At 67.4% G+C, this 57671-nt stretch carries 19 protein-coding genes (2 of these 19 only partly in view); 4 read left to right on the top strand and 15 right to left on the bottom strand.

The annotated features are described in order from the left end of the window. The 5 genes from LG3211_RS11200 to LG3211_RS11180 form a co-directional block, all read right to left on the bottom strand. Positions 1–70, bottom strand: partial view of an efflux RND transporter permease subunit gene (locus tag LG3211_RS11200; protein ID WP_057942919.1) — the beginning only. It extends 3119 nt beyond the left edge of the window; the window shows 70 of its 3189 coding nt (coding positions 1–70); it begins with the start codon at positions 68–70; the stop codon falls past the left edge of the window. 150 nt (positions 71–220) lie between these two features. After that, entirely contained in the window at positions 221–2023 is a 1803-nt protein-coding gene (locus tag LG3211_RS11195) for an ABC transporter ATP-binding protein (protein ID WP_057942918.1), read from the bottom strand. Then, positions 2020–3612 (bottom strand): MBL fold metallo-hydrolase, encoded by a 1593-nt coding sequence (locus LG3211_RS11190; protein ID WP_057942917.1) that lies wholly within the window; start codon positions 3610–3612, stop codon positions 2020–2022. Before LG3211_RS11190 ends, LG3211_RS11195 begins: the two co-directional genes overlap by 4 nt. Continuing rightward, positions 3609–29189 carry a non-ribosomal peptide synthetase gene (locus LG3211_RS11185; RefSeq protein WP_057942916.1) on the bottom strand — a complete coding sequence of 8527 codons (25581 nt, stop codon included), beginning with the start codon at positions 29187–29189 and terminating at the stop codon, positions 3609–3611. The genes LG3211_RS11190 and LG3211_RS11185 overlap by 4 nt, the downstream gene beginning before the upstream one ends. Beyond that, positions 29186–40552, bottom strand: coding sequence for a non-ribosomal peptide synthetase (locus LG3211_RS11180; RefSeq protein WP_057942915.1), 11367 nt, complete (start codon positions 40550–40552; stop codon positions 29186–29188). Before LG3211_RS11180 ends, LG3211_RS11185 begins: the two co-directional genes overlap by 4 nt. A gap of 1383 nt (positions 40553–41935) precedes the next feature. Here LG3211_RS11180 and LG3211_RS11170 point away from each other — a divergent pair. After that, on the top strand, positions 41936–43198 hold the full coding sequence (locus LG3211_RS11170; RefSeq protein WP_222837603.1) for an acyltransferase domain-containing protein: 1263 nt from the start codon (positions 41936–41938) through the stop codon (positions 43196–43198). Positions 43199–43302: 104 nt separating this feature from the next. Here LG3211_RS11170 and LG3211_RS11165 read toward each other — a convergent pair whose 3' ends face one another. Next, the gene (locus tag LG3211_RS11165) at positions 43303–44064 is read right to left on the bottom strand and encodes a metallophosphoesterase family protein (RefSeq protein ID WP_057942913.1); all 762 of its coding nucleotides are present in this window, start codon (positions 44062–44064) and stop codon (positions 43303–43305) included. Positions 44065–44258: 194 nt separating this feature from the next. Then, positions 44259–44390, bottom strand: coding sequence for a hypothetical protein (locus LG3211_RS27215; protein WP_257720563.1), 132 nt, complete (start codon positions 44388–44390; stop codon positions 44259–44261). A gap of 405 nt (positions 44391–44795) precedes the next feature. On the opposite strand from LG3211_RS27215, the gene LG3211_RS11160 reads away from it, so the two are divergent. Then, positions 44796–46307, top strand: coding sequence for a discoidin domain-containing protein (locus tag LG3211_RS11160; RefSeq protein WP_057942912.1), 1512 nt, complete (start codon positions 44796–44798; stop codon positions 46305–46307). Positions 46308–46421: 114 nt separating this feature from the next. On the opposite strand, the gene LG3211_RS11155 is transcribed toward LG3211_RS11160, so the two are convergent. Further along, a complete protein-coding gene (locus LG3211_RS11155) occupies positions 46422–47027 on the bottom strand; it encodes a LysM peptidoglycan-binding domain-containing protein (RefSeq protein WP_187313170.1) in 606 nt (201 codons plus the stop codon). 198 nt (positions 47028–47225) lie between these two features. Continuing rightward, complete coding sequence (locus tag LG3211_RS11150; RefSeq protein ID WP_057942910.1) at positions 47226–47840, bottom strand: LysE family translocator; 615 nt, start codon at positions 47838–47840, stop codon at positions 47226–47228. A 104-nt stretch (positions 47841–47944) separates the two neighbouring features. Here LG3211_RS11150 and LG3211_RS11145 point away from each other — a divergent pair, with 104 nt between their 5' ends. Next, complete coding sequence (locus tag LG3211_RS11145) at positions 47945–48409, top strand: Lrp/AsnC family transcriptional regulator (protein ID WP_057942909.1); 465 nt, start codon at positions 47945–47947, stop codon at positions 48407–48409. A gap of 367 nt (positions 48410–48776) precedes the next feature. Continuing rightward, entirely contained in the window at positions 48777–51005 is a 2229-nt protein-coding gene (locus tag LG3211_RS11140) for a S8 family serine peptidase (RefSeq protein ID WP_057942908.1), read from the top strand. Between the two features lie 178 nt (positions 51006–51183). Here LG3211_RS11140 and LG3211_RS11135 read toward each other — a convergent pair whose 3' ends face one another. The 6 genes in view from LG3211_RS11135 to LG3211_RS11110 are tightly spaced (each overlapping or abutting the next) and all read right to left on the bottom strand, a layout consistent with a single transcriptional unit that may run on beyond the window. Further along, the gene (locus LG3211_RS11135; RefSeq protein WP_057942907.1) at positions 51184–52197 is read right to left on the bottom strand and encodes a diguanylate cyclase; all 1014 of its coding nucleotides are present in this window, start codon (positions 52195–52197) and stop codon (positions 51184–51186) included. Next, positions 52194–53213, bottom strand: coding sequence for a chemotaxis response regulator protein-glutamate methylesterase (gene cheB, locus LG3211_RS11130; RefSeq protein WP_057942906.1), 1020 nt, complete (start codon positions 53211–53213; stop codon positions 52194–52196). The genes LG3211_RS11135 and cheB overlap by 4 nt, the downstream gene beginning before the upstream one ends. Then, the gene (locus LG3211_RS11125) at positions 53210–55459 is read right to left on the bottom strand and encodes a hybrid sensor histidine kinase/response regulator (protein ID WP_057942905.1); all 2250 of its coding nucleotides are present in this window, start codon (positions 55457–55459) and stop codon (positions 53210–53212) included. The genes cheB and LG3211_RS11125 overlap by 4 nt, the downstream gene beginning before the upstream one ends. Further along, the gene (locus LG3211_RS11120; protein ID WP_057942904.1) at positions 55456–56046 is read right to left on the bottom strand and encodes a chemotaxis protein CheW; all 591 of its coding nucleotides are present in this window, start codon (positions 56044–56046) and stop codon (positions 55456–55458) included. Before LG3211_RS11120 ends, LG3211_RS11125 begins: the two co-directional genes overlap by 4 nt. Continuing rightward, positions 56043–57314: a CheR family methyltransferase gene (locus tag LG3211_RS11115; RefSeq protein WP_057942903.1), complete on the bottom strand. Its 1272-nt coding sequence runs from the start codon at positions 57312–57314 to the stop codon at positions 56043–56045. Before LG3211_RS11115 ends, LG3211_RS11120 begins: the two co-directional genes overlap by 4 nt. Then, positions 57311–57671: the 3' portion of a chemotaxis protein CheW gene (locus tag LG3211_RS11110; protein WP_222837602.1), read on the bottom strand. The gene runs 104 nt beyond the window's last position; the window shows 361 of its 465 coding nt (coding positions 105–465); the start codon falls outside the window, past its right edge; it ends in the stop codon at positions 57311–57313. The genes LG3211_RS11115 and LG3211_RS11110 overlap by 4 nt, the downstream gene beginning before the upstream one ends.

The following is a 57671-nucleotide window of genomic DNA, read 5'->3' as shown; positions in this document are numbered from 1 at the left end:
CCAGCACCAGACCGATGCCCAGGAGCGACAAGCCGACGGGACGGCGAATCAGCGGAGCGAAAATATTCATGCAACGATCGAAACCTGGTTGGCGTCGTGGATCGCCCGGCCGCCGCGCGCGGAGCCGGCGCGCCGATGCGCCGGCCCCGCGCGATCGGCGCGGCGAAAGAAGCCAGTGAGCGCCGCACGGCGCGACGCGTCACTCGCAGGGTGGGCGGCGCTAACCGATAGCCGTGCTCGCGGGCTCCAGCACGGCGATGTTCTCCGGCACGCGCTGGAAATAACGCGCCACCAACCGGGCGTAGTACGGATGGGTGCGATTGAGTTCCTCGTGATTGCCCATGCCCGAGATGCGGCCGCTCTCCAGGAAGTAGATCCAGTCGGCCTGCATCACCGTGGTCAGGTTGTGGGCGACGACGATGTTGGTGCGGCCCTTCATCAACAAGGCCAGGGCCTGCTTGACCTGATGCTCGGTCTCGCTGTCCAGGCTGGAGGTGGCTTCATCCAGGATCAGGATGTCGGGATTGCGCAGGAACATGCGCGCGATGGCGATGCGTTGCCGTTGCCCGCCCGACAGGTTGTTGCCCTGCTCGATCAGCTGCGTGTCCAGCCCTTCCGGCATGCGCGAGATGAAATCCAGGGCGCCGGCCTGCGCCGCCGCTTCCAGAATCATTTCGTCGCTGTAGCTGCCGGTAAGGCCGTAGGTGATGTTGTCGCGCACGCTGCCGGGCATGATCGGCGCGCCCTGGGCGACGTAGCCGATCCGGCTGCGCCATGAGGCCAGGGTGAAGTCGGTGATGGGCCGGCCGTCGTACAGCACTGCGCCGTCGCTGGGTTCGTAGAAACGCTCGATCAGCGACAGGATGGTGGTCTTGCCGTTGCCGCTGGCGCCGACCAGGGCCGTGGTCGTGCCCGGGCGGAATTGCAGGGTGACGTCCTGCAATACCTTGCTGCCCTGCCCGCCCGGATACGAGAACGACACGTCGCGAAACTCCAGCGTGCCGCGCGCATGCTCCAACACCTCGGCCTGCGGGCTCGTGTCTTCCACCGCGTCCTGCAGCAGGGACGCGATCCGGGTGGAGGCGCCCTTGGCTTTCTGGAACTCGGCGGTGAAGTGCGTCAGCTGCACCACCGGCGTGGCGACGTTGATGATGTACAGCACGAACGCGGTCAGCGTGCCGATGGTGATGTCGCCCTTGCTGACCCGCATCGCCCCGTACACCAGGATCGCGATCACCGCCGCCATCAGCGCCAGGGTCATCAACGGCTCGATCCAGACATTGACCTTGGCCTGGCGGATGCCGATTCGGCGGATGCCTTCTATCTCTTCGTCGCTGCGGCCGTTCTCGCGGGTTTCGGCGGTGAAGGCCTTGACCAGGCGGATCTCGGAGAACACGTGGGTGAGGATCGCGCCGAGCCTGGCGGTGCGGTCCTGAGTGCTGCGGGCCAGGCCTTCCAGCAGCATGCCCAGCGGAATCACCAGCAAGAACGCGCAACCCAGGCTGCCCAGCAGCATCAGCGTCAGGCGCACGTCCAGCAGGATCAGCACCGTGACCGAGCCGGCCAACAACAGGACGCTGGTGAGCAGGTTGATGGCCTCGCGCGTCACCAGTTCGGAGATCGACTGGCAATCGTTCAAGACCCGGCTGACCCAATCGCCGGTGCTGTTGCGGTCGAACGCCGCCACCGGCAGGGCCACGACCTTGCGCACCAGCAGGCCGCGCAAGGTCGCGACCACGCCGTAACCGACCCGCGACAGCAGGTAAGCGGTCAGGGCCGTGGCCAGGGCCGAGCCGGTCAGCGCCACGGCCAGCAGCGCGATGCTGACCGGCTGCACGCCGCCGGCCGGGATCTGATCGACCACCTGCTTGGTCAGCATCGGAAACGCCAGGGTGCTGGCCACGGCGACGAAGGAACTGGCCGCCGCTGCGGCCAGCAGCGTCCGCGACGGCCGCGCCGCGCGGATCAGCTGCGCGAGCGGGCCGCGGAACAGGCCGGAGCGATTTGCCGCCGCACGATTCACAACAGCAACTCCATCTTGCCGAACAGCAACTCGGCTTCGCGGCCCTGCGCGCGCAGCGTCGATTCGACCAGGCGCGCTTCCTTGAACTGGGTCGTCTCTTCCGAGTACAGGATGCTGGTGATGTGGGTCAGCCACGGCTCGGCGCCCATCGCGTAGATGAAGAGACGGTCGGGATTGAAGTACTCGTGCATGCTCAGCGCCTTGGCCGAATCGCAGCCGTCCAGGCGCCGCGACTGGTCTTCGCCGCGGGTCAGCATCTTCTGCAGCAGCGGCCCGTACAGCCAGGTCGCCGGCGCGCCCACGCATTCCATGCCCAGGAACAGGCAGTCCACGCGCGGGAAGATCGCCTTCAGCGGTTCGTAGAACTCCGGCGACGGCGGATTGGAGTCGGCGAAGAACAGGCAGGCGCGCTGATTCATCTCGATGCCGAACACCAGCTTGGCGCGGATGTCCAGGTCGGCGTGCTCGCCGTAGAACGGCGCGCCGAGGATGCGTCCGCCCTTGAAGCTCACGCTCTCGTATTCGCTCAGCTCGGTGACGTTCTCGAAGCCGCAGCTTTCCAGCATCAGCTTGAGCGATACGTCGGCCAGGCCGCCGCCGCCGGCGCGGCCCACCACCACGTGATCGACGCGGTGGCGCAGACGCAGCAAGGTCTCGAACACCACGTGGTCCTGGTGCGGATGGGTGATCAGGACGTAGTCGATGCGCGCGGGCAGATCGTCGAAGGTGAAGTGCGGAATCTCCGCTTCGCCCGGATAGCTGATCAGCGGATCGATCAGGATGCTGACGCCGGCGCACTGGATCATCACGCAGGCATGGCCGAAGTAGCGGATGCGCGGGGTTTCCTGCGTCCACTCCGCGTCCTGCGCGGCCGGCTGGGGAACGTCCAGCATGCTCTTGAGCAGCGGCACTTCGCGCTCGGGTTCCTGCATGTACGGGCGCAGGCGCTCGGCCAGGCCGTCGGCGTCGGTGGTGCCGCCGTACAGCTCGTTCCACAGCGGATCGCCGAACGGCAGGCTCAAGGTCACCGAGGTCTTGTCGGTCTTGATCTGCGGGGTGCTCAGCACGAAGGTGCGCGGCTCGTAGCTGGCTTTTTCCAGCACGCAGGTCTGCAGCTGCGGCGCGTTGAGCGGGCTGTTGTAGAAAATCGATTCGATGAAGCGCGCGCCGGGCTGCTTGCTGACGTCGTAGGAGATGTCCACGCCGTAGCGGATCAACTCATCGACCTGCGCGTACAGCGCCGGCACGCCGCTGCCCTTGGCCTGGCTGAACAGCATCTGGTACAGGTTGTTGATCGCGTCGGCGCAGCGCAGGTGCAGCGAGCACTTCTCGATGGTTTCATCGCGAAAGCGCGTCATGTCGGCCGGATCGCCGGTGTAGTTGATGAACGGGCCGCCCAGAAGTTCCGGGGTGTTGGACGAGACCAGATGCTGCTCGGGATCGTCGATGAAGGAATCCAGCATCGCCAGGTGCGCGTGCTTGGTGTAGAGGCCCAGGGTCAGCGGCGACATCAGGTAGATGTGCGCGAACCACTGGTTGACGAGCGGAACGCTGCGCACATCGGCGGACAAGGACTGAAGTGTGTTCATGTTGACTCGACTTTGATGGAGTGGTCTTTGGCAGGTTGAGCGGTGGTGTCGTGTTTGCCGGCGGCGGACACGACATGCAGCGGCCAGGCCTTGGCCAGGACGGCCGCGAGCTGGTTCACGTGGGGGAATCGCAATACGCTCATGTGATCGCCATGCAGCGCGTGGATATCCAGGTTCTTCGCGTAGCGGTGCCAGCCTTCGGCCTGTTCCGCCGGCGACAGCAGCGAGCGCTGCACCGAGAGCGGTTTGTCCGAGGCCTGGGCGTTGAGCAGCACCACCGCGCCGGCATAGACCGCGGCGGGCTGGTAGCTGGCGTTCAAGTTGGCGGTGAACACGCGCAGCAAGGCCTGCAGTTGCGGCAGCGAGGTGCGCGGCGGCAACAGCCCGGCATCGACCATGCACGCGAGCAGGCGCTGGTCCTGCTGACGCGGGTCGAGCGCGGCGAGCGTCTTCGCGCTCAGGCCCAGGTCGCGGGCCTGATCCATCTCCAGCAGATCGACGAACTGCGTCAGCACTTCCAGGTGATTGGACACGCGCACGCGCTGCGGCGGCTCGCAATCGACCAGGATCAGCGGCGCCACCGGCTCGCCGGCGCGTTCGAGCAGGCAGGCCAGTTCGAAGGCGATCCATCCGCCGAAGGAATGGCCCAGCAGATGGTAGGGACCGCCCGCGCCCATCGCACGGATTTCCGGCAGCAGGGCCCGCGCCGCGGCTTCCACCGAGGCGTGCGGCACCGACTTGCCGTCGTGGCCGCGCGACTGCAGTCCGGTCAGCGGCAACTGGCTGCCGCAGGCCTGGGCCAGCGACAGGAAACAGCTGACGTTGGCGCCGGCGCCGGGGATGCAGAACACCGGCGAGGTGCCCGGCTTGGCCGACTGGATGACGATGCCGGCCTTGTGCGGATGCGACGGCGGCGGCGTGGGTTCGGCTTCGGCCTGCGCCAGCAGCGCGTTGATGCGCGCGGCCAGCTGGCCTACCCGAGGTTCTTCCATGATCGACTTGTGGGTGCCGCCGATCACTTCCACGCGCAGGTAGTCGCCGGCCAGTTCGACCCAGCCGTGCGAGGCGTCCTTGCCGGCGGGGATGTCGGCGGTGAACAGATACGTCGGCATCGGCAGCAACTGCGGGCGATAGCTCAGGCAGGCCACCGACAACTGCTTCATCAAGGCCGCGCGCCAGGACAGTTCTTCCGCGCTGAAGCTCGGCGGCAGCCAGCCGATGCTGCGGCAATGCGCCATCGCCGCTTCCAGGCTGCCGCGCGACTCCAGCGCTTCCACTTCGTCCTCGTCCAGGCTCGGGTCGAGATAACGGATATGGCTGAAGAGGAAATCCCAGCGGAAACGTTCTTCGTCCTGCGGCATGTCTTCCGGCCGCAGATTGCCGGGACGGCCGCTGTCGATCATGCCGAGGAACTCGACGCTCTCGTCCTCGCCCAGCAGTTGCTGGGCCATTTCGTAGGCCAGATGGCCGCCGCCGGACCAACCGGCGAGGCGATACGGTCCGCTCGGCTGCACGCTGCGGATCGCCTGCACGTAGCGCCTGGCGAGCATTTCCGCGGTGATGTGGCCTTCGGCGTCGCTGCGGTCGGCCTGCAGGCCGTAGACCGGCAGGTCGTCGTCCAGGTGCCGCGACAGACGCTCGTACGACAGCACTTCGCCGGTGGGCTCATGGATGAAGAACAGCGGCCGTCGCGCGGCGCCGAAACGGATCGGCACCAGATGCCTGGACAGCGGCGCGCGGGCGACGCGGTGGGTGCGGCTCGCCACGTCCTGCAGCGCGGGCGTTTCCACGATGGTGCGGATTTCCACTTCGAAGCCGAGCTTGCGCAGGCGATCGACCACGTGGATGACCATCAGCGAATGGCCGCCGAGATCGAAGAAGCTGTCGTGGCGGCCAACCTGCTCCACCTGCAGCAATTCCGACCATATCTGCGCCAGCGCGATTTCGGTCTCGCCCTGCGGCGCCTCATACGGGCGTTGCGCATAGGCCTCGCCTTCCGGCGCCGGCAGCGCCTGCCGGTCGAGCTTGCCGTTGGGCGTCAGCGGCAAGGCCTGCAGCGCCACGCAGGCGGCCGGGACCATGTACTCGGGCAGTTCGCGCGACAGCGCCGCGCGCAACTGCGCGGTCTGCGGCGCGTGCTCGCCGACCACGTAGGCGACCAGGCGCTTGTCGCCGGGACGGTCTTCGCGCGCCAGCACCACCGCCTCGCGTACGCCCGGCAGCTTCGCCAGTTGCGCTTCGATCTCGCCCAGCTCGATGCGCTGGCCGCGGATCTTGACCTGATGATCGTTGCGGCCGAGGTACAGCAGCGTGCCGTCGTCCTGCCAACGAGCCAGATCGCCGGTCTTGTACATGCGCGCGGCGGGTCGGTCCGAGAACGGATCGGCCAGGAAACGCTCGCCGGTCAACTGCGGACGGTTGAGGTAACCGCGCGCCACCTGCACGCCGCCGATGAACAGCTCGCCGGCCGTGCCCGCGGGCACCGGTTCGCCGTGACGGTCCAGCAGATAGATCGCGGTGTTGGCGATCGGGCGGCCGATCGGAATGTTTTCCGGCAGCGCGTCGTGATCGCAGGACCAGGCGGTGACGTCCACCGCGGCCTCGGTCGGGCCGTACAGGTTGTACAGCCCCACGCCCGGCAGGCTCTGGCGGAAACGCCGCGCCAATGCGCCGGGCAAGGCTTCGCCGCTGCACATGACGCGGGTGAGGCTGGCGCACAAGGCGGTGTCGGCCACATCCAGGAACACCTGCAGCATCGAGGGCACGAAATGCATCGTGGTGATGCGCTGATCGCGGATGACTTCGGCCAGATAGCGCGGGTCCTTGTGCCCTTCCGGACGCGCCATCACCAGGCGCGCGCCGGTCATCAGCGGCCAGAAGAACTCCCATACCGACACGTCGAAGCTGGACGGCGTCTTCTGCAGCACCGCGTCGTCGCCGTTCAGCGCATAGGCCTCCTGCATCCACTGCAGGCGGTTGACCACGCCGCCGTGTTCGTTCATCACGCCCTTGGGCTGGCCGGTGGAACCGGAGGTGTAGATCACATAGGCCAGCTGATTCGCGCTGACATCCGTCGCATCGGCATCGGTGTCCGGCAAGGACTGCCACGCCGAGGCGTCGCGATCGAGCTCGATCACCGTCAGGCCATCGCCGACCGGCAGATCCGCGCGCACCTCGCTGTGAGTCAGCAACACCTTCGGCGCGCTGTCTTCGAGCATGTAGGCCAGGCGCTCGGACGGATACGCCGGGTCCAGCGGCACGTAGGCGCCGCCGGCCTTCAGCACCGCCAGCAGGCCGACCATCATCTCCAGGCTGCGCGGCATGGCGATGGCGACGCGCTCGTCGGCGCCGACGCCGAGCGTGCGCAGGTGATGCGCCAGCCGGTTCGACTGCGCATTGAGTTCGGCATAGCTCAGCCACTGGCCCTCCTGCGCCACCGCCACCGCATCGGGCGTGCGCGCGACTTGCTGTTCGAACAGGTGATGGATGGCCTGCACCGGCGGATACGCACGCGCGGTGTCGTTCCAGGTCTGCAGCACTTGCCGGCGCTCGTCCGCCTCCAGGATCGCGATGCGCTCCACCGGCTGGCTGTCGTCCGCGGCCATGCCGCGCAGCACCGCCTTCAGGTACTCGGCGTGACGTGCCATGGTGGCGTGGTCGAACAAGGACGTCGCGTATTCCAGGTTGCCGACGATGCGGCCGTCGATCTCCTGCATCCCCAGCGACAGATCGAACTGGGCGCTGCGGCGTTCGCCGCCGTCCAGGTCTCGCAGCTGCAGCGCGCCCAGTTCCAGCGACGACTGCGGTGTGTTCTGCCAGGTGAACATCAACTGGAACAAGGGGCTGTGCGCCATCGAGCGCGCCGGCTTGAGCACTTCCACCACTTGCTCGAACGGCACGTCCTGATGCGCCTGCGCCTGCAGAACCCGCTCGCGCACCCGCGCCAGCAGCTCGGCCACGCTCGGGTTGCCTTGCAGGTCCAGGCGCAGCGCCAGGGTGTTGACGAAGAAACCGATCAAGGGCTCGACTTCGACCCGCGAACGATTGGCGACCGGCGTACCGATCACCACTTCGTCCTGCCCGGCCAGACGCGAAGCCAATGCGCTCCACGCCGCCAGCAAGGTCATGTACAGCGTGGTGCCATGCTTGCGCGACAAGGCCCGCAACGCATCGCTCAGGGATTCGTCCAGTTCCAGATCCAGGCTGGCGCCGGCGTACTCCTGCACCGCCGGCCGCGGCCGGTCGGTCGGCAAGGTGATCAGCGCCGGGGCGCCGGTCAGTTGGTCGCGCCAATAGGCCTGCTGTTTCTGCTGCACCTCGCCGCTCAACCATTGGCGCTGCCACAGCGCGTAGTCGGCGTACTGCACCGGCAAGGCCGGCAGCGGATCGGTGTGGGTCGGCACGCCGTCCAGCGCATAGGCGCGATACAGCGCGCTGAGTTCCTGCACCAGCACGCCCATCGACCAACCGTCGGAGACGATGTGGTGCAGCGTCAGCAGCAGCACGTGGTCCTGCTCGCCGGCCTGCAACAGCCGACCGCGCGCGAGCGGACCTGCGGCCATGTCGAACGGCGCTTCGACCTCGATCCGGCTCCAATGCGCCACCTGCGCCTCGACATCGTCCGCGCCGCGCAGATCCTGGCGCAGCAGGCTGAAGCGGCCGTGTCCGTCGATTTTCTGCACCGGCTGGCCATCGGCTACTTCGAAACGCGTGCGCAATGCTTCGTGCCGCTGCGCGATGCGGTCCAACGCGGCCTGCAAGGCCTCCACGTCCAGCGGGCCATGCAAGCGCATGCCGCCGGCGATGTGGTACGCCGCGCTCGCGGCCTGATCCATCTGGGTGATGAACCACAGGCGCTGCTGCGCGAACGACAGCGGCAAGGCCTGCGTGCGCTCGGCGGCCACGATGGCCGGCAGCGCCTCGCCCTGCCGCTGTCCGGCGACGTGGGCGAAATCCCGCAGCACCGGATGGGCGAACAGTTCCGGCAAGGCCACGTCCAGGCCCAGCCGCTGCCGCAGCCGCGCGGTCATCTGCAAGGCCATCAGCGAGTGCCCGCCCAGTTCGAAGAACTGGTCCTGGCGCCCCACCCGCTCTACCCGCAACAGCTCGCTCCAGATCTGCGCCAGCGCGGTTTCCACCGGCCCTTGCGGTTCCTCGAAGACGCGCTGGCCGAAGGCGTCGCCTTCCGGCGCCGGCAAGGCGCGGCGGTCGAGCTTGCCGTTGGGCGTCAGCGGCAACCGCTCCAGCGCCACGTACGCCGCCGGCACCATGTATTCGGGCAAGGACAACTGCAGCTGCGTGCGCAATGCGTTGCTGTCCACCGACGCGTCGGCGGCCACGTAGTAAGCGACCAGCCGCTTGCTGCCGGGCAGGTCCTCGCGCGCGGCGACCACCGCTTCGCGCACGCCGTAGCACTGCGCCAGCTTGGCTTCGATTTCGCCAAGCTCGATGCGGAAGCCGCGGATCTTGACCTGATCGTCGTTGCGGCCCTGATAGTCGATGACGCCGCCGGGCAACCAGCGGCCGATGTCGCCGCTCCTGTACATCCGCGCCTGCGCATCGTCGGCGAAGGGATCGCGCAGGAAACGCTCCGCGGTCAGTTCGGCGCGGTTGTGGTAACCGCGGGTGACGCCGGCGCCGGCGATATAGATCTCGCCGCTCACGCCCGCCGGCACCGGTTCGCCGTGCGCGTCGAGGATGTAGATGCGGGTGTTGGCGATCGGACGGCCGATCGGGCAATAACCCGAATCGTCCACGCCGGCCGAGGCCTCGTGCACCACGCAACCCACCACGGTTTCGGTCGGGCCGTACTCGTTGACCAGACGCGAGTCCGGGCTGATCCGGCGCCACAGGGCCACCGTGGACGCCGGCAGGGCTTCGCCGCCGATCACGAACAACTGGCTGGCGCAGCCGGCGCCGAGTTCTTCCAGGCGCTCGCCGAGCGCGCGCAGATGCGAGGGCGTGATCTTGATCAGATGGCCCGCGGCGGCGCCGCGTATCCAGTTTTCCAGCCCGACCAGTTCATCGCCATCGCGCAGCAGGTGCGCGACGCCGCCGCTGATCAGCGGCAGATACAGGCTGGTCACGGTGGCATCGAAAGCCACCGGCGAAGAGACCACCGCATCGCGGCGTCCGCCGTCGGCGTAGTGGCCCAGCGCCCAGCCCAGGTAATGCGCCAGCCCGCCGTGCTCGACCATCACGCCCTTGGGCTTGCCGGTGGAGCCGGAGGTGTAGATCACGTAGGCCAGGGTCGCCGCGCCGACGCCGAGCGCGGACGGATCGGGATCGGCGTCGGACAGGCTCTGCCACGATGCCGAAGCATCGTCCACCAGCACCACGCTCGCGGTCATCAGAGCGCGGCTGGCCGGCAATTGCTCTTCCAGGCTTTGCTGAGTCAGCACGACCTTGGGCCGGCTGTCGTCGAGCATGAAGGCCAGGCGTTCGGACGGATACTGCGGATCCAGCGGCACGTAGGCGCCGCCGGCCTTCAGCGTGGCCAGCATCGCCACCACCAACTGCGGGCCGCGTTCGAGCAGCAAGGCCACACGCTGGTCCGGACGCACGCCGAGCGCGACCAGATGATGGGCCAGGCGGTTCGCCTGCGCGTTGAGTTCGGCATAACTCAGGTTGCCGTGCTCGGACACCAGCGCCGGCGCGTCGCCGGCGCGGGCGGCCTGGGCTTCGAACCAGGTGTGGATCAAGTCTTGCGCGCGCGCGGCGTGCTCCGGCGCCGCCGGTTCCAGTGCGGCTTGCGTGGTGTCGTTCCAGTCGCACAGCAGCTGGCGCCTGTCGTCCGAAGACAGCAGCGGCAAGCGGCTGACCTGGGTCGCCTCTTCGGCGACCATCGCGCGCAGCAGCATCTGCCAATGGCCGATCCAGCGCTCGATCGTGGCCGCGTCGAACAAGGCGGTGGCGAACACCACCTCGCACTCCAGGCGTTCGTCCATCTCCGTGACCGACCACCACAGATCGTTCTGCGCGGTGGCTTCTTCCACCGGCATCGCCTCGATCTGCAGACCCGGCAGGCTCAGGCCGGCGTCGGCCATGTTGTGCATGACGAACACGACCTGATACAGCGGCGTGTAAGCCAGACTGCGCACCGGCTTGAGCGCTTCCACCACTTGTTCGAACGGCAGGTCCTTGCTCGATTGCGCGGCCAGCGCGGTGCCGCGCACCTGGGCCAGGAACTCGGCCACGCTGGGATCGCCGGACAAATCGAAACGCAGGGCGACGTTGTTGATGAACAAGCCGATCAGCGGTTCCAGCTCGGTGTGATTGCGGTTGACCATCGGCGTACCGATGACGACATCGCCTTGCCCGGACAAGCGGCTCAGCAACGCCGCCCACGAGGCCAGAAGGGTCATGTACAAGGTCGTGCCGTGGCGCTGGCTCAGTGCGCGCAGATCGCGGGTGATGTCGGCATCGACGACGAAGCGGCGGCTTTCGCCGGCATGCTCCTGCACCGGCGGACGGGCGCGGTCGGTCGGCAATTCCAGCAGGCCGGGCGCGCCTTGCAGGTGCTCGCACCAATAGGCCTGCTGGCTTTGCAGCAACTCGCCGTCGAGCCAGCGGCGTTGCCACACCGCGTAATCGGCGTACTGCGCCGGCAGGGCCGGCAGCGGATCGATATCGGCCGGCACCTCGTGCGAGGCGTAGGCGCGGTACAGCTCGCCCAGTTCGTTGATCAACACGCCCATCGACCAACCGTCGGAGACGATGTGATGCATGGTCAGCAGCAACACGTGCTCCTGCTCGGCCAGGCGCAACAACCGCCCGCGAATCAGCGGGCCGCGATCCAGGTGGAAGGGTTCGTGCGCTTCGCGATGGCTGCACTGCGCCAACTCGGCGGCGGGGTCGGCGCTGGCGCTGAGGTCCTGCCGCGCCAGGGCGAAGCTCGCCTGCCGGGCGATGCGCTGCACCGGCTGGCCTTCGACCAGTTCGAAATGCGTCCGCAAGGCCTCGTGGCGCTGCACGATCCGGTCCAGCGCCGCCTGCAAGGCGTTTTCGTCGAGCGCGCCGCGCAGGCGCAAGCCGCCGGCCATGTGATAGGCGCCGCTGGACTGCTGCCCCATCTGGGCGATGAACCACAAGCGCTGCTGAGCGAACGACAGCGGAATCAGCTCCGGCCGCTGGCCGGACACCAGCGCCGGCAAAACATTGACCGCGGCCTGGCTGACGTGACGCGCGAACGCGCTCAACACCGGTTCGAAGAACAGCGCCGACAACGGCACGTCCATGCCCAGGCGCTCGCGCAGGCGCGAGCCCATCTGCACCGCCAGCAGCGAATGCCCGCCCAGTTCGAAGAAGTGGTCCTGACGCCCCACCCGCTCGACCTGCAGCAGCTCGGCCCAGATCTGCGCGAGCGTGGTTTCCACCGGCCCCTGCGGCGCTTCGAACTCGCGCTGCGCATAGGCGTCGCCTTCCGGCGCCGGCAAGGCGCGACGGTCGATCTTGCCGTTGGGCGTCAGCGGCAGGCGTTCCAGCGTCACGTACGCCGCCGGCACCATGTAGTCCGGCAGTTCCTGCGCCAGCGCCGCGCGCAACTGCGCGGTCTGGGCGATGTCCTCGCCGACCAGATACGCGACCAGACGCTTGTCGCCCGGGCGATCTTCGCGCGCCAGCACCACCGCCTCGCGCACGCCGCCCTGGCGGATCAGGCAGGCCTCGATCTCGCCCAGTTCGATGCGGAAGCCGCGGATCTTGACCTGATGATCGTTGCGGCCGAGGAACTCGATGCTGCCGTCGGCGAGCCAACGGCCGAGGTCGCCGGTGCGGTACATCCGCGCACCGATGCGATTGGCGAACGGATCGTCGAGGAAACGCTCGCCGCTCAGCTGCGCGCGATTGAGATAGCCGCGGGCGACGCCGTCGCCGCCGATGTAGAGCTCGCCGGCCACGCCTTGCGGCACCGGTTCGCCATGCGCATCGAGCACATAGATCGAAGTATTGGCGATCGGACGGCCGATGCCGCCCGGCGACGACGCCGGCCGCACCCGATCGACCATCGACCACACCGTGGTCTCGGTCGGGCCGTACATGTTCCACAGTTGTCCGCAGCGTTGCAGCAACTCCGCGGCCAGATCCGGCGGCAGCGCTTCGCCGCCGATCAGCGCCTTGAAGCCTTCGCCGCCCTGCCAGCCCGCTTCGATCAGCAGGCGCCAGGTGGCGGGCGTGGCCTGCAGGATCGTCGCCGCGCGGCTTTCGAGCAGTTCCTTGAGAGCGGCGCCGTCCATCGCCTGTTCGCGGTGCGCCAGCACGATGCTGGCGCCACTGATCAACGGCAACCACAGTTCCAGGCCGGCGATGTCGAAGCTCAACGTGGTGACGGCCAGCAGGCGGTCGCCGCGCTGCAGTCCGGGCTGTTCCTGCATGCTCAGCAGGAAGTTGCTCAGGGCCCGGTGTTCCACCATCACGCCCTTGGGCTGGCCGGTGGAGCCGGAGGTGTAGATCACGTAGGCCAGATGCTCAAAGCCGATTGGCGAGGCTTGAGCGTCGAGGTCGTGCTGCGGCAGCGACTGCCATGCCGATGCGTCGCGATCGATCTCGATCACCTTCAAACCATCGACGGCCGGCAGATTCGCGCGTACCTCGCTGTGAGTCAGCAACACCTTCGGCGCGCTGTCTTCGAGCATGTAGGCCAGGCGCTCGGACGGATACGCCGGGTCCAGCGGCACGTAGGCGCCGCCGGCCTTGAGGGTCGCCAGCAAGGCCACCAGCATGTCCGGCGTACGCGGCATGGCGATCGCGACGCGATCGTCCGCGCCGACGCCCAGCGCCTTGAGGTGATGGGCCAAACGGTTCGAACGCGCGTTGAGTTCGGCGTAGGTAAGTCGCTGGCTATCCTGTTCCACCGCCACCGCGTCGGGCTTCTGCGCGGCTTGTTGTTCGAACAACCGATGGATGCACTGCAGTTGCGGATACGCACGCGCGGTGTCGTTCCAGGTCTGCAGCACGCGCTGCCGTTCGCCGGCATCCAGGATCGCGATGCGCTCCACCGTCTGGCTGTCGTCGTCGGCCATGCCGCGCAGCACGGCCTTCAGGTAATCGACGTGGCGCAGCATGGTGTCGCGGTCGAACAAGGCCGTGGCGTATTCCAGGCTGCCGACAATGCGGCCATCGACTTCCTGCATGCCCAGTGACAGATCGAACTGAGCGCTGCGGTGCTCGCCTTCATCCAGGTCGCGCAACTGCAACGCGCCCAGCTCCAGCACCGGCTGCGGCGTGTTCTGCCAGCTGAACATCAACTGGAACAGCGGGCTGTGGGACAGCGAGCGCGCCGGCTTGAGCACTTCCACCACTTGCTCGAACGGCACGTCCTGATGCGCCTGCGCCTGCAGAACCCGCTCGCGCACCCGCGCCAGCAGCTCGGCCACGCTCGGGTTGCCTTGCAGGTCCAGGCGCAGCGCCAGGGTGTTGACGAAGAAACCGATCAAGGGCTCGACTTCGACCCGCGAACGATTGGCGACCGGCGTACCGATCACCACTTCGTCCTGCCCGGCCAGACGCGAAGCCAATGCGCTCCACGCCGCCAGCAAGGTCATGTACAGCGTGGTGCCATGCTTGCGCGACAAGGCCCGCAACGCATCGCTCAGGGATTCGTCCAGTTCCAGATCCAGGCTGGCGCCGGCGTACTCCTGCACCGCCGGCCGCGGCCGGTCGGTCGGCAAGGTGATCAGCGCCGGGGCGCCGCTCAATTGCTCGCGCCAGAAGGTCTGCTGCTTGAGCTGTACCTCGCCGCTGAGCCATTGCCGCTGCCACAGCGCGTAATCGGCGTACTGCACCGGCAGCGCCGGCAGCGGGTCGATCCGGGTCGCCACGCCTTCCAGTGCATAGGCGCGATACAGCGCACCCAATTCGTTGACCAGCACGCCCATCGACCAACCGTCGGAGACGATGTGGTGCAAGGTCAGCAACAGCACGTGTTCCTGCTCGCCCAAGCGCAGCAGGCGGCCGCGCGCCAGCGGGCCGGCGGCCAGATCGAACGGCGCGGCGGCTTCGGTTTCGCTCCAATGCGCGACCTGCGCCGCGGCATCGGCCGCATCGCTCAGATCGTGCCGCAGCAGGCTGAAGCGGCCGTCCGCGCCGATGCGCTGCAACGGTTGTCCATCGACCAGTTCGAACCGGGTCCGCAGCGCCTCATGCCGTTGCACGATCCGGTCCAGCGAAGCCTGCAGCGCGTCCACGTCCAGCGGGCCGTGCAGACGCAGGCCGCCGGCCATGTGATAGGCCGCGCTCGCGGCCTGATCCATTTGCGCGATGAACCACAAGCGCTGTTGCGCGAACGATAAAGGCAGCGCTTGCGAACGCGGCGCGGCGACGATAGCCGGCAAGGCTTCGCCGTGCTTCTGCCCGGCGATGCGGGCGAAATGCTGCAGCACCGGCTGGGCGAACAGGTCCGACAGCGCCACGTCCAGGCCCAGGCGTTGCTGCAGGCGCGCGGTCATCTGCAAGGCCAGCAGCGAATGTCCGCCCAACTCGAAGAAGTGATCCTGGCGCCCCACCCGCTCGACCTGCAGCAGCTCGGCCCAGATCTGCGCCAGCGCCGTTTCCACCGGCCCTTGCGGCTCTTCATAGGCCCGCTGCGCATAGGCGTCGCCTTCCGGCGCCGGCAAGGCGTTGCGGTCGAGCTTGCCGTTGGAGGTCAAGGGCAAGCGCGCCAGCATCACGTAGGCCGCCGGCACCATGTAGTCCGGCAACTCGCGCGCCAGCGCGGCGCGCAGCTCGGGCGTATCGGGGACTTCGTCGCCGACCAGATACGCGACCAGACGTTGATCGCCCGGCTGGTCTTCGCGCGCGATCACCGCCGCTTCGCGCACGCCCGGCAGGCGCGCCAGTTGCGCTTCGATCTCGCCCAGCTCGACGCGGAAGCCTCGCAGCTGCACCTGATTGTCGATGCGGCCCAGGTAAATCATCTCGCCCGAATTCAGCCGCTTGGCCAGATCGCCGGAGCGGTACAGGCGTTCGCCGGGACGATACGGATCGGCGATGAAGCGCTGCCGGGTCAGTTCGTCGCGATTCAAATAGCCCTGGCCAACGCCGAGGCCGCCGACGTACAGCTCGCCCGGCATGCCGGCCGGCAGCAGCCGCTGATGACTGTCGAGGATGTAGGTGCGCGTGGTCGGAATCGGCGCGCCGATGTTGCACGCGCCGCTCTCCAGGTCGGCCGCTTCCAGCCGCTTGAAGGTCACATGCACGCAGGTCTCGGTGATGCCGTACATGTTGATCAGTTCGACCTGCGGATGGACCGCGCGGAACTCGCGCAACCGCGACGGGCTCAGCGCTTCGCCCCCGAAGATCACGTAGCGCAGCGCGGCCAGCGCCGGTTCGCCGCGGCGCACCGCGACGTCGGCCAGGTGGTAGAACGCGCTCGGGGTCTGGTTCAGCACCGTCACCTGTTCGCGCTGGAGCAGTTCCAGGAACCGCTGCGGGTCCTTGCGCTCGGCGTGCGGCACGATCACCAGCCGTCCGCCGTACAGCAGCGCGCCGTAGATTTCCCAGACGGTGAAATCGAAAGCGTAGGAGTGGAACATCGACCACACGTCGCGTTCGGAGAAATCGAACTGCAACCGGTCGTTGATCATCAGGCGCACCACGTTGCGGTGCGACAGCAAGGTGCCCTTCGGGCGGCCGGTCGAACCCGAGGTGTAGATCACGTACAGCAGATCGTCCGGCGAGTTGCGCGGCGCCGGATCGCTCGACGGTTGCGCGTCCACGGCGTCGCGGTCGCGATCCAGGACGATCGCCTGCGCCGCCGTGTCCGGCAACGCCGCGACGCGCGCGGCGCTGGTCAGGACGAAGCGGCAACCGGCGTCCTCCAGCATGAAGCGCACGCGGTCCTGGGGGTACTCCGGATCGATCGGCACATAGGCCGCGCCGGCCTTGATGACCGCGAGCAAGGCCACGATCATCTCCACGCCGCGGTCCAGGCACAGCGCTACCCGCTCCTGCGCCAGCGCTCCGCGCGCGCGCAGGTGATGGGCCAGACGGTTGGCCTGCTGGTTGAGTTCGCGATAGCTCAGGCGGACATCGCCGCAGTTCACCGCGATCCCGTCCGGCGTGCGCGCGGCCTGTTCTTCGAACAGCCGCGTCACGGTCTTGTCGTGCGGATAGGCGGCGTCGGTCTGGTTCCAGGCCAGCAGCGTTTGCTGCTCGGATTCCTCCAGCAGCGGCACGTCGTCGATGACCGCGGCCGGATCGTCCACCGCCGCGCGCAGCAGGCGCACGTAGTGGCGCATCATCTGCTCGATCAGCCAGGCGTCGAAGAAATCCGCGTTATAGGCCACCCGCGCCTGGAAGCCGTCGCCGGCCGGGAACAGATGCAGGTGCAGGTCGTACTTGCCGTAACCCAGGTTGGTCTCCACCGGCAAGGCTTCGACCGCGCCGGCGCGGATCGGCCGGCCGCTGTCTTCGTCGTACTGGAACAGCACGTCGAACAAGGCCGTGCGGCTCATGTCCTTTTCCGGATCGAGCTTGCGCGTCAGCAGTTCGAACGGCATGTCCTGATGCTGCAAGGCGCGCCGGCGCGTATGCGCCAGCGATTGCAGCAGGCGCTCGAAACTGCAGTGCGCCGGCAGCTTGGCGCGCAACACCAGCAGGTTGGCGACCGGGCCGACCAGGGCTTCGAAGCCGGCATGGTCGCGGCAGGCCGCGCCGGTGCCGATGACCAGCTCGTCATGACCGGCGTACCGGCGCAGGAAGGCGTTGAAACCGGTCAGCAGCACATCTTCAACGCTCACGCCGCGCGTGTCGGCCAGAGCGCGCAGGCGCGAACCGAGTTCGCCGTCGAGGGCGAAGGCGTGGCGCGCGGCGGTGAAGGTATGCACCGCCGGCCGCGGCCGGTTCAAGGGCAGTTCCAGCGCCTGCAGGCGGTCGTGCAGTTGCTGCTTCCAGTACAGCAATCCGGCTTCGATGAACTCCGGCGTCTGCGCCGCCTGCCAATGGGCGTAGTCGCCGAACTGCAGGCCGGTCGCGGGCAGATCGGGGCTGCGCCCTTCGACCAGGGCCGCGCAGGCATGCACCAGTTCGCGCGCCAGCGCCTGCATCGACGGGCGGTCGACGACGATGTGATGCGCGGTCACGCACAGCAAGGCATCGGCGCCGTCGCCGCGCCACAACGTGGCGCGCAGCAGACGGTCGCGGCCCAGCGCGAACGGCCGGGACGCATCGGCCAGCGCCGCTTCCAGCAAATCTTCGCCCTGCACGGTGACGCGCGACAGCGTCAGCGAGCCGTCGCGATCGACCTGCTGCCAGGCGTGGGTACCGTCGCTGCGGATCGAGGTGCGCAGCGCATCGTGGCGGGCGATGACGGCATTGAGCGCGGCCTCGATATGCTCCGCCGATACGCCGGCGTCGAATTGCAGCAGCAAGGGCACATTGTGGTAGACCGGCGAGGTCTGGTAGACCTTGCCGGTTTCGAAGGCATCGATGAACCACAGGCGCTGCTGATGGTGCGACAGCGCGATGCGTTCGCCGCTGTCGGAGCGGCTCACAGCAACCGCCGGCAAGGCCAGCGCCTGGGTGCCCGGCAGCGACAGATCGTCGATGCGCGTGGCCGGCGCGCGGCTCAGCTCGATCAGCAACTGGTTGAAGTGCCCGGCCAGGCGCTCGATGGTTTCCTCGCGGAACAAGGCCTGGCTGTATTCGTAGGCCAGATGCAGCGCGCCGTCGCGCTCGGTGACGTACAAAGTCAGATCGAACTTGGCCGTGTGCTCCGGCGGCGGCAGTGCCTGCATGCTCAGGCCCGCCAGTTGCAGATGCTCCATCGGCATGTTCTGCATCAGCAGCATGACCTGGAACAGCGGCGGCACGCCGGCCTTGCGCGCCGGCTTGACCACGTCGAGCACCTGCTCGAACGGCAGGCCCTGATGAGCATAGGCGCCGAGCAGATTGGCGCGCACCTGGCGCAGCAGTTCTTCGAAGCGCTGCTGCGGGTCGATGCGGGTGCGGATCGCCAGGGTGTCGAGGAACAGGCCGATCATCGGCTCGAACTCGGCGCGGTCGCGGTTGGCGACAACCGTGCCCAGGCAGATGTCGGTCTGCGCGTTATAGCGCGACAGCATCACGCTCAGCGCCGCGGTCAACACCATGAACGGCGTCGCGTGCTCGCGCCGGGCCAGATCGGCCAGCGCCTTGCTCGCGTCCGCGGGCAGCCACGCTTCGACCATGCCGCCCTTGAAATTCTGTTCGGCCGGACGCGGCTTGTCGGTGGGCAGACTCGACATCGCCGGCGCGCCGGCCAGATGCGAGCGCCAGTAATCCAGATGGCGGCTCTCGGTGTCGGCGTCGAGCCACTGGCGCTGGGCCACGGCGTAGTCGGCGTATTGCAGCGACAGCGGCGGCAAGGGATCGACCGTATGGGCCACGCCGTCGACCGCATAGGCGCGGTACAAAACGCCGAGTTCATGGATCAGCACGCCCATCGACCAACCGTCGGAGACGATGTGGTGCATGGTCAGCAGCAGCACGTGCTCGTGCTCGCCCAGGCGCAGCAGGCGGCCACGCACCAAGGGCCCGGTGCCCAGATCGAACGGTTCTTCCGCCTCGATTTCGCTCCAGTACTCGACCTCGGCCTGCGCGTCGTCCGCCTGGGTCATGTCCTGGCGGATCAGACTGAAGCCAGCCGCCTCGCTCAGCCGCTGCGCCGGTTGTCCATCGACCACGGCGAAATGCGTGCGCAGCGATTCGTGCCGCTGCACGATCCGGTCCAGCGCCGCCTGCAGCGCCTCCACGTCCAGCGGGCCCTGCAATCGCAGGCCGCCGGGGATGTGATAGGCGACGCTGGCGTGCGCGCCCATCTGCGCGATCAGCCACATCCGCTGCTGCGCGAACGACAGAGGCACGACCGGCGGACGCGACTGCGGCTGCAGCGCCGACTGCGCGCCGGAGGCAGCCTGATGGGTCAGCGCGGCGAACTCGCGCAGGACCGGTTGCGCGAACAGGTCCGACAGCGCGACTTCAAGACCCAGTTGCTGGCGCACGCGCGAACTCATCTGCACCGCCAGCAGCGAGTGCCCACCGAGTTCGAAGAAATGGTCGCCGCGGCCGACGCGCTCGACCTGCAGCAGTTCGGCCCAGATCTGCGCCAGCGCGGTTTCCACCTCGCCTTGCGGCGCCTCATAGCTGCGCTGGGCGTAGGCGTCGCCGTCCGGCGCCGGCAAGGCGCGGCGGTCGAGCTTGCCGTTGCGCGTCAGCGGCAGGCGCTGCAACGCCACGAAGGCCGCCGGCACCATGTATTCGGGCAATTCCTGCGCCAGGGCCGCGCGCAGTTCCGCGCTGTGCGGCAAAGCGTCGCCGACCACATACGCCACCAGGCGCTTGTCGCCCGGATTGTCTTCGCGTGCGAGCACGATGGCCTCGCGCACGCCCGGCTGCTGCGTCAGGCAGGCCTCGATTTCGCCCAGCTCGATGCGGAAGCCGCGGATCTTGACCTGATGATCGTTGCGGCCGAGGAACTCGATCGTGCCGTCGGCGAGCCAGCGGCCGAGGTCGCCGGTGCGGTACATCCGCGCACCCGCGCGGTTCGCGAACGGATCGTCGAGGAAACGCTCGGCGGTCAACTCCGGACGGTTCAGATAGCCCAACGCCACGCCGACGCCGCCGATGTACAGCTCGCCGGCCACGCCTTGCGGCACCGGTTCGCCATGCGCGTCGAGCACGTACACCGAGGTGCCGGCGATCGGTCCGCCGATCGGCACGTTGCTCATCGACTCGGGAACGCGGCCGATCTCGCACGTGGTGGCGAAGGTGGTGGTCTCGGTCGGGCCGTAGCAGTGAATCAGATGGCGCGGGCCTTCATGCGCCAGCAACCGCGCGAACTTGTCCGGATCGGCGCGCTCGCCGCCGCACATCAGATAACGCAGACCGGCCAGGGCTCGCGGTATCGCCAGCACGTACTGATTGAACAAGGCGGTGGTGACGAACATCGCCGTCACCTGCTGTTCGCTCAGCGCCTGGGCCAGACGCTCCGGTTCCAGCAGCACCTCGGCCGCGATCACCACCAAACGGCCGCCGTTGAGCAGCGCGCCCCACACTTCCATGGTGGTGGCGTCGAAGGCCGGATTGGACGCGAACGCCACGCGGTCGCCGGCGTCGAACGGCGCGTAGCCGTTGTCGCGCACCACGCGGCCGATGGCGCGGTGCGGCACCATCACGCCCTTGGGCTGTCCGGTCGAACCGGAGGTGTACATGATGTAGGCCGTGGCCTCGCTGTCCACGCTCGCGCCGAGGTCGTCGGCCGCGAGCGCATGCAGGTCGATGCTATCGAGATCCAGGCGCCGCGCCCCGCCCAGCGGCGGCAAGGTCTCGTCGGAACGGGTGATCAGGATCGCGGCGGCGCTGTCCTGCAGCAGGAAGGCCTGGCGTTCGATCGGCGCGTTCTGGTCGATCGGCACGTAGCAGGCGCCGCATTTGAGAATGGCGATCTGCGCCGCGACCAGATCGGCCGAGCGCTCCAGCACGATCGCCACGCTGTCGCCCGCGCGCACGCCCAGCGAGCGCAGATGGCGGGCCAGGCGGTTGGCCGCTTGATTGAGTTGCCGGTAGCGGGTGTGGCGGCCGTCGTGGACGACGGCCACGGCATCGGGCGTGCGCGCGGCCTGTCGTTCGAACAGTTCGTGGACGCACTCGGTTTGCGCATACGCCGTCTGCGCGGCGCCCCATTGCTCCAATAGTTGAGTGCGCTCGGCCTGCGCCAGCACGCCGACGCGCCACGCCGGCGTTTCGGCCGTGCGTTCCAGCGCCTGCACCGCCTGCTCCAGCACGCGGTGCATGTACTCGCACATGCGCTGTGCGTCGACCGGTGAGGCGATCTGCAGGCCCAGGTGGAAATCCTGCCCGAGATCGTCCACCGACAGGCTCAGCGGATAGTTGTGGCGCTCTTGCGCGGCCAGGACCTCGATGCCGTCGCCCAGACCGGCGTCGGACACGTTGTCGAGCTCCAGCGTGCTGTGGCGATAATTCAGCAACGCGGAGAACAGCGGCGTGGACGACGGCAATGCGCTGCAGCGCTGGGCCAGCGCCAGCGGCGCGTGTTCGTGCCAGACCAGTTGCGACAGGCTGGCGTGGGTGCGGCGGATGCTGTCGCGCACGCTCGCCTCGCCCAGGCGGATGCGCACCGGCAAGGTGTTGATGAACAAGCCCATCGCGCGATCCGCGCGCGAGCCGCCGTGCATGCGTCCGAACAGCACCGTGCCGAACACCACGTCCTCTTGTCCGGTGGTCTTCGCCAGCACCTGGCCCCAGGCCCAGTGGAATACGCTCGCCGCGCTTACGCCCAGCGCTTTCACCTGCGCGCGGATGCGGCGCGAAAGCTCGCTGTCGACCGCGCGATGCGCCTCGCGGATGTCCTGGCCGCCGCCCTGCACGTCCTTCAAGCCGAACGGCGCGGTCGGTTCCTCGACATCGCCGAGCATCTCGCGGAAATACTGCTCGTGCTCCTGCACGCTCACGCCCAGGCGCGCCTGGGCGACGAAATCGCGGAACGGCACCGGCTCGGACAGCTCATCGCCGCGGCCGCTCTGAATCAAGGCCAGTTCCTGCATCAGCAGGTCGCTGGTGATGTGGTCCATGATCAGGTGATGCTGCAGCAACACCAGCAGCCAACGCTGCTGGCTGGCGTCGAAGGCGGCGAAGCCGCGCATCTGCGGCGCGCTGCGCACGTCCAGGCGGTAATGCGCCGGATCGGTGTAGGCGCGCAGATGCGCTTCGACGTCGGCGCCGTCCAGCACCAGCGTTTCCACCTCGATCGTCGCCTCGCGCCAGACCACCTGCACCGGTTCGGGCAGGCCTTCCCACTGCACCGCCGTGCGCAGCACATCGTGGCGGCCGATCACCGTCTGCAGCGCTTGCACGAAGCCGTCCAGGCGTTCGCGCGAGTCGAAGGCCAGCGTGGTCGACAGCAGATAGGGGTCGCCCTGCGGGTGCAGCAGGTGATGGAACAGGATGCCTTCCTGCAACGGCGCCAGCGGATAGATGTCCTGGATATTGGCCGCGCCGCCGGGCACCGCATCCACGATGCGCGCCAGTTGCTCGTTATCCAGCGACACCAGCGGCAGCATCTGCGGGGTCAGTTCGGTACAGCCCGGCTCGATGCCGTTGGCCGGCACCGGCACTTCGCGCCAGTCGCGCTGCCGCGCCTGTTCCACCGCCTGCGCCAGCGCCGACAGGGTCGGCTGCGCGAACAAGGTGCGGATATCGGCGTACAGCTGCTGATGGCGCATGCGCTCCATCAACTGCACGGCGAGCAGCGAATGGCCGCCGAGTTCGAAGAAATGATCCTGGCGGCCGACCTGTTCGACCTGCAGCAGCTCGGACCAGATCTTCGCCAGCGCGGTTTCCACCGCGCCCTGCGGCGCTTCATACGCACGTTGCGCGTAGGCGTCGCCTTCCGGCGCCGGCAAGGCGCGGCGGTCGAGCTTGCCGTTCGGCGTCAGCGGCAGGCGCTCCAGCGTCACATAAGCCGCCGGCACCATGTACTCGGGCAGTTCGCGCGCCAGCGCGGCGCGCAGGTCCGCGGTCTGCGGCAACGCATCACCGACCAGATACGCGACCAGGCGCTTGTCGCCCGGGTTGTCTTCACGCGCGTGCACCACCGCTTCGCTGACGCCGGGCAACTTCGCCAGTTGCGCTTCGATCTCGCCCAGCTCGATGCGGAAGCCGCGGATCTTGACCTGATGATCGTTGCGGCCGAGGAACTCGATCGTCCCGTCGGGCAACCAGCGGCCGAGGTCGCCGGTGCGGTACATGCGCGCACCGGCACGGCCGGCGAAGGGATCGTCGAGGAAACGCTCACGTGTCAGTTCGGGGCGATTGAGATAGCCGCGCGCCACGCCGACGCCGCCGATATAAATCTCGCCGGCCACGCCTTCGGGCACCGGTTCGCCGTGCGCGTCGAGCACGTAGATCGACATGTTCGCCAGCGGACGGCCGATAGACAGCGCACTGATCTGCGCCGAGCAATCCACGATGCAGGCGTTGATGGTGGTCTCGGTGGGGCCGTAGGCGTTGGACAGCGCCGGGCGATGACCGTCGCGCGACCACCAGGCTTGCAGGGCAGCCGGACTGACGGTATCGCCGCCGATGATGATCTGACGCAGCCCCGAGGGAATCGCGACGTCGGCGGCTTGCGCCAGCTGTTGCCAGAACAGGGTCGGCAGATTCGCCACGGTCAGCGCGTGTTCCGCGCACAGCGCGCACCACTCGGAAGGGCCGGTGATCCAGGCTTCGGTGCGCAACACCAGGGTCGCGCCGCTGAGCAAGGTGGTGAAGATTTCCTCGACCGACACGTCGAAGGTCGGCGCGACGAACTGCAGGATGCGGTCGCTGGGCTGCAGCGCGTAGTGCGCCTGCAAGGCGGTGATCTGGTTGCACAGGCCGCGATGTTCCACCATCACGCCCTTGGGCTGGCCGGTGGAGCCGGAGGTGTAGATCACATAGGCCAGATGCCCGGCGGTCACGCCCAGCACCGCGGTGTCGAGGTTGCGCTCCGGTGCCGACCGCCATGCCGGCGCGTCGGTATCGATCTCCACCACCGTCAACGACTCGGCCGCGGACAGGTTCGCGCGCACCTCGCTATGGGTCAGCAACACCTTCGGCGCGCTGTCGCTGAGCAGGTAGTTGAGGCGCTCGGAGGGATAGCTGGGGTCCAGCGGCACGTAGGCGCCGCCGGCCTTCAGCACCGCCAGCACCGCCACGACCATGTCCGGGCTGCGCGGCATGCCGATCGCGACCCGATCGTCGGGGCCCACGCCCAGCGTCCTGAGGTGATGCGCCAGGCGATTGGCCCGGGCGTTGAGTTCGGCATAGCTCAGGCGCTGGCCACCCTGCTCCACCGCGGTCGCATCCGGGCTCGCCGCCGCCTGTCGTTCGAACAGTTCGTGGATGCACTGCGCGTGCGGATAGGCGCGAGCGGTGTCGTTCCAGGTCTGCAGCACGTGTTGCCGCTCAGCTGCATCGAGGATCGCGATGCGCTCGATCGGCTGACTGTCGTCCTCGCTCATGCCGCGCAGCAAGGCCTTCAGATACTCGACGTGGCGCAGCATCGTGGCGCGGTCGAACAAGGCGGTGGCGTACTCCAGATTGCCCGCGATCCGGCCGTCCACTTCCTGCAGCCCCAGCGACAGATCGAACTGAGCGCTGCGGTGCTCGCCTTCATCGAGGTCGTGCAGTTGCAGCGCGCCCAGTTCCAGCGCCGGCTGCGGGGTGTTCTGCCAACTGAACATCAGTTGGAACAAGGGGCTGTGTGCCAGCGAACGCGCCGGCTTGAGCGCTTCCACCACTTGTTCGAACGGCACGTCCTGATGGCTCTGCGCCTGCAGCACTTGCTCGCGCACCCGCGCCAGCAGTTCGGCCACGGTCGGGTTTTCGCTCAGGTCCAGGCGCAGCGCCAAGGTATTGACGAAGAAACCGATCAGCGGCTCGACTTCCACGCGCGCACGGTTGGCGACCGGCGTGCCGATCACCACTTCGTCCTGTCCGGCCAGACGCGAGGCCAATGCGCTCCAGGCCGCCAGCAGCGTCATGTACAGCGTGGTGCCGTGCTTGCGCGACAGCGCCCGCAGCGCGTCGCTCAAGCCTTCGTCGAATTCCAGCTCAAGGCTGGCGCCGGCGTATTCCTGCACCGCCGGTCGCGGCCGGTCGCTCGGCAGGGTGATCAGCGCGGGCGCGCCGGTGAGTCGCTCGCGCCAGTACGCCAGCTGCTTCTGCTGCAGATCGCCGCTCAGCCATTGGCGCTGCCACAGCGTGTAGTCGGCGTACTGCACCGGCAAGGCCGGCAGGGGATCGATCCGAGGCGACAGGCTTTCCAGGGCGTAAGCCCGGTACAGCGCGCTCAGTTCCTTGACCAGCACGCCCATCGACCAGCCGTCGGAAACGATGTGATGCAGGGTCAGCAGCAGGACGTGTTCGTCCTCGCTCATGCGCAGCAGGCGGCCGCGGGCCAGCGGGCCGGCGGCGAGATCGAACGGGGTTTCCACTTCGACCCGGCGCCACTGCGCCAGCTCGGCCTGCGGATCGGCGGCGGCGCTGATGTCGTGCCGGCTCAGCGCGAAGACCGCGTTGTCGTCGATGCGCTGCACCGGCTGGCCATCGACCAGTTCGAAATGCGTGCGCAGCGCTTCATGCCGCTGCACGATCCGGTCCAGCGCTGCCTGCAGGGCCTGCGCGTCGAGCGGGCCGCGCAAGCGCAGGCCGCCGGCCATGTGATAGGCGGCGCTGGCCGCTTCGTCCATGCGCGCGATGAACCACAACCGCTGTTGCGCGAACGACAGCGGCAAGGTCCGTGGGCGCTCGCCGGCGATGATGGCAGGCAAGGCCGCGCCTTGCTTGTTCGCGGCGACGCGGGCGAACTCGTGCAACACCGGTTGCGCGAACAGGTCCGACAGCGCGACCTCCAGGTCCAGGCGCTGCTGCAGGCGCGCGGTCATCTGCAGGGCCAGCAGCGAGTGTCCGCCCAGGTCGAAGAAATGATCTTCGCGGCCGACCTGCTCGATCTGCAGCAGCTCGGCCCAGATCTGCGCGATCGCGGTTTCCAGCGGGCCCTGCGGCGCGGCGTAGGCGCGCTGCGCGTAGGCATCGCCTTCCGGCGCCGGCAAGGCGCGGCGGTCGAGCTTGCCGTTGGGCGTCAGCGGCAGGCGCTCCAGCGCCACGTACGCCGCCGGCACCATGTAGTCGGGCAAGGACTGTTGCAGCTGCGCGCGCAGCGCATTGCTGTCCTGCGGTTGTTCGCCGGCGACGTAGTAAGCCACCAGGCGCTTGTCGCCGGTGCCGTCTTCGCGCGCGTGCACCACCGCTTCGCGGATGCCGGGCAGTTGCGCCAGCCGCGCTTCGATTTCGCCCAGTTCGATGCGGAAGCCGCGGATCTTGACCTGATGATCGTTGCGGCCGAGGAATTCGATCGTGCCGTCCGGCAACCAGCGGCCGAGGTCGCCGGTACGGTACATCCGCGCGCCCTCGCGGCCGGCGAAGGGATCGTCGAGGAATCGCTCCGCGGTCAACTCGGGGCGGTTGAGATAGCCGCGCGCCACGCCGGCGCCGCCGACATGGATTTCGCCGGCCACGCCTTCGGGCACGGGTTCGCCGTGCGCGTCGAGCAGATAGATCGTCGTGTTCGCGATCGGACGGCCGATATGGACGATGGCGCCGTTCGCATCGAGACGGCCGGAGGTCGCCACCACCGTCGTTTCGGTCGGGCCGTAATTGTTGATCAGTTCGTACGGCAGATCGTGATCGGGCAGACGGCTGAGACGGTCGCCGCCGGTCAGCAGGCTGCGCAGCGGCTTGCCCGGTTGCGCACGGCCGAGGGCGATTTCGGCCAATGCGGTGACCAGGAAGCTGCTGTGCAGATCCTGCGATTCCCACCACTGCAGCAACTTCATCGGATCGCCGACGGTGTCGCGCGGCGGCAGCGCCAAGGTCGCGCCCATGTTCAGCGCCGGCCAGATTTCCCAGGTGCAGGCATCGAAGGCGACGCCGGCGGTGCTGGCCGTGCGTTCGCCCGGCTGCAGCGGGAAGCTTTCGCTGTGCCAGTGGATCAGGTTCGCCAGATTGGCGTGTTCGACCATCACGCCCTTGGGTTGGCCGGTGGAACCTGAGGTGTAGATGACGTAGGCGAGATTGTTCGCGCTCAGGCCGGCCGGATCGAGGTTCTGCGCCGGGTACGACTGCCACGCCGAAGCGTCGCGATCCACTTCCAGCACCGCGAGCGAATCGCCGGCCGGCAAGTGATCACGCACCTCGCTATGCGTCAGCAGCGCCTTCGGCGCGCTGTCGCCGAGCATGTAGCCCAAGCGCTCGGACGGATACGCCGGGTCCAGCGGCACGTAGGCGCCGCCGGCCTTGAGTACCGCCAGCAGGCTGACGACGAGGTCAAGGCTGCGCGGCATGCCGATGGCGACGCGATCGTCCGCGCCGACGCCCAGCGTTCTAAGGTGATGCGCAAGCCGATTGGCGCGCGCATTGAGTTCGGCATAGCTCAGCGAGTATCCATCCTGCTCCGCCGCGATCGCCTCTGGCGTACGCACAGCCTGCTGTTCGAACAGCTGATGCGCGCACAGCCCTTGCGGATAGCCGCGCTGCGTGGCGTTGTGCGCTTCCAGCACCTGCCGCCGCTCGCCATCGGCCAGCAACGCGATGCGATCCACCGACTGGCTGTCGTCGCCGGCCATGCCGCGCAACAGCGCCTTCAAGTACTCGACATGCCGCGCCATCGTGGCGCGGTCGAACAAGGCCGTGGCGAATCCGAGGCTGCCGACGATGCGTCCGCCGACGTCCTGCAAGCCCAGCGACAGATCGAACTGGGCGCTGCGACGCTCTTGTTCCGGCAGCGCCTGCAGTTGCAGATCGCCCAGCCGCACCGCGTCGCCGTCGGAGGCGTTGTGCCAGGTGAACATGAGCTGGAACAAGGGCGTATGCGCCATCGAGCGCGCCGGCTTCAGCACTTCCACCACTTGCTCGAACGGCACGTCCTGATGCGCTTGCGCCTGCAGCACCTGCTCGCGCACCCGCGCCAGCAGTTCGGCCACGCTCGGGCTGCCGCTCAGGTCCAGGCGCAGCGCCAGGGTGTTGACGAAGAAGCCGATCAGCGGCTCCACTTCGACCCGGGTGCGGTTGGCGACCGGCGTGCCGATCACCACCTCGTCCTGTCCGGCCAGACGCGAAGCCAACGCGCTCCAGGCCGCGAGCAAGGTCATGTACAGCGTGGTGCCGTGCTTGCGCGACAGCGCTCGCAGCGCTTCGCTCAAGTCTTCATCCAGCTCCAGATCGAGGCTGGCGCCGGCGTATTCCTGCACCGCCGGCCGCGGCCGGTCGGTCGGCAGCGTGATCAAGGCCGGCGCGCCGTCCAGTTGCTCGCGCCAATAGGCCTGCTGCTTGAGTTGCACTTCGCCGCTCAACCATTGGCGCTGCCACAGCGCGTAGTCGGCGTACTGGATCGGCAAGGCCGGCAGCGGATCGGTCTGCGCCGGCACGCCTTCGAGCGCATAGGCGCGATACAGCGCGCTCAACTCGTCGATCAGCACTCCCATCGACCAACCGTCGGAGACGATGTGGTGCAAGGTCAGCAGCAACACGTGTTCGTCTTCGCCCAGCCGCAGCAGGCGTCCACGCGCCAGCGGGCCGGCGGCCAGGTCGAACGGCGTTTGAGTTTCGATATCGATCCAATGCGCGAGCTGGCCCTGCGCATCGGCCTGCCCGCTCAGATCGTGGCGCAACAGGCTGAAGCGGCCATCCTCGGCGATGCGCTGCATCGGCTGACCATCGACCGGTGCGAAGCGGGTGCGCAGGGTTTCGTGGCGCTGCACGATGCGGTCCAGCACGGCCTGCAGCGCGTCCGCATCGAGCGGGCCGCGCAGGCTGAAATGGACCGGAACGTGGTAAGCCGCGCTGGCCTGCTCGCCCATCTGGCTGATCAGCCACAGGCGTTGCTGGGCGAACGACGACGGCCACTGCGTCGGGCCGCCCGCGCGCGGCGCGATCGCGTCCTGGCGCGCGCCGTCGTTTTTGGAAATCCGCGCCGCTTTCGCCCGCGCCAGCAGCGCCTCGCGTTGCGCGCGGCTCATCTGATCCATCGAAGAGGTCGTCATGACGCTAAGCCTTTTTCCAAGTCGTGCCCTGCGAGGAGGGCCTGGATTTCCTGCGGATCGAAGGTCGATAGTTCGTAATCGACGATGACCCCCGAAAGCGCGGACAGGGTCGGGTTCGAGAACACTTCCGCCAACGGAATGTCCAGCTCCCATTCGCGGCGGATGCGCGAGACCAGTTGCGTCGCCATCAGCGAATGGCCGCCGATTTCGAAGAAGTCGTCGTGGCGCCCCACTCGCGGCAGTTTCAGCAACTCCATCCACACCGCGGCAAGGTTGTTCTCGATATCGCCCTGCGGTTCTTCATAGCGCTGCTGCGCGTAGGCATCGCCCTCCGGCGCCGGCAAGGCGCGGCGGTCGAGCTTGCCGTTGGGCGTCAGCGGCAAGCGCTCCAGGGCCATGTAGGCGGCCGGCACCATGTACTCGGGCAACTCCTGCGCCAGCGCCGCGCGCAGTTCCGCGGTCTGCGGCAACGCCTCGCCGACCAGGTACGCGACCAGGCGCTTGTCGCCCGGACTGTCTTCGCGCGCATGCACCACCGCTTCGCGCACGCCCGGCAGCTTGGCCAGCCGCGCTTCGATCTCGCCCAGTTCGATGCGGAAACCGCGGATCTTGACCTGATGGTCGTTGCGGCCGAGGAACTCGATCGTGCCGTCCGCCAACCAGCGGCCGAGATCGCCGGTGCGGTACATCCGCGCGCCCTCGCGGCCGGCGAAGGGATCGTCGAGGAAACGTTCCGCGGTCAGCTCCGGACGGTTGAGATAGCCGCGCGCCACGCTGGCGCCGCCGATATGGATCTCGCCGGCCACACCTTGCGGCACCGGTTCGCCATGGGCATCGAGCAGATAGATCGAAGTGTTGGCGATCGGCCGGCCGATGTGCACCACCTTATCGTCGCAGCGCAGACGGCCGGAGGTCGCGACCACCGTGGTTTCGGTCGGGCCGTAGTTGTTGATCAGCTCGTAAGGCAGATCGCGCTCGGGCAGACGGTTGAGGCGATCGCCGCCGGTCAGCAGGCTGCGCAGCGATTGGCCCGGTTGCGCGCGGCCCAGTTGAATCTCGGCCAGCGCGGTGACCAGGAAACTGCTGTGCAGGTCCTGCGATTCCCACCACTGCAGCAACTTCATCGGATCGCCGACCGTGTCGCGCGGCGACAGGGCCAAGGTCGCGCCCATGCTCAGCGCCGGCCACACTTCCCAGGTGCAGGCGTCGAAGGCGATGCCGGCGGTGCTGGCCGTGCGTTCGCCCGGCTGCAGCGGGAAGGTTTCGCTGTGCCAGTTGACCAGATTCGCCAGATTGGCGCGTTCCACCATCACGCCCTTGGGCTGACCGGTGGAGCCCGAGGTGTAGATGACGTAGGCGAGATGGTTCGCGGTGATGCCGAGCGCGGCCGGATCGGGATCGGCGTCGGACAGGCTCTGCCACGATGCCGAAGCATCGTCCACCAGCACCACGCTGGCGGTCATCAGAGCGCGGCTCGCGGGGAGTTGCTCTTCCAGGCTCGCCTGGGTCAGCACCACCTTGGGCCGGCTGTCGTCGAGCATGAAGGCCAGGCGTTCGGACGGATACTGCGGGTCCAGCGGCACGTAGGCGCCGCCGGCCTTCAGCGTAGCCAGCATCGCCACCACCAACTGCGGGCCGCGTTCGAGCAACAAGGCCACGCGCTGGTCCGGACGCACGCCGAGCGCGACCAGATGATGAGCCAGACGATTGGCCCGCGCATTGAGCTCGGCATAGCTCAGATCGCCGTCTTCGTGCGTCAATGCCGTCACCGCGCCGGCCTGCTGCGCCTGCGCCTGCACGCGCTGAACCACGCCGACACCATGCGGATACGGCCGCCGGGTGTCGTTCCATTCCTCCAGCACCTGACGGCGCTCGCCCGGCGACAGCAGCGACAAGCGGCCGATGCGGCGTGCATCGCCGTCGACCATCTCGCGCAGCAGCGTCTGCCAATGCCGGCTCCAGCGCTGCACCGTCTGCGCATCGAACAGCGCCGCGGCGTAGACCACCGAGCATTCGATGCGATCGCCGATTTCGGTCGCCGACCACCACACGTCGATCTGCGCGGCGGTGTTCTCGTGCGCGATCGGGGTGATCTCCATGCCCGGCAGGCGCAGCGCGCCCTCGGGCGTGTTCTGCATGACGAACGCGACCTGATACAGCGGCGTATGGGCGAGGCTGCGCGCCGGCTTGACCGCCTCGACCACTTGCTGGAACGGCACATCGTTATGCGCCTGCGCCGCCAGCGCGGTCTTGCGGATGCGCGCCAGCAGTTCGGCCACGCTGGGCTCGCCGGACAAATCGATGCGCAGTGCCAGAGTGTTGACGAAGAAGCCGATCAGCGGCTCGACCTCGGCATGGCTGCGATTGACGCCGGCGGTGCCGATGACCAGATCTTCCTGGCCGGACAGACGCCCGAGCATCGCCGCCCAGGCGGCCAGCAAGGTCATGTACAAGGTGGTGCCGTGACGCTTGCTCAACTCGCGCAGGCCCTGGCTCAGGCCGGGGTCGAGTTCGAAGGTGAAGGTGCCGCCGGTGAGGTCCTGCAGCGCCGGCCGCGGCCGGTCGGTGGGCAGTTCCAGCAGCGTCGGCGCGTCGTGCAGATGCTCGCGCCAGAAGTCCACCTGCCGTTGCAACACCGCGCCTTGCAGCCACTGGCGTTGCCAGACGGCGTAGTCGGCGTACTGCACCGGCAGCGGCCGCAAGGGATCGTCCTGCGGCGCCACGCCATCGACCGCATAGGCGCGGTACAGCTCGCCGAGTTCGCGCATCAACACGCTCATCGACCAACCGTCGGAGACGACGTGATGCACGGTCAGCAACAGAATGTGGTCCTGATCGCCCAGGCGCAGCAGGCGGCCGCGAATCAGCGGGCCGGCGCCGAGGTCGAAGGCCTCATGGGCTTCGATCTGACTCCAATGCGCCACCTGTGCGTCCAGATCGCCGGCGCCGCTCAGATCGTGGCGGACCAAGCTGAAGCGGCCGTGCGCGGCGATGCATTGCACCGGCTGGCCGTCTTCCAGGCCGAAGCAGGTGCGCAGCACTTCGTGGCGCTGGACGATGCGGTCCAGCGCGGCCTGCAGCGCTTGTTCGTCCAGGCGGCCGTGCAAGCGCAGGCCGCCGGGTACGTGATAAGCCGCGTTCGCTTCCTCGCCCATCTGCGCGAGGAACCACAAGCGCTGCTGGGCGAACGACAGCGGCACCGCCGACGGCCGCTGGCCGGTGCGGATCGCCGGCAAAGTGCTGGTTTCGGCCTGCCGCACCAATTCGGCGAGTTCGCACAGCACCGGGCTGCCGAACACGCTCGCCAGTTCCAGTTCCTGCCCCAGGCGTTGGCGCACGCGCGAGGTCAGCTGCATCGCCAACAGCGAGTGCCCGCCGATTTCGAAGAAATGATCGCGGCGCCCCACCCGCTCGATCCGCAGCAGCTCGGTCCAGATGTCGGCGAGCACGGTTTCGATCTCGCCCTGCGGCGCTTCGTACTCGCGCTGGATGTAGGCATCGCCGTCGGGCGACGGCAGCGCCTTGCGATCGAGCTTGCCGTTGGGCGTCAGCGGCCACGCCTGCAAGGTCACGAACGCCGACGGCACCATGTATTCGGGCAGCGCCTTGCTCAGCGCGATGCGCAGCTCCTGCGCTTCGGGCACCGCCGGCCCCAGCAGATACGCGACCAGGCGCTTGTCGCCCGGGCTGTCTTCGCGCGGCAACACGATCGCTTCCTGCACGCCCGGCAGACGCGTCAGCTGGGTTTCGATTTCGCCCAGTTCGATGCGGAAACCGCGCAGTTTCACCTGCGCATCGTTGCGGCCGAGGAATTCCAGCACGCCGTCGGCGCGCCAGCGGGCCAGATCGCCGCTCTTGTAGACGCGCGCGCCCGGCTCGTCCGCGAACGGATCGTCGAGGAAGCGCTCGCGGGTCAGCTCGGCGCGATTGAGATAACCGCGCGCCACGCCGGTGCCGCCGATATGGATCTCGCCGGTGACGCCGACCGGCACCGGTTCGCCGTGGCCATCGAGCAGATAGATTTTCGCATTGGCGATGGGCCGGCCGATCGGCGGATGGCCGTCCTCGCCGATGTCGCAGGCGTGGAAGGTCGCCCAGATGGTCGACTCGGTCGGGCCGTAGGCATTGACGAAGCGGCGCCCTTGCGACCAGCGCTCGACCAGGGCCTGGGGACAGGCATCGCCGGCCACGACCAGAGTGCGCACGCTGGCCAGATCCTGCGGCTGCTCCAGCGTCATCAGCACCGCCGGCGTCAGGGTGACGTGGGTGATCGCGTGCTCGCGCACGGCCCGCGCCAGCACCGCGCCGGCCAGCAATTCGCCGGGCGCGGGCAAGTACAGGATGGAGGCATGGCACAGCGCCATGACGATTTCGAACACGCTCGCATCGAAGCTGAGCGAGGCGCACTGCAGCACGCGGCTGCCCGCGTCCACCGCCAGCGCATCGGACTGCGCGGCGACCAGGTTGCACAGGCCGCGGTGCGGCACCATCACGCCCTTGGGCTTGCCGGTGGAGCCGGAGGTGTAGATGACGTAGGCCAGATGATCGCAAGTCAGGCCCAGCGCCACCGGATCGGGATCGGCATCGGACAACTCCCGCCACGGCGCGGACGGATCGTCGAGCTCGACCACGCTCGCGGTCATCAGCGCGCGGCTGGCCGGCAGACGTTCCTGCACGCTGGCCTGGGTCAGCACCACCTTCGGACGGCTGTCGTCGAGCATGAAGGCCAGACGATCGGGCGGATACTGCGTATCCAGCGGCACGTAGGCGCCGCCGGCCTTCAGCGTGGCCAGCATCGCCACGATCAGGTCGGCGCCGCGCTCCATCGCCAGGGCGACGCGATGGTCGGGACGCACGCCCAACGCGATCAGGTGATGGGCCAGACGGTTGGCGCGCGCGTTGAGTTCGGCATAGCTCAGGCGCTGGCCTTCGCATACCAGCGCGGTCGCGGCGCCGTCGCCGGCGGCCTGCGCTTGGAACCAGGCATGCACGTGCTGGTGTGGCGGCAACGGCCGCGCGGTGTCGTTCCAGTCGAGCAGCACCTGATCGCGCTGCGCCGGCGACAACAACGGCAACCGGCTCACGGCCTGGGCCTGATCGGCGACCATCGCCCGCAGCAATACTTGCCAATGGCCGATCCAGCGCTCGATCGTGTCCGCGTCGAACAAGGACGTGGCGAACACCACTTCGCACTGCAGATCATCGTGCGCTTGCGTGATCGACCACCACAGGTCGGTCTGCGCGCGGGTGACGTGCGAGGCCAGCGCTTCGACCTGCAGATCGGCCAGGCGCAGGTTTTCCTCGGCCTCGTTCTGCATGACGAACACGACCTGGTACAAGGGCGTGTAGGCCAGGCTGCGCACCGGCTTGAGGGTTTCCACCACCTGCTCGAACGGCAGATCGATATTGGCCTGCGCGGCCAGCGTGGTGGTCCGCGCCTGCGCCAGCAACTGCGCCACGCTAGGGTCATCGGACAGATCGAAGCGCAGCGCCAGGGTGTTGACGAACATCCCGATCAGCGGTTCGAGTTCGGTGTGATTGCGATTGACCATCGGCGTGCCGACGACCAGATCGCTCTGACCCGACAGACGGCTCAGCAAGGCCGCCCACGCCGCCAGCAGAGTCATGTACAAGGTCGTGCCGTGGCGCTGGCTCAACGCATGCAGCTCGCGGCTCAGGTCGGCGTCGATGCTGAAGCGGCGGCTTTCGCCGGCATGCTCCTGCACCGGCGGACGCGCGCGGTCGGTCGGCAATTCCAGCAGGCCCGGCGCGCCCTGCAGATGTTCGCGCCAATAGTTCTGCTGGTTGTGCAGCAAGGCGCCGTCGAGCCAGCGGCGTTGCCATACGGCGTAGTCGGCGTATTGCACCGGCAGCCCCGGCAGCGGATCGACCTGGGTCGGCACGCCCTCCAGCGAATAGGCCCGGTACAGCGCGTCGAGTTCCTCGATCAGCACGCCCATCGACCAACCGTCGGAGACGATGTGGTGCAGGGTCAGCAGCAGCACATGCTCGCGCTTGCCCAGGCGCAGCAGGCGTCCGCGGATCAGCGGGCCTTGGTCCAGGTGGAACGGTTCTTGCGCTTCGAGTTGGCGCCAGTGCGTCAGTTCGGCCTGCGGATCGGCGCTGGCGCTGAGGTCCTGGCGGGTCAGCGCGAACACCGCATCCTCGGCGATGCGCTGCACCGGCTCGCCTTCCACCAGCTCGAAGTACGTGCGCAAGGCTTCGTGGCGCTGCACGATCCGCTGCAACGAGGCCTGCAACGCGGCCTCGTCCAGATCGCCCGACAGGCGCAGACCCAACGGAATGTGATGCGCGGCACTGGCTTGTTCGCCCATCTGGGCGATGAACCACAACCGCTGTTGCGCGAACGACAGCGGAATCAGCGGCGGGCGCTCGCCGCCGAGCAAGGCCGGCATGTCGGCGTGGCCGGCCTGCGCCAGGGTCCGGGCGAACTCGCACAGCACCGGCGTTGCGAACAAGTCCGGCAGCGACACGCTCAGCTTCAGGCGTTGGCTGACCCGCGACAGCAGGCGCATCGCCAGCAGCGAGTGTCCGCCCAGGTCGAAGAAATGATCGCGCCGGCCCACGCGCGGCACTTGCAGCAGCTCGGCCCAGATTTGCGCCAGCGCGGTTTCCACCTCGCCCTGCGGTTCTTCGAAGGCGCGTTGCGCGTAGGCGTCGCCGTCCGGCGCCGGCAAGGCGTGACGGTCCAGCTTGCCGTTCGGCGTCAGCGGCAGTTGCGCCAGCAGCACATACGCCGCCGGCACCATGTAGTCGGGCAGATCGCGGGCCAGGGCGGCGCGCAGGTCGGCGCTGGGCGCGATGCCCTCGCCCACCAGGTACGCGACCAGGCGCTTGTCGCCGGGGCTGTCTTCGCGCGCGTGCACCACCGCTTCGCGGATGCCGGGCAGCTTTGCCAGTTGCGCTTCGATCTCGCCCAGTTCGATGCGGAAGCCGCGGATCTTGACTTGATGATCGTTGCGGCCGAGGAATTCGATCGTGCCGTCGGGCAACCAGCGGCCGAGGTCGCCGGTGCGGTACATCCGAGCGCCCTCGCGGCCGGCGAAGGGATCGTCGAGGAAGCGTTCCGCGGTCAACTCCGGACGATTGAGATAGCCGCGCGCCACGCCGGCGCCGCCGACATGGATTTCGCCGGCCACGCCTTCGGGCACGGGTTCGCCGTGCGCGTCGAGCAGATAGATCGTCGTGTTCGCGATCGGACGGCCGATATGGACGATGGCGCCGTTCGCATCGAGACGGCCGGAGGTCGCCACCACCGTGGTTTCGGTCGGGCCGTAATTGTTGATCAATTCGTACGGCAGGTCGTGATCGGGCAGACGGCTGAGGCGGTCGCCGCCGGTCAGCAGGCTGCGCAGCGGCTTGCCCGGTTGCGCGCGGCCGAGGGCGATTTCGGCCAATGCGGTGACCAGGAAGCTGCTGTGCAGATCCTGCGCTTCCCACCACTGCAGCAGCTTCATCGGATCGCCGGCGGTGTCGCGCGGCGGCAGCGCCAAGGTTGCACCCATGTTCAGCGCCGGCCAGATTTCCCAGGTGCAGGCGTCGAAGGCGACGCCGGCGGTGCTGGCCGTGCGTTCGCCCGGCTGCAGCGGGAAGCTGTCGCTGTGCCAGTGGATCAGGTTCGCCAGATTGGCGTGTTCGACCATCACGCCCTTGGGCTGGCCGGTGGAACCTGAGGTGTAGATGACGTAGGCGAGGTGGTTCGCGCTCAGGCCCAACTCGGCCGGATCGAGGTTTTGCGCCGGGTACGACTGCCACGCCGAAGCGTCGCGATCCACGTCCAGCACCGCTAGCGAATCGCCGGCCGGCAAGTGATCGCGCACTTCGCTATGCGTCAGCAGCACCTTCGGCGCGCTGTCGTCGAGCATGTAGCCCAAGCGCTCGGACGGGTACGCCGGGTCCAGCGGCACGTAGGCGCCGCCGGCCTTCAGCACCGCCAGCAGGCTGACGACGAGGTCAAGGCTGCGCGGCATGCCGATGGCGACGCGATCGTCCGCGCCGACGCCCAACGTTCTGAGGTGATGCGCAAGCCGGTTCGCCCGCGCATTGAGTTCGGCATAGCTCAACGAGTGTCCATCCTGCTCCGCCGCGATCGCCTCTGGCGTGCGCACAGCCTGCTGTTCGAACAGCCGATGCGCGCACAGCCCTTGCGAGTAGTCGCGCTGCGTGGCGTTGTGCGCTTCCAGCACTTGTTGCCGCTCGGTCTGCGCCAGCACGCCGATCCGCCATGCGGGCGTTTCCGGCGCATGCTCCAGCGCATCCACCAGTTGTTCCAGCACCCGGTGCATGTAGTCGCCGATGCGCTGCGCGTCGATCTTCGAGGTGATCTGCAGGCCCAGGTGGAAATCCTGCCCCTGATCGTCCACCGACAGGTTGAAGGCATAGTTGGTCCGCTCCTTGAAATCGAGCAGCTCAACGCCTTCGCCCCAACCCAGCTCCAGATCGATACCCAAGGCGCCTGCGCTGTAGTGGTAATTCAACAGCGCCGAGAACAGCGGCGTGGACGACGGCAATGCGCTGCAGCGCTGCGCCAGCGCCAGCGGCGCGTGTTCGTGCCAGACCAGTTGCGACAGGCTGGCGTGGGTGCGGCGGATGCTCTCGCGCACGCTCGCCTCGCCCAGGCGGATGCGCACCGGCAAGGTGTTGATGAACAAGCCCATCGCGCGATCCGCGCGCGAGCCGCCGTGCATGCGTCCGAACAGCACCGTGCCGAACACCACGTCCTCTTGTCCGGTGGTCTTCGCCAGCACCTGGCCCCAGGCCCAGTGGAATACGCTCGCCGCGCTTACACCCAAGGCCTTCACCTGCGCGCGGATGCGGCGCGAAAGGTCGCTGTCGACCGCGCGATGCGCCTCGCGGATGTCCTGGCCGCCGCCCTGCACGTCCTTCAAGCCGAACGGCGCGGTCGGTTCCTCGACATCGCCGAGCATCTCGCGGAAATACTGCTCGTGCTCCTGCACGCTCACGCCCAGGCGCGCCTGGGCGACGAAATCGCGGAACGGCACCGGCTCGGACAGTTCGTCGCCGCGGCCGCTCTGGATCAGGGCCAGTTCCTGCATCAGCAGGTCGCTGGTGATGTGGTCCATGATCAGGTGGTGCTGCAACAGCACCAGCAGCCAACGCTGCTGGCTGGCGTCGAAGGCGGCGAAGCCGCGCATCTGCGGCGCGCTGCGCACGTCCAGGCGGTAATGCGCCGGATCGGTGTAGGCGCGCAGATGCGCTTCGACGTCGGCGCCGTCCAGCACCAGCGTTTCCACCTCGATCGTCGCTTCACGCCAGACCACCTGCACCGGTTCGGGCAGGCCTTCCCACTGCACCGCCGTGCGCAGCACATCGTGGCGGTCGATCACCGTCTGCAGCGCTTGCACGAAGCCGTCCAGGCGCTCGCGCGAGTCGAAGGCCAGCGTGGTCGACAGCAGATAGGGATCGCCCTGCGGGTGCAGCAGGTGATGGAACAGGATGCCTTCCTGCAACGGCGCCAGCGGATAGATGTCCTGGATATTGCCCGCGCCGCCGGGCACCGCATCCACGATGCGCGCCAATTGCTCGTTATCCAGCGACACCAGCGGCAGCATCTGCGGGGTCAGTTCGGTACAGCCCGGCTCGATGCCGTTGGCCGGCACCGGCACTTCGCGCCAGTCGCGCTGCCGTGCCTGTTCCACCGCCTGCGCCAACGCCGACAGGGTCGGCTGCGCGAACAGCGTGCGGATATCGGCGTACAGCTGCTGATGGCGCATGCGCTCCATCAACTGCACGGCGAGCAGCGAATGGCCCCCGAGTTCGAAGAAATGATCCTGGCGGCCGACTTGTTCGACTTGCAGCAGCTCGGACCAGATCTGCGCCAGCGCGGTTTCCACTGCGCCCTGCGGCGCTTCATACACACGTTGCGCGTAGGCGTCGCCTTCCGGCGCCGGCAAGGCGCGGCGGTCGAGCTTGCCGTTCGGCGTCAGCGGCAGGCGCTCCAGCGTCACATAAGCCGCCGGCACCATGTACTCGGGCAGTTCGCGCGCCAGCGCGGCACGCAGGTCCGCGGTCTGCGGCAACGCCTCGCCCACCAGATACGCGACCAGGCGCTTGTCGCCCGGGCTGTCTTCGCGCGCGTGCACCACCGCTTCGCTGACGCCGGGCAGCTTCGCCAGTTGCGCTTCGATCTCGCCCAGCTCGATGCGGAAGCCGCGGATCTTGACCTGATCGTCATTACGGCCGAGGAACTCGATCGTCCCGTCGGGCAACCAGCGGCCGAGGTCGCCGGTGCGGTACATGCGCGCACCGGCACGGCCGGCGAAGGGATCGGCCAGGAAACGCTCGCGTGTCAGTTCGGGGCGATTGAGATAGCCGCGTGCCACGCTCGCGCCGCCGATATGGATTTCGCCGATGTCGCCTTCGGTCACCTGCGCTCCGTCTGTGTCCAGCAGATAGATCGAGGTGTTGGCGATCGGACGGCCGATGTGCAGCACCTTGTCGTCAGCGCGCACGCGGCCGGAGGTGGCCACCACCGTGGTTTCGGTCGGGCCGTAATTGTTGATCAGCTCATACGGCAGATCCTTGCCGGGCAGACGGCTCAGACGATCGCCGCCGGTCAGCAGCCGGCGCAGCGGCTTGCCCGGCTGCGCGCGCGCCATCGCCATCTCGGCGAACGCGGTGACCAGAAAGCTGCTGTGCAGATCCTGCGACTGCCACCATTGCAGCAACGCCACCGGATCGCCGGCGAGCGCGGCCGGCGCCAAAACCAGCGTGGCGCCCATGCACAAGGTCGGCCAGATTTCCCATGCGCAGGCATCGAAGGCCAGTCCCGCCATGCACGAACTGCGTTCGTTGCGCTGCAGCGCAAACGCCTGGCAGTGCCACTCGATCAGGTTGCGCAGATTGCGGTGCTCAACCATCACGCCCTTGGGCTGACCGGTGGAGCCGGAGGTGTAGATCACGTACGCCAGATGCTCATGCGCGGCGCCGGATTCCTCGCGCGCGAGATCGTGCGACGGCAGCAGCTCCCACGGGTGGTTCGGCTGATCCAGCGCGACGGCGATCGGCCCGGCCGGCACGGACGCGAAATCGTCCTGCGCCTGCATGGTCAGCAAGATCCTGGCGCCGCTGTCGGCGACCATGTAGTTCAGTCTTTCGCGCGGATAGGCCGGATCCAGCGGCAGATAAGCCGCGCCCGCCTTGGTCACAGCGAGCATCGCGATGATCATTTCCGCACAGCGCGGCATGCAGATGGCGACGCGATCGTCGGGATCGATACCGAGCCCGCGAAGGTAGCGCGCCAGCCGATTGGCGCGCATGTTCACTTCCGCATAGCTCAGATCGCGTCCGTCGTGATGGATCGCGATACTCGATGGGGCCAATTCGACCTGCCTCTCGAACAGCTCGTGCGCGCACGGATACTCGCGAGAGGGTTGATCCCGGTCAATCGGGTCGGCCAGAACTTTCTGACGGTTAGTGTCCGTTCTCATCGATTTTCCATTTAGTGGCTCCGCACCTCCGCCGTACGGCCATCGCCGTGGCGATGAGGCATGGATTGCAAGTTTCGAGTCGTTTCGCGTGCGAAAGCCCATGAAAACCCGGCTTTTCGCGAATCCGGACAACACTCCTCCGACAGGCGCGCGCTCGATGTGCAGGCGCGAACCCGGGAAGGATTTATCGATTAGTTAGTGATTGTGGCGACCAGCGCCCGGCACTAATGGTGCATGTCGTTACATGACACTGTCTTGTACATAAATCATGAGAGTTCGAAATTTGATCATGCCGAAAGAAACCGCGCGAATCCGCGGCGCGCATAGAACCATCCGGAGGCCTGTAAAAGCCCCGGAAATCGGGATGAATATCTGATGCACGGGCTGGGGATTGAAATCGAATTGCCGGCTGCGCGAGAGGCCGGCGACCGCCGCGACGGTCTCCCCTTCCACTGGGTATTTTCCTATGCAGTGCAACGCGCTCTACGGAATTAAATATAAAGTGATGGAATCACATGTTGTGTGATGCCTTTCTGGTTTGGCCTTTCCGCTGCTTTTTTTGCTGTGATAGCTGTCAAAGTAGTGATTGAACATGACACCGCGTTAGATGCATCGCCGCGCGATAGGTTGATGAAAGCATCACGCGATGATCGCTTCGCGAATACGATGAGTCGCGACAATCGCGTTGTGAGAGGCCTCAAGAATCGACAGCGACATGACACATCCATTCCTCGAGCCGTGATCGCACGCACACGCATTAAGCAAGACGACTTGAACCAGGCCGCGCGCGAGCTTGCATGTCTTCATCGCACCATCCGCGCAGCCTTGTATCGCTTACGACACATGCATCAGCGATGTGCGCGCATCACGATTTATCTATGCACACATGCTCGCGATGACAATCATCACCTCATCGCGCGAAACGACATCTGATCGACTGCCGCAAGCGAACGGCAATGGCATAGCTTGGCGACAAATAGAATAAATCCGCGGGAAAACACCGATTTCTGCCGCAGCGGTGCCTGTCGCGAAGCAACAGGAACTCGGCGCGACGATCGCCAGACCAGTACGTATCGGTGTTGCGCCTGACGGAGCATACGCTTCGTTGGATATGTGTCTGGTCGTGGCCGCGCCACGCAACGGCAGCGATGTCGTTGTGCAGCGCAGCGGCGACCGTGAATTACATTTGTACGACAAGAACCGACACAATCTGCAAACCCATCGCTACATCGACATCGGCGCAGGTGATGGCGCCGCGACCCGCAGATGGCATGCTTGCTTTCTGCGACCGGATACCCCGCGCCGACTTCAGGCAGCCTAATTGCCTCATCGTCGCAGCAGGAACTGACAGACGCGATCGACGATCTGCTGCGTCGCCGCCTCATCCGGCGATGCATACATGCGATCGCCGCGAACCAAGCGCCGGCTCGCGCAGCTTCTCGACGAAAGAACGAGCCGGGCCTTAACGAAAGTGAGTCATCGGCGTGCGAGCCTGCCCTTGCGCCTGTCCTCGTAGCGGCCATCGGCAACGGTTATCCTGCTGCGCTCGCCACCGCCCGCGTGCAGGACAGCTTAATGACGGCCAAGACGGTATTCATGTTTTCCGGGCAGGGCTCGCAGTATTTCCAGATGGGCAAACAGTTGTTCGAAACCAGCGAGGTATTTCGTCACTGGATGGTTCGCCTGGATAAGCTGGCGCAGGAAATGGCCGGCATGCCGGTCATCGACGCGGTGTATGCATCGCCGCGCACCGACAGCTTCGATCGCACGCTCAAGACGCATCCGGCGATCTTCATCCTCGAATACTCGCTCGCGCAGTGCCTGATCGGCGACGGCATCGAGCCCGACCTGGTGCTTGGCGCGAGCCTGGGTTCGTTCGCCGCCTCCGCGGTGGCCGGCCACCTCGATGTCGAAGACGCCCTGGCCGCGGTCGTGCAGCAAGCAATCGCCCTGGAAGACACCTGCCAGCGCGGCGGCATGATCGCGGTCCTGGCCGGACGCGAGCTGTTCGAGCAGGACTGGCTGCGCGATCAGGCCGAACTGGCGGCGGACAACTTCGCCAACCATTTCGCCCTCGCCGCGCCGCAGGCCCGGCTGGATGAGATCGAGGAACAACTGCGTGCGCGCGGACTCGCTCATCAGCGACTGGCGGTGTCGTTCGCTTTCCATTCGCGCTGGATCGATCCGGCGCAGGCTTCGTTCGAGGCGTTCATGCATTCGGTTCCGCGCGGCCGCGGGCATCTGCCGCTGGTGTGCTGCGAGCAGGCAGCGGTACTGACCGACCTGCCGGACGATTTCTTCTGGCGCGCGGTGCGCCGGCCGATCCGCCTGCGCGACACCATCGCGCAATTGGAAAGCCAGGGGCCGTATCGCTATATCGACGTCGGCCCGTCCGGCACCATGGCGACCTTCGCCAAGTACGCCCTGCCCGCCGGAACCGCATCGACGGTGCATCCGGCGCTGACGCCGTATGGGCAGGACTTGAAAAACATGGCGGCGCTGCGGGCCGCGCTCACGGGGTCGGCCGTCTCGACTTGACGCATAGCGCGTCCTGTACCGAATCGTCGAGAACGGCGTCCGCGGGTCTGCGGCTGCGACGCGAGCTGCGACAACGCAGCGTCCTCACACACGTGCCCGCGACCTCACAGCGTTCCTATGCAGACCAGTTGCTTGGCGGTGATCGTCTCTTCGTGCGGATAGCCGAAGGCGTTGTTGAAATACTCCACGCCGTCGATGCGGACTTTGCGATTGATGTGGCTGTGGCCGTAGACATGCGCCACCGATCCCAGCCGGCGCAACTGCGCGTCCAGCCGCGTGCTGCCCAGCACCGGATCGAGGATGCGATGCTGGGCCGGCACGTACCGCGGCACCAGATCGAGCCTGGGCAGGAAATGCGAGAACGTCATCACTCGATCGACGCCGGCCGGCACCTGGCTCAGGTTCATCGCGGCGAAATGCGCGGCGACATTCGCCGGATCGAACCCGGGCGGCCAGCGGCAGGCGTAGAAGTCGCTCCAGCGCTGCAGCAGGTCTTCGCCGGGTTCGCCGAAGGAATAGTCGTACCACCCCAGCAGCGGCGCGATCAGCGTCCCGTTGCCCACATACGGGCGCATCGACACGCCGCAGTCGGCGGCGATGGCGACCACTTCGTCGAACTTCTGCAACGAAGTCTTGCCCGGCGCTTCGCCCATCACCCACAGATCGTGATTGCCCGGGACGAACAAGACCTGGGCGAAGCGTCGCGCGAATTCGTTCAGGCACCACGTCAGCAACGGCTGGCGATGGGTGATGTCGCCGGCCAGTATCAGCAGATCGCGCCGATAGTCCGCGGCGGACAAGCCGCGCAGCCACTTGGCGTTGTCGTCGTGATCGACATGGATATCGGACAGGGCAAATATGCGCATCGCGTCGCTGGATCGCCGGCCGGCGGCTCGTCGAGATAGAAGTAGCCGTTATAGCCGTTCTGTACACCGCGGTGCGATGCCCGGACAAACCGCCGTCCCGGTGCGCGTGCGCAGATCCGGACAATCCATCAGCGCGGGCCGGGCCCGGATGCCGACGCCGTGGCGACAGGCCCAGGCCGCGGCGTGCGCCCGGCTTACCTGGTCGGCAAGGTCACGCCATTGTGCTGCGCCCATATTTCAGCGCGGCTGTTGAACGACTCCTGCAACTGGCTGTTGAAGGACGCGCCGTTAAGCTTGCTCAGGTCGCCATCGACGCTGTCGAGCACCTAGTGCGCGACATCGCGCATATTGCTGAGCAACTCGCCGCCGTAGTCGCTGCCCAGACTATTGAGCAGATCGCGGATCTGCTGCGGAGTCAGGCCGCGGCCGGCGCCGTACTTCATCAGCAAGGGCAGCGGGCTTATGTCATCGCTGATCGATGCCAGTGCCGCGCCTTCGTTGCCGCCCGCAAGCCGCCCGCGACAACGCGCAGCGAGAACTGCGAACCAATGCTCCGAATTCGCGTCCGCGAACGCCCAGCGGCTGCATCGGCCTGCCCCGGCTCCGCTTACTCTGCTGTTTGGATCGATCCAAGTCGCTGAATACGCGCCTTCTTCGCCGCCCTGCCGCGCCGGAAGACACGGCACCCGATCCATCCGCCGGCCATTGCTTCCAAGTGAAAAGGACCTTGCATGAAATCGAGCCACCATCTTACTCCATCCAAACGCCTGCAGGCCGCGAGCGCGCTGCTGCTGTGCCTGGGCGTCGTCGATGCCGCCAGCGCCGCCAATCTGGCCTTGAACAAACCCGCCACGGGTTCGGCCTCGTGCAACGCCAACGAAGGCCCGGCCAAGGCCTTCAACGGCAGCATCGGCGGCGGCAACAGCGACAAGTTCTGCTCTTCGGCCAGCAGCAAATGGCTGCAGGTCGATCTGGGTTCGAGCAAATCGATTTCCGCTTTCACGATCAAACATGCCGGCGCCGGCGGCGAGCCGGCGTCGTTCAACAGCAAGAACTTCAATATCCAGACCTCGGCCAACGGCAGCGCCTGGAGCACCGCGGTCACGGTCAGCAACAACACCGCCAACGTCAGCACCCACACTGTCGCGGCGATCAGCGCGCGCTACGTCCGCCTCAACATCACCACCCCGACCCAGACCAGCGACAGCGCCGCGCGCATTTACGAATTCGAAGTCAACGACGCGCCGCCGGCGACGGAGAAACTCGTGCAGGTGCTCGATCAGGTGCCGCAGTTCGGCATCTACCGCAGCACCGAGCCGACCACCTATACCCCGCCGGCCGGGGTGCTGATGTGGAAGCGCGGCACCGAGTTCGCGCGCAAGCTCAGCGACGCGGAGAAAGCCAAGATCGGCGACGACGTCGCCCTGCGCATCACCTATCACGCCCAATGCGATCCTTACGATCGCTTCGCCTCGGCATTCTTCATCAGCACGGCCAAGGGCGTGGCGCCGACGGTGGATACGCCGCGGGTGACCTTCACCGATTTCATCTCGCCCTTCAGCGACATGTGGCAAGGCACGAAGGCGACCCGGGTGTATCCCGACGCGCCGATGGACCCGTATGCCGCGGCGTTGGCCAATCCCGATCGCGACATCTGGGTCGGCATCAGCGGCGGCTCCAATCCGCAGTACGGCGGCGATGCCTGCGAGCAGCACGGCGTGACCGATCCGGCGATCGCCGAGGTCGGCTTCAAGTATTCGCTGGCGCTGGTCTCGACCAAGACGCTAACGCCGGGCAGCGATCCGGACGTGATCGGCCTGCTGTCGCGTTCATCTGAAAAGGACGACGCCATCGCCACGGCGACCACCGCGCACACCGCCAATCTGGGAATCGCGACCCTGGCGGTCAGCATCGCCGGCTACGGCGCGGCCTCCGGCGGCCAGGAGTACACCAACACCAACATCGCGGTGAAACTCAACGGCGCGCAAATCGCCACCTTCAGCACCAAGATCGACTGCGCCAGCTACGAGCAATTCAGTCCGCGCGGCAATCCGGGGATCTTCCGCAACAACAACACCACCAATCCCAGGAGCTGGTGCCCGGGCGCGCTGGTGCCGATGCGTTATTTCGATCTGGGAGACATTACCGGCAAGACGCTGCAGGTCAGCCTGGGCGTCGGCAATCCTTCGCCGTGGACCGCCGACTCGCAGTACGTCACCAGCGTGAGCGTGCTGGAGCATTGATCGCATGAAAACGCGCCGGCCGCCGTCGCGGGCGGCCGGCGCTGCGTCCCCGAAAACAAACGGCGCGCCATGAGCGCGCCGTTTGCCGTTTGCCGTTTGCCTCACGCGGTGCGATCAGACTTCGTTATTGATCTCGTTGGAGCGCTGCTGCGCCGCTTCGCGCGCGACCTTCGCCAGTTCCGGTTTGCCTTGAGCCTCGTAGCGCTGGGCGATCTGCTCGCCGAGGGCGACCGCTGCCTTGCCGTAGGCTTCGCGACTGTTGCCGCTGAAGGTCACGCTGCTCTCGATCTCGGCCTGCACCGCTTCGCTGAACTCGTGGCGCGTCGATGAGGTGGCCTCGGCCTTGTCCTGCGCGTCCTGACGACTGGTGTTGGGCGTCTTGTCGTCGGCCAGCGCGGCTTCGTAGTTCGCCGCCGCGGTGGCAGTGGCCTTGGATTCCGGGCCCGGCGCGAACACCACTTCGCCCGGATACACCAGATCGGGATTGCGCGTGCCCGGGTTCGACGCCGGGTCCTGACTGAATTGGGGATTGGCCGCGAGCAACTGCTCCAGCGACACGCCGTTGGCGGCGGCGATCTGGGTGAGGTTGTCGCCCGGCTGGACCACGATGGGTTTCATGCCCGCCGGCGTTGCGACCTGCCCGGTCTCGATCTCGGACTTGGTGTTGACCAGCGCACCCAATTGCGGGCCCGAGTAAGACGGGCCATTCAAAGTCGTCATGCGTTGCCTCGAATAGTTGCGAGAGATGAGCTGGGGAGGTCCGGCTGGCGACATTTCAGCCGATGGATGTCGCAGCACACAGCTGGGGACAACCCTAGTTTTCAATGAATGCGCGCATCGGGACGCGTTGTTGAATGTCTGTGCACATCCAATGGCTCGCAGCGGCGAAACCGCCGTGTTCATCGCGATTGCGTCGGATCAATCGCGGGCCAATACGAGCGCGGCGATCGCCACCATGCCGCCGGATACGCCTTCGACCCAACGGCGGCGTCGATCGCTGAAACCGCCGCTACGGCCGCGGCGCAATCCCAGCAACACACTCAAACCGGCGTAGACCAGCGCGCACAGAGCGATGAAGATCGCCGACAGCGCCATCGCCTGCGCCGCGGCGGGTTCGTCGGCGCGCATGAACTGCGGCAGGATCGCGAAGTAGATCATCATGCCCTTGGGATTGAGCACCGCGGTCAGCAAGCCGCGGCGGAACTGGCCGCCACGTACGGCCGCTTGCAGGCCGAGTGAACCTGCCCTCATCGCCGAACGGATCAGGCGCACGGCCAGGTAGGCCAGATACGCCACGCCGATCCAGCGCAGCGCTTCGAACAACCATGGCGAGGCGGCGATGATCGCCGCCAGTCCCAGCGCCACCAACAACGAATGCACTGCATAACCGGTGCAGACTCCGGCGGTGGCGCGCAGGCCCGCGGCCGCGCCGCCGTTGATGGCCTGCGAGGCGATGAACAGCATGTCCGGCCCCGGCGTGCAGATCAGCGGGAGCACGGTGACGGCGAACAGCAGCAACGGGGTCGGTTCCATGCCGATAGCGTACGCGGCAAGACCCGCAATTGGGTTGCGAATATTGCTTAATATATTGATAAATTGGCACCCAATGCCAATAAGCTATCGAAGGAGATGATTCGATGCCAACCCAGTTGGATGAGATCGACCGGCGCATCCTGCGCGCCCTGCAGCGCGACGGCCGCCAGCAGAACACCGAGCTGGCGCAGGAGGTCGGATTGTCGCCCTCGCCCTGCCTGCGGCGGGTGCGGCTGCTGGAAGAAGCCGGCGTGATCGAGCGCTATGTCGCCGTGCTCAACGCGGCCAAGGTCGGCATCGGCATGACCTTGTTCACCCGCGTCTGGCTGACCGCGCAGGACGCCGACACCATCGAGCACTTCATCGAGGCGATGAAGCGGCTGCCGCAGGTGATGGAGTGCTACATCATGCTCGGCGAAAGCGACGCGCTGCTGCGCGTGGTGGTCGAAGACCTGGACGGCTACCGGCAGTTCCAGACCCGCCATCTGACCCGCGCCAACGGCATCCAGAACGTGAAGACCGATCTGCCCAGCCAGATCGTCAAGCAGAGTTACGCGCTGCCCCTATGAAGCTGCTCGGTGCTTGCGCGCACAGCCTGTCGTCAACCGCGCTCACACATCCAGCGGGCGCTCGGTCGCCATCGCCGGATGATCCGGTCGCGACGGTTCTACGGGCTCGCGCTTTTGCGAATCAGAAAACAACACGACGCGCGTCGAATTCACATCGATGAACCGCGCGACGCCTCGCCGACGCCGATTCGCCACCTGCGTCACTGCCGTTGAGACCGGGCGAATCTAGACTTCAACCATCAAGGCGACACGGATCACGTCGCCTCCAGGATTCGAGACGCGCAAGGGATTGCCACACTCGCCTGCCGCCTTCGAATGGCTGCCCGCGCCCCGCGGGAATTCTCAGTCCATGCACGAGGGATCACCCATGTCCGACCATCGTTCCGTACGCCTGAACGCGCTTGCGCTCGCTACCGGCGCGGCCTTGTCGTTGATCGTGTGTCTGCCGGCCGCCGCCGGCCAGGCCAATCTGACCGGCGTTACGCCGGGTGCGAACTTCAATCAGTTCATCGTCAAATACAAGGACGGCGCGGCCGAACGCAGCGACGCGCTCGCGCGCAAGCGCGGGCTCGACGGCATCGCCAGCGCGTTCGGCAAGCTCCAGGGCCGCGCGCTGAATTTGAGCCACAAGCGGCGCATGGCGATCGGCTACGACGTGATCCGCAGCGATCGCGAACTCGACAGCGGCGCCGCCGAAGCGCTGATCCGCCGCCTCGCCGCCGATCCCAATATCGAGTCGGTGCAGGCCGACGCGCAGATGCATGCGCTGTTCACGCCCAACGATCCTCTGTATCCGCAGCAATGGCATTACTACCAGGCCACCGGCGGCCTCAACCTGCCGCCGGCGTGGGACATCGCCAACGGCAGCGGCGTGACGGTCGCGGTGATCGACAGCGGCATCCTCGGCCACGCCGATCTCAACGCCAACCTCGTCGCCGGCTACGATTTCGTCAGCTCCACCAGCGCCGGCAACGGCGGCTCGGGCGACGGCAACGGCCGCGACGCGGACCCGACCGATTCGTCCAACGTCCAGCACGGCACCCATGTCGCCGGCACCATCGCGGCGACGACCAACAACGGCGTCGGCGTGGCCGGCGTCGCCTTCGGCGCCAAGGTGTCGCCGCTGCGCGTGCTCGGCAACGGCGGCTACGGCAGCCTGTCGGATATCGCCGACGCGATCGTCTGGGCTTCGGGCGCGGCGGTGCCCGGCGTGCCGGCCAACGCCAATCCGGCCAAGGTCATCAACCTCAGCCTCGGCGGCGGCGGCGCTTGCGACGCGGTGTATCAGAACGCCATCAACACCGCGGTTTCGCGCGGCACGGTGCTGGCGATCGCCGCCGGCAACAGCAACTCGGACGTGTCCGGTTTCCGCCCAGCCAATTGCGCCAACGTGATCGCGATCGCGGCCAACGACATCGGCGGCAATCGCGCGTACTACTCCAACTACGGCGCCGGCATCGACGTGACCGCGCCCGGCGGCGAAACCGCGGTAACCGGCGAAGGCGTGCTGTCCACCGTCGGCGGCGGCAGCTACGGCTGGTACCAGGGCACCTCGATGGCGGCGCCGCACGTCGCCGGCGTGGCCGCGCTGATCCTCGGCCGCGTCAACAAGACGCCGGCGGAAGTCGAATCGATCCTGAAATCGACCGCGCGCGCCTTGCCGGGCGCGTGCGCGGGCGGTTGCGGCGCGGGCATCGTCAACGCCGCCGCGGCGGTCAATGCGGTGTCGCCGCAGGCGCCTGCGCTGTACGCGATCTACAAGCAGGGCGCGTCGGCCAAGACCGAGGTGCATGCGCTCAACGGCGCCGACGGGTATCAATCCTTCCTCGCCCACACCGCCACCGCCTTGAGCCAGACCGGCGCGGATCAGTCCTGGTTGTTCGACCTGGGCGATTACAACGGCGACGGCGTCAAGGATCTCTACTCGATCGCCAAGCAGGGCGCTTCCGGCAGGACCGAAGTGCACGTGCTCAACGGCGCCGACGGTTACCAGAGCTTCCTCGGCCACATCGCCACCGGACTGAGCCAGACCGGCAACAATGCCGGCTGGTTGTTCAACGTCGGCGACTACAACCGCGACGGCAAGCTGGACCTGTACGCCATCGCTCGCCAGGGCGCTTCGGGCAAGACCGAAGTCCACGTGCTCAACGGCGCGGACGGCTTCCAGACCTTCCTGACCCACACCGCGACCGCGCTGTCGCAGACCGGCGCGGGCAACGACTGGGCCTTCGATGTCGCCGACTACAACCGCGACGGCGTGCTCGACCTGTACGCGTTCTCGAAACAGGGCGCATCGGGCAAGACCGAAGTGCATGTGCTCAACGGCGCCGACGGTTACCAGAGTTTCCTCACCCACCTGGCGACGGGCTTGCACCAGACCGGCAGCGATCTGAGCTGGACCTTCGACCTGGGCGACTACAACGGCGACGGCACGCTGGACTTGTACGCCATCGCCCGCCAGGGCGGCTCGGGCCGAACCGAAGCGCACGTGCTCGACGGCGCCGGCAGCTTCCAGAACTTCAGCGCCCACATCGCCACGGCGCTGCAGCGCACGGGCAGCGATGGTTCGTGGCTGTTCCTGATCGGCCAGCGCTGACCGATCCGCACAGCGGTCCATGACGGGGGCGGTCGCTGCGGCGATCGCCCCTTTTCATGGCCGACGATAAACAGCACCGTGAGCGCCGCGCGCGGTTGCTCGAAGCCGAGTCCGTGGCGACCGACGCGCCGGCGCTGCCGTAGCGCCGCTTATCGCCCTGCCCTCGCCTCGCGCCGGCTCAGCCCAACTCGCGCAGGACCGCCTGATTCTTGCCCAGGCGCTTGGCCTCGTACAGCGCCAGATCCGCGCCCTCCAGCAACGGGCCGTAGGAATCGATGCGGCTGAGCGCGCAGGACGCGCCGCCGACGCTGACGGTGATGCGCTCGGTCGTCGCGCCCTTGTTCGGAATGCCCAGCTCGTAGACGCTGGTGCAGATCTGCTCGGCCACGCGGCTGGCGCCTTCGAAGGAAGTCGACGGCAGGATCAGCGAGAACTCTTCGCCGCCGTAACGCGCGGCCACGTCGGCCGGACGCTGCGCGCAGCGCTGGATCGCCAGCGCGACCGCCTTGAGCGCTTCGTCGCCGGCCAGATGGCCGTAGATGTCGTTGTAGACCTTGAAGTTGTCCACATCGATCATGAGGATGGAAAAATCGCGGCGCTCGCTGGCGGCACGGCGCCATTCCTGGTCGAGGTAACTGTCGAGATAACGCCGGTTGTTGAGCCCGGTGAGTCCGTCCACGTCGCTGAGCCGGCGCAGGGTCTCGTTCAATTCCAGCAGCATCTGCTGGCTCTCGCGCAGGGCCTGGTAGGCGATGTCGCGCTCGACCTGGTTGAGATAAGCCTGCGAGTGATGGCGGATGCGCGCGATCAGTTCGATCGGATCGGGCAGCTTGACCAGATAGTCGGCCGCGCCGGTGGCGAAGGCCTGGCTCTTGACCGCGGCGTCTTCCTTGCTCGACAGCACCACGATCGGCACGTTGCGCAAGGTGGCGTGGACCCGGTACAGGTGCACCAGGGTCATGCCGTCCACGTCGGGCATCACCAGGTCCTGCATGATCACCGTGGGCTGCAGCGCTTCGGCCATGGCGATGGCTTCGGCCGCCGAGCTGCAGTAGTGGAATTCGATGTCCAGTTCCTTCGCGATGGCGCGGCGCACCGCTTCGCCGATGAACGGCTGGTCATCGACCAGCAGCACGCGGCAGCGGCGTTCGTGCGGCAATCCGGACGGACGGTTCAGGGGAGGCACGGTCATTTGGATACGTTCCTGGTATCTGCGCAGAGCACCCGCAGCTTTGAGGCGATTTGATTCAACGCGAGGATATCGACCGCGGCGCCGCGGTCGGCGGCGGCCTTGGGCATGCCGTACACGGCGCTGCTGGCGCGATCCTGAGCGATGGTGTGATGGCCGCGCAGGCGCAGCGATTCCAGGCCGCGGGCGCCGTCGCGGCCCATGCCGGTCAGCAGCACGCCGACGATTTCGCCGGACCACTGCCGGTTGATGCTGTCGAAGAACACATCGACCGAGGGCCGGTACGGTTGATCGACCGGTTCGCGGGTGTACTCCAGGGTGCCGCCGGCTTCCATCACCAGATGCTCGTTGGTTCCGGCCAACAGCACCGTGCCGGCGACCGGACGCTCGCCCGGAATCGCCAGACGCACCGGATTGCTCGAAAAACGGTTCAGCCAGTCGGCCATGCTCAAGGCGAATTTTTCGTCGATGTGCTGGACGATGACGATCGCCGCGGGAAAATTCGCCGGCAATCCGCCGAGCAATTCCACCAGCGCGGCCGGGCCGCCCGCGGACGCGCCGATGGCGATCAGCCGCTTGGTGCCGTTGGCGCGCGCGGGCGCGCGTTGCGGGCGACGCACCGGCGCATCGCCGACCAGCCGGCCGATCAGGTCGATCTTGGCCAGCAGTTCCATCGCCCCGGCCTGATCGCCGTTGGCCAGACTGGGAACGTCGGTGGCGTCCATAGCGCCGTAGCCCATCGCTTCGAACACCAGCGGCGCGTTGCCGCCGACGCTCGCGGTCACGATCAAGATCGCGCACGGGCTGTCGGCCATGATCTGCCGGGTCGCCTCGACGCCGCCGATGCCGGGCATCAGCAGATCCATCAGCACCAGATCCGGCGGATCCTCGGCGCAGCGCTTGACCGCCTCTTCGCCGTTGGACGCGGTCCAGGCCACGCTGTGTTCGCGGCGCTGGGCGATGGCGCGGCGCAAGGCCTCCACCGCGAGCGCCAGATCGTTGACGATGCCGATTCTCATGGCGCGGCCTCGCCGATCAGATCCACCACCGCCTGCAGCAACGCTTCTTCATGGAAGCCGCCCTTGGTCAGATAGAAATCCGCGCCGGCTTCCAGGCCGCGGCGGCGGTCTTCCTCGCGGTCCTTGTACGAGACGATCATCACCGGCACCGCACGCAGGCGCGGGTCTTTCTTGATCAGGCTCACCAGTTCGATGCCGTCCATGCGCGGCATGTCGATATCGGTGACCACCAGATCGAAATGCCCGGTGCGCACCGCGTTCCAACCGTCCATTCCGTCCACCGCCACCTCGACGGCGTAGCCGCCGTTCTCGATCAGTTTGCGTTCCAGTTCGCGCACGGTCAGCGAATCGTCCACCACCAGCACGCGCTTGCGTTGCGCCATCTGCGCGTGATCCTGATAGCGCAGCTGGGCCAGACGGCCGGTGGAGACCAGACGCTCGACCGAGCGCACCAGATCGTCGACATCGACGATCAGCACCGGCGTGCCGTCGTCGAGCAAGGCGCCGGCGCTGATGTCCTTGATCTTGCCCAGTTGGCCGGGCAGCGGCTGCACCACCAGTTCGCTGACGCCGCGATAGCGGTCCACGGCCAGCCCGTATTCGTGCACGCTGCCGGCGGTGCCCACCACGATCACCTGCAGTTGTTCCGGCGAAGTCTGCGCATCGGCGCCGCCGAGCACCTGCGAGGCCGACACCAGGCCGATGCTGCGGCCGTTCAACTGGAAGTGCTGGCGGCCTTCGAGCATGCGCACCTCATCGCGCGGCACCATCGCCGTGCAGGTGATCTGGGTCAGCGGAAACGCATACGGCTCGCCGCCGATTTCCACCACCAGCGCGCGCAGCACCGAGGTGGTCAGCGGCAACTGCAACTGGAAACGCGAACCGCCGCCGGGCGGCGAGGACAGGCGCACGCTGCCGCGCAGTTGCTTGACCATGTTCTGAACCGCATCCAGGCCGACCCCGCGTCCGGAGATTTCCGTGACCACCTCGCGCAGGGTGAAGCCGGGCAGGAACAGGAATTCCATCAACTCCGCTTCGCTGAGCTGCGCGGCGGTGGCTTCGTCGGCCAGGCGGCGGGCGAGGACGATCTGGCGAATGCGTTCCAGATCGATGCCGCGGCCGTCGTCTTCGACGGTGATTTCCAGCAACCCGGAGACGTGGTGCGCTTCCAGGCGGATGGCGCCGACGGCCGGCTTGCCGGCGGCGCTGCGCTGCTCGGCCGATTCGATGCCGTGATCGACCGCGTTGCGCAGCAGATGGCCCAGCGGCGCTTCCAGTCTGGCCAGCACGTCGCGATCGACCTGGGTCTTGGCGCCGACGATTTCCAGTTGCGCCTGCTTGCCCAACTCGCGCGCCAGATCGCGCACCATGCGCTTGAAGCCGTGGGTGCCGTCGGCGAACGGGCGCATGTGGCTGGACAGGGCTTCGTCGTACAAACGATGGGCGACGCTGGCGGTGCGGCGTTCGAACAGGTCCAGCTGGGCGATGCGATCGGCCAGCAACCGCTGCGATTCGGCCGCCAGCGAGCGCGCTTCCATCAACAAGGCGGTGGCGCGCTGATCGCGCGACAGGCCGGGCGTATCGGCCAGCTTGTCCAGCGCCAGCGCGTTGTCGCGCTGCAGGCGCTTGAGCCGGCTCAGCGAGCGGATGTACGGATCGAGCCAGCGCGACACCACCAGCGATTCGCCGGCCAGTCCGAGCAGGCGATTGAGGCTGCGCGCGGTGATGCGCAGGACGCGCTCGTCCCCGGGCTGATCGCCGCCGGGCGCTTCGACGGCGGGCGCCGGATCGGTCGCGGCTGCGCTCGCGGGCGCCGATTGCGGCGCGGAGTCGGCCTCGGGCGTCAGCGCCGCGGCCAAGCTCGCGCAGTAGCTTTGCGCTTGCGGCGAATCGTCGCGCATCCACGGTTCGGATTCCTCCGCCGGGGTGATGGCGATGCGGCTGAGCAGGTCCACGCCGCTCAACAGCGCGTCGATGGCCTGATGGCCCAGCACGATCCGCCGCTCCTGCGCGGCGACCAGGCAATCCTCCATGACGTGCGCGACCGCCACCGCCGCCGACAAGCCCAGGATGCGCGCGGCGCCCTTGATCGAATGGGCCGCGCGCATGCACGACTCCAGCTCCGCGGCCGAACCGGGCCGGGTTTCCAGCACCAGCAGGCCTTCGGTCAATACCTGCGCCTGCCCTTCCACTTCCATCCGGAACAGGTCGTGCAGCGAATAATCCTGGAGATTGCCTGTGCTCATCCCAGCCGCCGGTTGATCGCGCTCAACACCAGATCGCCGTCGAGCAGGCCGGCATTGCGTTCGCCCACGGCCACCACGCCGGTGCTGAAGGGAGAATCCGACAACGCCACCGTGCCCGGCACGTTGCCGACGCCGGTCGGATCGTAGCGATGCGAGCCGTGCACTTCGTCGGATTCGAACGCCAGCCGCTGCTCGCGCGCCGACAACACCACCAGCCGTTTGCTCAGCAGATTGCGCCCCCGCTCCGGCGCTGGCCGGCTCAGGTCGAGCTGCAGCAGCGATTCCAGGGCGACGCACACGGTGAGCTGGCCACGCACGTTGACCAGACCGCGCACCAGTCCTTCGCGCCGGTGCGGCAGGCTGTGGATCGGCCGCGGTTCGATGACTTCATCGACCATCCACGCCGGCAATCCAAGCCATTCGCCGCCCAGGCGGAACACGAACACCGAACCGGTCAGGGCGCGCAGATCGTCGGCGCGGGTGGCGATGTGGCGCGCGGCCTGCTGCAGTTCCTCGTCTTCCGAAGCGCGCCCGAGCAACCGGGCGACGGCGCTTTGCGCGGCTTCGCTCGCGGGCTTGTCGTTCATTGCGACTCCTGCCTGGTGGCGGCGCTGCGGCAGCGTTGCGCGCGCAGCCGCAGCACGCGTCCGCCGGCCGCGTCGCCGCGGGTGTCGAGCAGCAAGGCCAGATGCATCAACGCCTCTTCATGGCAAGGCTCCAGATACAGGACCTTGCGGAAATGGTCTTCGGCGGCGTTGTCGCGGCCGAGCGCGCCGTGGATCAGGCCGCTCAGATACAGCGCGCGCGCCGAGGCGGAATGGGTTTGCAAATAGGCTTCACACGCCGTCGCCGCCTCGGCGAAGCGGCCGTTGTCGGCCAGGGCCTGGGCGCGGTCCAGCAAGGATTCGTCCACGGCGGGCGCGGGCTGCGGCGCCGGCCGCGCCGGCGCGGTCGGCCGCGGCACCGCCGACAGCGCGCGCGGCGGCGGCGCGGGCCGGGCCGATGCGATCGCGGCGACGGTCTTGCGCGGCGCCGGCGCCGCAATGTCCGCCGCGGGCTTGGGCGGCGCCTTGCGAAAGGCGAACGCCATCGGGAACTGCGCGGAGACGAAGCCCTCCGCCAGCATCAGGCTCGCTTCGGAAGGACCGACGAACAACAGCCCCTGCGGCCGCAACAGGCGGCGCAGGATCTCGACCGTGCGCACCTGGGTCTGGGCATCGAAATAGATCAGCAGATTGCGGCAGAAGATCGCGTCGTACAGCGCCTCCCCGGGCAGGAAGGCGATATCGAGCACATTGCCCTGGATGAAGCGCACCCGCGAGCGAATCGACGCCGGCAAGCGCCAGGCGCCGTCTTCGAGACGGAAGTGGCGATCGCGAAAACCCAGCTCGCGGCCGCGGAACGAGTTGTTGCCGTAGGCGCCGTGACGGGCCTTGCTCAACGCGCGTTCGCTGATGTCGACCGCATCCACGTCCAGGCGGTCGATCGGGAATCCCGCATCGAGCAAGGCCATGACCACCGTGTACGGTTCTTCGCCGCTGGAGCACGGCAGGCTCAGCGCGCGCAGGCGTTCGCCCGGATGGCCGGCCGCCCATAACGGATCGTAGTGATGGCTCAGCGCGGCGAAGGCCTGGCTGTCGCGGAAGAACCAGGTTTCCGGCACCACCACCGCTTCGATCAGTTCCTGCTGCTCCAACTGCGAGGTGCGCAGCAGATGCCAGTACGCGGTGAGGTCGGCGCGCTCGCTGGCGCTCATGCGCCGCTGCACCGCGCGTTCGACCACGCCCGGGCCGATGCTGGCCGCGTCCAGCCCCATCGTATGCTTGAGCCATTGCTGGAAACCTTCCGGCGTCATGCGTCGGCCACCGTCGGCTGGAACAGAATCTCCTGCACCGAATCGGGCAGCAGGCTGCGCACTCGCACGCGCTGGATCAGGCCGCGCGCATCGCTGGCGACCTCGCCCAGATACGGCGCCTGCGGATGGTCGACGCCGGCCGCTTCGAACGCGGCCGGGTCCATCCGCACCGTTTCCAGCACCTGCTCGGCGATCAGGCCCAGTTTGCGCGTGGCGCCGTCATCCATCGGGTAATGCACCACGATCACCCGGGTGCTGCGCAGGGCGCGCGCGTCGCGGCCCAGCGCCAGCCGGCAAAGATCGATCAGCGGCACCAGCTCGCCGCGGTAGTCGAACACGCCGGCCACCGCCGCCGGC

This window comes from Lysobacter gummosus (assembly GCF_001442805.1).
Classification (GTDB): domain Bacteria; phylum Pseudomonadota; class Gammaproteobacteria; order Xanthomonadales; family Xanthomonadaceae; genus Lysobacter; species Lysobacter gummosus.
The sequence above is the reverse complement of the archived record's forward strand: the minus strand, read 5'-3'. Positions and strand labels throughout refer to the sequence as shown.

Bases quoted from the DNA above. Each gene is read 5' to 3' on its own strand.
- LG3211_RS11190 (WP_057942917.1), bottom strand. From the start codon at position 3,612: ATGAACACACTTCAGTCCTTGTCCGCCGATGTGCGCAGCGTTCCGCTC.
- LG3211_RS11185 (WP_057942916.1), bottom strand. From the start codon at position 29,189: ATGACGACCTCTTCGATGGATCAGATGAGCCGCGCGCAACGCGAGGCG.
- LG3211_RS11165 (WP_057942913.1), bottom strand. From the start codon at position 44,064: ATGCGCATATTTGCCCTGTCCGATATCCATGTCGATCACGACGACAAC.
- LG3211_RS11160 (WP_057942912.1), top strand. From the start codon at position 44,796: ATGAAATCGAGCCACCATCTTACTCCATCCAAACGCCTGCAGGCCGCG.
- LG3211_RS11155 (WP_187313170.1), bottom strand. From the start codon at position 47,027: ATGACGACTTTGAATGGCCCGTCTTACTCGGGCCCGCAATTGGGTGCG.
- LG3211_RS11150 (WP_057942910.1), bottom strand. From the start codon at position 47,840: ATGGAACCGACCCCGTTGCTGCTGTTCGCCGTCACCGTGCTCCCGCTG.
- LG3211_RS11145 (WP_057942909.1), top strand. From the start codon at position 47,945: ATGCCAACCCAGTTGGATGAGATCGACCGGCGCATCCTGCGCGCCCTG.
- LG3211_RS11140 (WP_057942908.1), top strand. From the start codon at position 48,777: ATGTCCGACCATCGTTCCGTACGCCTGAACGCGCTTGCGCTCGCTACC.
- LG3211_RS11135 (WP_057942907.1), bottom strand. From the start codon at position 52,197: ATGACCGTGCCTCCCCTGAACCGTCCGTCCGGATTGCCGCACGAACGC.
- cheB (WP_057942906.1), bottom strand. From the start codon at position 53,213: ATGAGAATCGGCATCGTCAACGATCTGGCGCTCGCGGTGGAGGCCTTG.
- LG3211_RS11125 (WP_057942905.1), bottom strand. From the start codon at position 55,459: ATGAGCACAGGCAATCTCCAGGATTATTCGCTGCACGACCTGTTCCGG.
- LG3211_RS11120 (WP_057942904.1), bottom strand. From the start codon at position 56,046: ATGAACGACAAGCCCGCGAGCGAAGCCGCGCAAAGCGCCGTCGCCCGG.
- LG3211_RS11115 (WP_057942903.1), bottom strand. From the start codon at position 57,314: ATGACGCCGGAAGGTTTCCAGCAATGGCTCAAGCATACGATGGGGCTG.